A 57,062-nucleotide genomic window follows, 5' to 3' on the forward strand; every position below is an offset into this window, starting at 1 on the left:
CCGCACCCCGACACCGACCCCGGCCCCGAAACCCCCGCCGAAGCCCACGCCGAAGCCCACGCCCACGCCCACCCCGCGGCCCTCCGCATCACCCGTGAGTTACCCGGTGTACCACCCGCACACCGTCCGGCGTCCGGCACGCCGCCACACCACTCCCGTCACCTACGTCCTGCTCATCACCGTCCCGGCGATCGTGGCCGTCGCCGCCCTGCGCCCGCGTTGACGCGCCGGCCCCTCATTCCTGGAGGCACCAGTTGTCGGATTGGCTTGTTCTCGTCCTCGCGATGGCGGGGGCCTGTGCCGTGGTGGTCGTCATCACACTGGTGCGGCAGCGGACGGCCTCCGAGGACGAGGATCCCAGCGAGACCCCCGACGTCATCGAGTACATGACGATGTGGATCGGCGTCATCTACGCCATCGTCCTGGGCCTGGCCATCGCGGGCGTGTGGGAGGCCCGCAGCGCCGCGCAGGACCATGTGCAGGCGGAGGCCCAGGCGCTGCACGAGATCTCGGAGCGGGTGCGCGTGTACCCGGCGGAGGTCCGGGACCGTGTCCGCGGGGACGTGGACGCCTACGTCGGGTACGTCGTCCACACCGAGTGGCGACGGATGGCGGACGAGCAGCAGGTCACCGAGCGCGGCGGCGAACTGCTGGGCCGCGTCCGCGCGGACGTCACCGACTACCGGCCGGGGAACGACTTCGAGGCGCAGGCCTACCAGCCGCTGCTGGACCAGATGGCCGCCGCCGACCAGGCACGCAACGCGCGCGCCGACTCCACCGGGGTGACCATGCCGCCGGTCGTGTGGTGGGGCCTGATCACCGGCGGGCTGATCACCATCGGCATGGTGTTCGCGCTGCAGATCCGGCGCACCGGACGGGAGTTGGTCCTGGCCGGGCTGTTCTCCGCGACCATCGCCTTCATGCTGTTCCTCATCTGGGACTTCGACGCGCCGTACAGCCGGGGCATCGCGGTGACCCCGGAGCCTTTCCTCACCCTGTTCCCGGGCGCCGGCGGCTGACTTCCGGCCACGACAGGCCTTCGCCCCCGCTTCCCCGCGGAACGCGGAACCGGGGCGAAGGCCTGTCGTCTTGTGGGTGCCCGGCGCGGGGGTGGTCGCGCCGGCCCCGATGACCTCGGTGGCCCACCGTGGGCTCAGGCCCCCTTCGCATGGCGGCGGCGCAGCCAGAAGGCGCCCCCGCCGACCAGGGCCGTGGCCACCAGACCGCCGCCGATGGCCATGTCGGTGGGCGTCGCGCCGCCGGTCCGGCTGCCGCCGAGGCCGCCGTTGACACCGCCGAGCACGGTGAAGGCGTCCCGGCGGGTCAGGGTGCGGCCGTCGCAGCGGACGGTGACGCTGTACCGGCCGCGGTGGGCGGCGCGGTCGACGAAGGCGACGCCCCGCGCGGTGTCGTCGCGGAACGATTCCAGCCGGACGGTGCCGAAGGCGTCGGAACTCGCGGTGCCGCTCCGGCAGCCGTTCACGATGATGGTGAGGCGGCCCCCGGCCGGCAGCACATCGGGCGTGACGAAGATGTCGCGCGAGTTGCCGAAGCCCTCGTCCCGGCCCTTGCCGCCGTTGCCGTGCCCGAAGTCGCCGCCCCGGTCGCCGAAGTCCTCTCCCCCACGGCCGCCGCCACCGCCGCCCCCGCCTCCGCGGCCGTTGTCCCCGCCTTCCCCTCCATGACCGTTGCCGAAGCCCTCACCGCCGCGCCCGTTCCCCTCGCCCCCACGGCCGTTCCCCTCGCCGCCACGACCGTTCCCTTCGCCCCCACGCTCGTTCCCCTCGCCACCATGGCCGTTCCCGTTGCCGTTGCCATGGCCGTTGCCGTTGAAGTTCCCGTTGCCGTTGCCGTTGCCGTTGCCGTTCCCGTTGCCGTTCTCGTTGCCATGGCCGTTGCCGTTGCCGTTGCCATTGACGTTGCCGTTCCCGGGGAAGACGCCGTTACCGCTGAAGGTGCCGATGTTGCCGGTGCCGGGGACGATGACGGTGGTGTCGGTGCCGCTCGGCCCGCCCCCGTTGCCCATGCCGTCCGCGACGGCGACGGGGACGGCGAGCCCGAGGACGGCGACCGTGGTGCACGCCGCCGCCAGGGCACGTTGGTTGCGCATGTGTTCCTCCGCGGGAGGTCACCGGGGCCCGTCCCCGGTGGATCGGCGAGAAGCACCTCCCGGGACGACCCTCGGGCGCGCGGAACACGCCCGCATGTCGAGAATGGTCCGTCCTGGTGATCCAATACACCGGCGTATCACCACACAATCGGATATTGCCGCAGGTCACGGACCGTCAGAAAATTCCTCGGAACGGCAACTCGGATGGCTCACCGGGCGTGCGGCCGGCCACCCGTTCGCCGATCGCCCCGTCGCCCGCCTCCCGCGCGGGACTTAGCGTTTTCCCATGCGCGATGGACGTGGCGGGACCGCGTCGAGAGGGGATGGCGAATGTCTGCGTCCAAGCTGGCCTTGCTTGCCGAAGAGGAGGAGCGGCGGAAGAGGCGCGCCCCGTGGGGCGTGATAGCGCTGGTGCTGCTGACCGGCCTGGCCCTCATCCGCAACGGCTCCGGGGAGTTCGACGTCGGACCGCCGCAGCCCGCCTCGGCGGCGGCCCCGGACGCCCGGGCCACCCTCGGCGCCCTCGCGCCCGCGCCCGCCGCGCTGCCGTTCTCCCCCGTGCGCCGGGTGCGGATCCCGGCGATCCGGGTGGACGCGCCCGTCGTGCAGGTGGGGCTGGACCCGAACGGCTGGGTCGCCGCGCCGCCGCCGGAGAACCCGGACCAGGCCGGCTGGTTCACCGGCGCGGTGTCCCCCGGGGAGAAGGGCACCGCGGTCATCGTCGGCCATGTCGACAACCAACAGGGCCCCGCCGTGTTCTACGGCCTCGGGGCGCTGCGGAAGGGCAGCCAGGTCGAGGTCCTGCGCCAGGACGGGAAGACGGCCGTGTTCGAGGTCTACGGCGTCGAGGTCTTCGCGAAGAACGACTTCCCCGGCGACCGGGTCTACGGCTCCAAGGGCACCCCGGAACTACGGGTCATCACCTGCGGAGGCGGCTTCTCGAAGCAGAACGGCTACGACGGCAACGTCGTCGTCTTCGCCCGCCTGGCCACGGTCGTCTGAACCGGCCGGCCCTCACACCCGCCGGCGCGGCACGGTGAGGTGATAGCCGGAGTCGAGCAGCCGGGGCAGCCATTCGCGGATCGCGCGGACGGTCTGCGAACGGTCGCCCCCGGCGTCGTGGGAGAGCACCACGACGCCGGGGGCGGCACCGCTCTCCACCTGGTCGACGATGGTGTCGGTGCCGGGTTCCATCCAGTCGGTGGTGTCCAGCGTCCAGGCCATCGGCTCCATGCCCAGCTCGGCGCCGAGCTGGAAGGAGGCCCGGTTCCAGGCGCCGTAGGGCGCGCGGAACCACTGGGGGCGGTCGCCGTAGGTGTCCTCGATGATGTCGCTGGTCCGCTCCATCTCGGAGCGGATCTCCTTGCGCCCGAGGGACGTCAGCAGGGGGTGGGTCCAGGTGTGGTTGCCGACGACATGGCCCTCCTCGGCCATCCGGGCCAGCAGTTCCCTGTTGTCCACGACGCACTCCCCGCAGACGAAGAACATCGCCCGGGCCCGGTGCCGGGCGAGAGTGTCGAGGATGTGCGGGGTGTACTCCGGGTGGGGACCGTCGTCGAAGGTCAGCACCATGCGCCGGCCGCGTCCGGAGATCCGCAGGATGGGCTTCTCGCGCACCTTGAGCTTGCGGGGCGGGGTGCGCGGTGGTCCGTATCCGGTGAGCGGCCGGAGCCGGAAGGCGGAGGGTCCGAGGGCCGGGCGGGCCTGGGGGCCGGGGGCGGGGGCCGCGGCGGCCCGGACGGTCTCCTCGCCGTCGCCCGCCAGGATGGCTCCCGCGGTGCCCGCCGAACCGAGCGCGGCGACGCCGGCGAGGAGCATCCGGCGCCGCGTGAACAACTGATCCTTCTGCATGACCCATCAGTCGCCCGGCCGGACTCCGCCGCACCGCAACGCCGTCGGTGCGGCGCGGTAATGCACCCGGACAGCGGAGCGGACGGACGCTTTGGCTGCAACCCGCCCAGGCGCCCGCGGTGCCGCTGCCGGCGGGCGGGCCCCGGCCATGCGTGGGAACTGCGGATTCCGTTAGCCTCGGGGCGTGACGGAACAGCACGAACAGCCTTCGCACACGTTCGAGCGGGGCACGGACGGCCCGAAGGTCATCGTCGTCGGCGTGGACGGCTCGGCCTCCTCGTTGCGCGCCGCCGCGTACGCCGGCGGTCTGGCCCGGCGCCAGCACGCGCTGCTGGCCGTGGTGTACGTGCAGCCGGTGCTCGCGGCGGGCGCGGCGCTCGGGGCGCCGGTGGCCGACACGACCGACGAGATCGCCGAGGACCTGATCACGCAGATCCGGGAGGCGGCCGAGCGGGTCAAGGGGATATTCGAGGTGCGCTGGGAGTTCCACACCTTCCGCGGCGACCCCTACGGCGGGCTGGTGAAGGCGGCGGACGAGCTGAAGGCGGACGCGGTGGTGGTGGGCGCGTCGGAGCAGGCCGGCCACCGGATCATCGGTTCGGTGGCGATCCGCCTGGTGAAGGCCGGCCGCTGGCCGGTGACGGTCGTGCCGTAGGCCGGGGGCCGGCGGGCGCACCCCGTACCCGGACGACGCTCCGGCCGTGCGTGGCGTCTTCCCTGGGCGGTGGTGCTGGGACATCATGATCCGCCGTCAGCCGTTGCCGTCGGCGAAGGGGTGAGACGTATGGGAAGGTTCCGCGCGGGCGAGGGCATTCTCCGCCGGAAACCCATCGAGCACATCGAGGAGACCGAGGTCGGCGAGGGCACCCGGCTGGAGAGGTCGCTGGGGCTCTGGCAGCTCACCGCGATCGGGGTGGGCGGCATCATCGGCGCGGGCGTGTTCACGCTGGCCGGCACGGTGGCCAACGGCACGGCCGGGCCCGCGGTGCTGGTGTCCTTCCTGATCGCCGGTGTGGCGAGCGCCTGTGCGGCGCTGTCGTACGCCGAGTTCGCCGGGATGATCCCGAAGGCCGGGTCGGCCTACACCTACGGGTACGCGGTGCTCGGCGAGTTCGCGGGCTGGTTCATCGGCTGGGACCTGCTGCTGGAGTACACGGCGATCGTGTCCGTGGTGGCCATCGGCATCTCCGGCTACTTCGGCTTCCTGGTCAAGGAGATGGGCGCCGATCTGCCGCAGTGGATGCTGGGCGCGCCCGGCACCGGCGACGGGCACCGGGTCGATCTGTTCGCGGCCGTGCTGTGCCTGCTCATCGCCTGGCTGCTGACCCTGGGCATCCGCAGCGCGGCCCGGTTCGAGACGTTCGTGGTCGCCCTGAAGGTACTGGTGGTGCTGCTGGTGATCGGGGTGGGCGTGTTCCACATCGACACCGGGAACTACCGGCCGTTCTTCCCGTACGGGCTCGGCGGGGCGTTCACGGGCGCGGCGACGGTGTTCTTCGCGGTGTTCGGCTACGACGCGATGTCGACGGCTGCCGAGGAGTCCAAGGACGCCCAGCGGCACATGCCGAAGGCGATCGTCTACTCGCTGGTCATCTCGATGGTGCTGTACGTGGCGGCCTGCCTGGTGCTGACGGGTATGCAGGACTACCGGGAGATCGACAAGGAGAGCGGCTTCTCCACGGCGTTCAAGTCGGTGGGGCTCGGCGCGCTGGCGGACGTGATCGCGGTCGGGGCGATCATCGGCATCCTCACGGTGATGTTCACGTTCATGCTGGGAGTCACCCGGGTGTGGTTCTCGATGTCGCGGGACGGCCTGCTGCCCACGTGGTTCGCCAAGACGCACCCGACGCGGCACGTGCCGACCCGGGTGACCTGGATCGTCGGGGTGGCGTCCGCGGCCATCGCCGGTTTCGTGCCGATCGGCGAGGCGGCCGAGCTGACCAACATCGGCATCCTGCTGGCGTTCGTGGTGGTGTGCGCGGCGGTGATCGTGCTGCGCTACCGGCAGCCGGGGCTGCCGCGCAGCTTCCGCACGCCGGGGATGCCGGTGGTGCCCGCGCTGGGGGTGCTCTTCTCCATCTGGCTGATCACGTTCCTGCAGTGGCAGACCTGGGTGCGGTTCGCGATCTGGTTCGCGCTCGGCTGTGTCGTCTACTTCGGTTACTCCTACCGGCGTTCGGTGCTGGCCGGCAGGCGGACCGACGGCTGATCACGGAGCCATGACCAGGCCGTCCTGGCCGGCCCCGCGGCTGAGGACCACGTCCCGGATCCGGTCGCGGGCCCCCTCCAGTTCGGCGCCCTGGGCGATGGCCCGGTTCAGCTCGATCACCCGGCCGGCGTCGAGGTCGTACAACTGGGGGACGAACTCGGCCCGCACCACCCGCCAGGGCCCGCCCGGCCGGTCCGGCGGGGCGAAGGTGAAACGGCCGAGGGTGGACTCGTTGCCCCGCAGGTCCCGGGCGCCTCGCGGGTCGCGGAGCGGTCCGGCGATCTGGTCGCCCAGTCCGTAGACCACCCAGGTGCCGTTGACCTTCTCGTACGCCTGGGGGACGTGGGGAGAGGTGCCGAGGATCAGGTCGATGTCCGGGTGGCCGTCCGTGGCCGAGGCGGTGAGGCGTCCGGCGAGGGTGAGCTGGAGCCGGTCGGGCTCGTCCTGGCCCTCGGTGCCCCAGTCCACGGAGACCACGACCACGTCGGCGCCGCCCCGCCGGGCGGCACGGGCGTCGGCGATGATCCGGTCCGCGTCCAGGAGGCTGACCGCCCAGGGCTGACCGGCGGGCGGCGGCTGACCGGTGGACGAGGTGTACGACAGGTGGGCCACCCTGGCACCGCCGGCCCGGTGGATCGGGACCGAGCGGGCCTCACGCTCGCTGCGGGCGGTCCCGGTGTGCCGCAGCCCGGCCCGGTCCAGGGCGTCCAGGGTGCGGCCGACGCCGGCGGCGCCGTCGTCCAGGGCATGGGCGGAGGCGGTGGAGCAGCCGTCGTAGCCGGTGGCGGCGAGGTCCTCGGCGAGCCGCGGCGGGGCGGTGAGCGGGGGCCCGCCGGTGGGGTCGCTCTCGGGGCCGTAGCCGGTGGCGAGGTGACACAGTGCCAGGTCGGCGCCGGAGACGACCGGTTGGACGCCAAAGAGCATGGGGCGGAAGTCGTGGCCTTCGCCGCCGGCGTCGTAGGCGGCCCGTTCGACGACGGTGGCGTGCGGGAGGATGTGTCCGGAGGCGACGAGGGTGAAGGGGCCGGCCGCGGCGGGCGCCGGGGACGCCGCGTTTCCCGGTGTGCCGGATTCCCGGTACTGGTTCCGGCAGGCCGCCCCGGCCGCGAGGACGGCGGTCAGGACCAGCGCCACCTGCTTGGTGCGTCCGATCATCAGCTCACCCCAGGGTCGTCGTATGGACAGACGAAGCCGTGACGGGCATATGGGTATGAAGCTGATGCGTCGGATAAACAGACCGGGTGGTGGTGTTAGCCCGTCCGGTGAGCCCCGGGGCGCCGCCCGGCCGACCGTTCGCCGACGCGATCGACCGTCCGTCGCACAGCCGGGTCCGCCCCCTGTCCGCCGGGCGCGGCCTGCGCTGCCATACGGCCATGACGGCCGGAACCTCACTCACCCACGGGACGACGACCGCCGAGCACGAGCTGGCCGCGCTCCAGCGCGAGCACGGCGGTCCGCTGTTCGCCCTGCTGCTCAGGCTGTGCGACGGAGACCGCCAGCGCGCCGAGGACCTCGTCCAGGAGACCCTGGTGCGCGCCTGGCAGCATCCGGAGGCGCTGCACGCCGACGACTTCGACTCGGTACGGCCCTGGCTGCTGACTGTGGCCCGGCGCCTGGCGATCGACGCCCGCCGGGCCCGGCGGGCCCGGCCGCCCGAGACCGGCGACGAGGTCCCCGAGAACGCGCGGGTGACCGCCGATCACGCCGAGCGGGCCGCGGCGATGCTCGATGTCCGGGAGGCTGTGAAGACACTCACTCCGGCCCACCGTGACGTGCTCGTACTCGTGTATTTCCGCGGGGCCAGTGTGGCGGAAGCGGCCGAGGCCCTGGGGATTCCACCGGGTACCGTGAAGTCCCGCGCGTACTACGCGCTGCGCGCCCTGCGCCGGGTCCTGCCGGGTTACGCGGCCGACCTGCGGTGAAACCGGAAGGCCGGTCAAACCTCGGTAAAGCGCCTTGCCGTGGCCCCCGTTCGGGCATGGGCTGTCCTCATCCGCGTGCCGGACGGGGGTCCGGGCCCGGAGGTTCGGGCGACGCGCACGTACCGGAGGAAGGGCAGGAAGGGATGCTGCACAGAGGTCACGAGAGCGCGGACGGCACCGACGGCGGTGAACTGGCCGTCCCGATGGCCTGGTTGTACGCCGAGTACATCGCCGACGAGCTGCTGCGCACCGGCGATCTGATGCCGCCGACGTCCTTCGAGTTCCGGGCCGGCCGGGACGCGCTGGCGCTGACCGTCTTCCTGTCCGACACCGACGGGGAGCTGTCCGGCATCCGGGTGATCTCCCAGCTGGAGAACTGGCTGGAGCTGACCGCCTGCGACCAGCCGTGGCGGGACTGGGTGCGGGCGCGCCTGGCCGAGCGGACCGGGCGGGCGGCCGGCTCCGGCGCTCCCTGCCCGGACCTCGCGCTGGCCGCCGACGCCTGGCGCTGGCTGGAGGAGACCGAGCTGCTCGCGCCGGACCTGGACGCGGTGCCGGGCGGCGGCCCGGTGTTCGGGGAGGACGACGGGCCGAAGGTGTGGACACCGGCCTGGCGGCTGGGGCTGCCGCTGGGGCACCTCGCGATCCACCTGTTCTGAGCCGTCCGGCCGCCTCGCCCGGACCTCGCGCGCCGCACACCGGGCCACGGTCCGGGCCGCTGCGCATCCCTTGGTCGCGATCGTGTGCGTGCCTTGAGTGATCGGGCGGTCCGCTGCGTACGGGTGGGGGCAAGGAGCGGCCCCCGCCCGCACCCGTCGGCACGAGGATTTTTCGCATGTGGTCCGTGGAACGGCATCGCGACGCCGGCGCGTACGCGCTCGGCGTGCTGGACGAGGCGGAGGCCTTCCGCTTCGAGGACCACCTCGTGGAGTGCCCCCGGTGCGCCGCGTACGTGACCGGGTTCGGGCCCACCACCCGGCAGCTGATGCTCTACCGCCGGGCCACTCCCCCGTTCGTGCACCCCCTGGCCCGGCCCGGTGCCGGGCTGCTGGACCGGCTGCTCGGCGAGCTGGCGCACCGGCGGCGGGCGCGCCGCCGGCGGTTCGGCTACGGGCTGGCCGCCTCGGTGGTGCTGGCCGCGGCCGGTCCGGGGATCGTGGCGTTCGCCGGGCACCCGGGGCCGTCGGACGCACGGGCCGTCCGGGTCACCGCGGCCACCGATCCGCGCACCGGGGTGTGGGCGCGGGTCACCTCGGCGGACGAGGAGTGGGGCAGCGAGCTGCGTGTCGAGGTCGGGGACGGCGCCGGGCCGCGCACCTGCCGGCTGGTCGCGGTCGGCCGTGACGGCACCGAACAGGTCGTCGTCGGCTGGACCGGCCCGGGCGCGGGCGGCCGGCCGGCCACCGCGCTGGGGGCCACGGCGCTGCACCCGGACGGGATCGCCCGCTACGAGGTCCGTACGGCCGACGGGCGGGTGCTGGTCACGGTCGCGGCACGCTGACGGGCCGTCCCCGGCGGCGGCACGGCCCTCACCGGACGCGCGCAGCCCGCGCCGCCGCACGGCTCTCACCGGCGGCACGGCACTCCGCGGCGCGCCGACGGCCGCTCCTCGGCGTCCTCACTTCAGCAGCCGGGACAGCCTGCGGTCGGCCAGCGGCTTGCCGCCCGTCTGGCAGGTCGGGCAGTACTGGAGCGAGGAGTCGCTGAAGGAGACCTCGCGGATGGTGTCGCCGCACACCGGGCAGGGCGCGCCGGTACGGCCGTGGACGCGCAGACCGCCCTTCTTCTCCGCCTTCAGCCGGCCCGCCGCCACGCCCCGGGCCCGCTCGACCGCCTCGCCGAGCGTGCCGCGCAGCGCCGCGTAGAGCCGGTGGGTCTCCTCCGGGGTGAGGGAGGCCGCGAGCTTGAACGGGGACATCCGCGCGGCGTGCAGGATCTCGTCGCTGTAGGCGTTGCCGACGCCCGCGATCAGCGACTGGTCGCGCAGGGCGCCCTTCAGCTGCCGCCGTTCGCCCCGGAGCAGGGCGGCGAAGCGGTCCTCGGTGAAGTCCTCGGCGAGCGGGTCGGGGCCGAGGCGGGCGATGCCCGGCACCTCGGCGGGATCGCGGACTACGTACACGGCGAGGCGTTTTTGGGTGCCGGCCTCGGTCAGGTCGAAACCCTCGCCGGTCTCCAGCGCCACGCGCAGCGCCAGCGGGCCCTTCCCGGGCTTCGGCGGGCCGTCCGGCAGCCGGTCCCGCCACTGGAGCCAGCCCGCTCGGGCCAGATGGGCGACCAGGTGCAGTCCGCCGTCCGTCTCGATGTCCAGGAACTTGCCGTGCCGGCGCACGGCCGTCACCTCGGCGCCCTCGACGGCGCCGGGCGGAGGGTCGTACGTCTTCAGCACGCTGACGGCGACCGGCAGCACCCGCACCACCCGGCGGCCGGCCAGGTGCTCGGTCAGGAAATCCGTCAGCGCTTCCACCTCGGGCAGTTCGGGCATAGGACCAGGGTGCCATCCGGCACCGACAACGCCAGGCCGCTACCGGACACGGTCGCTACGGCAGCCGGAACTCGCACCACACCGCCTTGCCGGAGCCCCGCGCCTGCACACCCCAGGCGTCGGCGAGCCGGTCCACCAGGAGCAGGCCGCGGCCGAAGACGCCGTCCACGCCCGCGTCGCGGCGCCGCGGCAGGGCGCTGGAGCAGTCCTCGACCTCGATGCGCAGCCGGCGCTCGGCTCCCTCCAGCACCCGCAGGGTGACGATCGCGGAGCCCTCGGTGTGCAGCAGGGCGTTGGTGATCAGCTCGTCGGCCGCCAGTTCGATCTCGTCGGCCAGGGCGCGGGCGCCCCAGGCGCGGACCGCGGTGCGGATCAGGCGCCGGGCCTGGGTGAGGGCCTCCGGGTCGCCGGCCGCCACCTGCTGCCGGAGCCGGCTGCCGGGCCAGGCGGCCTCCGGGGCGTGGCGGCGCAGCAGGAGCAGCGCCACGTCGTCGTCGCCGCCGCGCTCCTCGGCCGCCTGGATCAGCCGGTCGGCGAGGGTCTGCACGTCGGCGGGCCCTTCGCGCACCAGCCGCGCGAGGCCGGACATGCCGTCGTCCAGGTCGGTGCCGGGCAGCTCCACCAGTCCGTCGGTGCACAGCAGCAGCGTGCTGCCGGGGTCGAGTTCGAGGGTGGCGACGGGGTACTCCAGCCGTCCGAACTCGGCGGACAGGCCGAGCGGCAGCCCGCCCTCGACTGAAATCCGGGCGCAGCGGCCGTCGCGGTACCGCAGCAGCGGGTCGATGTGTCCGGCGCGGACCATCTGGACGACCCCGGTGGCCAGGTCGGTCTCGGCGTACAGGCAGGTGGCGAACCGGTCGGTGTCGAGTTCGTGCAGGAAGACGGAGGCCCGGGCCATCACGGTGGCCGGGGAGTGCCCCTCGGTGGCGTAGGCGCGCAGCACGATCCGCAGCTGGCCCATGACGGCGGCGGCGTGTGTGTCGTGGCCCTGGACGTCCCCGATGACCGCGCCGACCCGGCCGCCTCCCGAGGGGGTGCCCCCGGGCAGCGGGATCAGGTCGTACCAGTCGCCGCCGATGTCCCGGCCCAGGGCGGCCGAGCGGTAGCGCACCGCGATGTCGGCGCCGCGCACGCTGGGGATGGAGCGGGGCAGCATGGCCTGCTGGAGGCCCTGGGCGAGGTCCTTCTCCTGCTCGAAGAGCATGGCCCGCATCAGGCTCTGCGCGATGCTGCTGCCGAGCGCGACGAGGACGGCGCGTTCCTCGGCGGAGAAGCCACGCCGGTCGTCGTAGAGCAGGCCCATCGCGCCGATCGGGCGGGCCTGGGCGATCAGCGGGAGGTAGGCGGCCGAGGTGATGCGCAGGCCGGTGAGATGCGGCCACAGGAGGGGGTAGTGCGCGGCGAACTCCTCCGGTGACTCGATGAACCGGGGGCTGAGGGTGCGTACGACCTCGCTCATCGGGTACGGCTCGTCGGTCCGGGTGACCCGGGTGCCGGGCACGAAGCTGCCCGCGGGGCCCTCGGCCACCAGGCGGATCCGGCCGGCCTCCACCAGGCCCATCACCAGGCTGGTCGCGCCCAGGTGGCGGACGCCGTGGGTGTCCTTGAGCACGTCGATGACGTCCTGGACGCTGCGGGCGTGGGCGAGGGCGGCGGAGATGACCTGCACGACGCTCGTCTGCTGGCGGAACGCCTGGTCCTGGGCGGCCCGGAGGCTGCGTGCCGTGCTGTCGGCGAGTTCCTCGGTGGCGTCGCGGAGGATGCCGACGACGCGGTGCGGGCGGCCGGAGATGTCGCGGCGTATGCGGCCGCGGGTGTGCGTCCAGCGCATGGTGCCGTCGCGGCAGCGGATGCGGAAGTACGCGCCGTAGTGGTCGCTGCCGTCCTTGATCGCCCGGGCGACGGTCGCGTCGAGCCGGGCGGCCTCCGGCGGGGGCACCCGGAGCGCGTTCAGGGTGTCCAGGCGTCCGTCGTACTCCTCGGGCGGCAGGTCGAGCACCTCGAAGGCCTGGGCGTCCAGGTGGAACAGTCCGGCGTCCAGGTCCCAGTCGAAGCTGCCCATGCCGTTGAGCGCGAGGACCGGGTCCGGGCGCACGGGCCGGTCCTCCGGGAGTGACAGGGCGCTCGCACCCTGATCGGCCATGGGGCCACCTTGCCAGCATCCGGCCGATTCTTCGACTTGCCGGGCGGACCGCTGACGGCGCGGGCCCACGCTCAGGCGCCGTCGGCCATGGGCAGGTCCGGGGTCCGGGGCACGCCGGACCCCGGACCTGGAGCCCAGTGCGCGCCAGGCGGGCCGGGGAGGCGGCCGGACGGGTCCGCGGGCGTCGGTGCCGCGCCGGCCCGGGTGGTCGGGTCCACGGCCGTCGGTGCCGCGTCCGTGTGGGCGGTCGGGGACCCGGCGGCCCGGATGGCCGGAGACGCGGCGGCCCGGATGGCCGGATCCCCGGCACTCGGTGCCGCGTCCGTGCGGGCGGTCGGGGACGCGGCCCGGACGACCGGGGACCCGGCGGCCCGGGTGGTCGGGGACGGGCCGGTGGTGGTCCGGGGGGTCGGGGACGGGCCGGTGGTGGTGTGGGCGGGTGGGGGGACGACGCGGTCCCGGCGGACGTCGTGGCCGGTGCGGCGCTCGGTCCAGGTGCGGTGCCCGGCGTCGACGAGGAGGAGGCTGGTGACGGCCCGGGGCGCCGGGCTGACCACGATCACCTTGTTCGGCCGGTACCCGGGCCACGGCGTGCCCCGCGCGCCGGCCCCGCCGCGCGTCGGCGCGGGCGGGGCGAGCGGGTTGCCGCAGGCGCAGCGCACCCGCGGCAGGCCCCGGTCGTCCACGAGGACGGCGGTGCCCGCCTGGAGCACGGCCTGGTAGTCGTCCGCCCGGTGGCCCTGGTAGGCGTGGTTGGTGACGCGGGTGTCGGCGCCGAGTACGACGGGGGTCAGACCGCGCAGATAGGCGGGGAGCGCCGCCCGCCGGACCCCGACGACGCCGGCGAAGACGTCGGCCTTGGACGGGTCCGCCGCCAGGTAGCGGATGTGCCGCTCGGTGTCGCAGCGGGCGACGCGCGGAGTGCCCCGGTACAGACCCGGTGTCGCCCCGGACAGCGTGCGGGCCGCGCGCAGGGGCGCCGCCAGCTCCCCGGCGGAGGTCCTGGCGCCGATCCGGGGTGACTCGGCGGCGGTCGGGCCGGTGGCCGCGGAGTCGGTGAAGGGCGCCGGCCCCCGCTCCCCGGCGGCCTGGAGGAAGACGAGGTCGCCCACCCGGGCCTGCTTCACGCCGGCCCCCGCGCAGCCGGCGGCGAGCACCGCCGCCGAGAGCACGCCGGCCGTGACCAGGGTTCGGGTGGGCATCCGCACCGCACACTCCACATCACTATGGGTGATTACGCCCTATTGTTGGCATCGCACGGGTTTGGCTGGCAACTCGGGGAACGCCGCGCCGACAGCGGCGACGGTGGGGCCGTACGGAAGGGCGCGCGAGGCCGTGGACTGGTTCACCGCACCCGACTACTGGCTGAGCCGGCTGGTCCTCCAGCGGGCTCTGGCCGCCGTGTACCTGGTCGCGTTCCTGAGCGCGGCCCTCCAGTTCCGGGCCCTGCTGGGCGAGCGCGGCATGCTGCCCGTCCCCCGCTTCACGGCCCGCGTCCCCTTCCGGCGCGCCCCCAGCCTGTTCCAGCTGCACTACTCCGACCGTTTCTTCGCGGGGTGCGCCTGGGCGGGCTGCGCGGTGTCGGCGGCGCTGCTGGCCGGGGCGGACTCGGCGCTGCCGCTGTGGGCGGGGATCCTGCTGTGGCTGGTGCCGTGGGCGCTGTATCTGTCGATCGTCAACGTGGGCCAGACGTGGTACGCGTTCGGCTGGGAGTCGCTGCTGCTGGAGACCGGGTTCCTGGCCGCGTTCCTCGGCAACGACGAGGTGGCGCCGCCGGTCGTCGTGCTGTTCCTGCTGCGCTGGATCCTGTTCCGGGTGGAGTTCGGCGCCGGGCTGATCAAGCTGCGCGGCGACGCCTGCTGGCGGAAGCTGACCTGTCTGGACTACCACCACGAGACCCAGCCGATGCCGGGCCCGCTGAGCTGGTTCTTCCACCATCTGCCCCGGCCGTTGCACCGGGTGGAGGTGGCCGCCAACCACGTCACCCAGCTCGTGGTGCCCTTCCTGCTGTTCACGCCGCAGCCCCTGGCGTCGGCCGCCGCCGCCCTGATGGTCGTCACCCAGCTGTGGCTGGTGCTCTCGGGGAACTTCTCCTGGCTGAACTGGATCACCATCGTGCTCGCCCTGTCCGCGCTGCGGCTGCCGGCGGCGGCGCCGTCCGTGCCCGCGGCGCCGCTGTGGTACGAGGTGCTGGTGCTCGCGGTCGGCGCGCTGCTGCTCTTCCTCAGCCACCGCCCGGTGCTGAACATGGTCTCCCGCCGCCAGGTGATGAACCGCTCCTTCGACCCGCTGCACCTGGTGAACACCTACGGCGCGTTCGGCAGCGTCAGCCGCATCCGCTACGAGGTGGTGGTCGAGGGCACCCTGGACGAGTCGCCGCGCGCGGACTCCGACTGGCGGGAGTACGCCTTCAAGGGCAAACCCGGCGATCCCCGGCGCTGGCCGCGCCAGTTCGCCCCCTACCATCTGCGTCTGGACTGGCTGATGTGGTTCGCCGCGTTGTCGCCGGGTTACGCCGGGGAGTGGTTCGGCGGCCTGGTGGAACGCCTGCTGGAGAACGACCGGGACACCCTGAGGCTGCTGCGCCGCTCCCCGTTCCCGCCTGACACCCCGCCCCGCTATGTGCGGGCCCGGCTGTTCCGCTACCGGTACACCGGCTGGCGGGAGCTGCGGGAGACGGGGGCGTGCTGGGAGCGGACGTATGTGCGGGAGTATCTGCCGCCGACGCGGCTGGCCGAGTCGGCTCACAGGGCGTAGACACGCGTCGCGGTGGACTCGAACAGCGCCGTGCGCTCCGCCTCGGTGAGCCGGCCGGCCGGGGCCGAAGGCGTCCAGGGCGGTGTCCGTGCAGGGGCGCAGGTCGTCGGTCGTCCAGCGGCCGGGGGCGGCCCCGGTGACCAGGGCCTTCAATCCCGTGAACTCGCTCATGACGACTGCCCCTTCCGGCGGTCGGAAGCGGCGGCCCAGTAGCCGCCGCCGGGGAAGCGCGCGAGGGCCTCCGGGCGCAGGGCCGCGGAGAAGCCGGGCGCGGTGGGTGCCGTGTGGTGGCCTGCGCGGATCGCCACCGGGTCGAGGAAGTGCTCGCGCAGATGGCCGACGTACTCGATGACCCGGTCCTCGGTGCCGCTGTGTCGACTGTGGCGGCCGGCCACGGGATGGGCGGGGCGCCGGCCGGGAGCACGGCCGGCCGGCGCCCCGCCGGTCAGGGTCGGGCGAACCTGAGCGTGACGAGTTGGAACGGACGCAGGCGTACGGTGATCCGCTCGTCCTCGCGCGTGGGCGGCTCCGCGTCGGGGAGCGGACGTTCCAGCAGGTCGGTAACGGTCACGCCGGTGAACGGGAAGCCGGTCGTCAGGGTGGCGCGGGCCCGGCCGCCGTGGGCCTCGTGGAAGCGGACGACCACGTCCCCGCTGCCGTCGTCGGCGAGTTTCACCGCCGTCACCACCACCGCGTCGTCGTCCACGCCCACCAGCGGGGCCACCGCGCCGGCGCCGGCCGTGTGCCGCTCCGGCAGGTTGATCCGCCAGCCCTCGCGGACCGCGTCCCCGATCGAGGCGCCGGGCACCAGGGCGTGCCGGAAGCGGTGGACGCCCTGGTCGGTCTCCGGGTCGGGGAAGCGCGGGGCGCGCAGCAGGGACACCCGGACCGTCGTGGTAGTACCCCGGTCGCCGTCGGCGCGGACCGTGCGGGTCACGTCGTGGCCGTAGGTCGAGTCGTTGACGACCGCCACGCCCCAGCCGGGCTCCTCCAGGTGCACGAAGCGGTGGGCGCACGCCTCGAACTTGGCCGCCTCCCAGGAGGTGTTGGTGTGGGTCGGACGGAAGGCATGCCCGAACTGGGTCTCGGACGCGTACCGTTCGGCGTGCAGATCGAGCGGGAAGGCCAGCTTCAGGAACTTCTCCGTCTCGTGCCAGTCCACCTCGGTGTCGATGACCAGCCGGCGCTCCCCCGGCGGCAGGGTCAGCAGCTGGGCGACCCGGGAGGAGCCGAAGGACCGCACGATCCGCACCGAGGCGCCGTCCTCGCCGGCCGTGACGGAGTCGGTGCCGGTGAGGTCGGTGACGGTGTTGCGGTAGAAGGAGTCGACGTCCCAGGCGTCCCACATGTTCGGGAAGTCCGGATGGAGCTGGAGGAGGTTGGCGGCCGTGCCGGGGGCGACCGTCTCGCGGTCGGCGGCGGGATCGTAGACGGAGACGACCAGGCCCCGGGCGTCCACGGTGATCCGCAGCAGGCCGTTGTCCAGCGTGAACCCGCCGTCCTCGCGGGGCGTGAGCGTGGCGGTGCCGGGCGCGTCCGGAGCGGCGGCGCCGCCCGCCGGGACGCCGTGGCGGGTGTGCGGGGCGGAGTTGAACAGCAGCGGGGTCGTGCCCTCGCCGGCCAGGGCGCGCTGGGCGGCGTCGATGACCGCGGTCAGCTCGGCGGTCAGCCGCTCGTACGTCGCCCGGGCCTCCCGGTGCACCCAGGCGATGGACGAACCGGGCAGGATGTCGTGGAACTGGTGCAGCAGGACCGTCTTCCAGATGCGGTCCAACTCCTCGTAGGGGTACGGGAACCCGGTGCGCACGGCCGCGGTGGCCGCCCAGAGTTCGGCCTCGCGCAGCAGGTGTTCGGCGCGCCGGTTGCCCTGCTTGGTCCGGGCCTGGCTGGTGAGGGTGGCGCGGTGCAGTTCCAGGTACAGCTCGCCGACCCAGACCGGTGGTTCGGGGTATTCGGCCTCGGCCTGCTCGAAGAAGGCGCGCGGGGTCTGCCAGCGGACGGTGGCCGAGCCCTCCAGGTCGCGCAGCCGGGCCGCCTTGGCGACCATCTCCCGGGTGGTGCCGCCGCCTCCGTCGCCCCAGCCGGTGGGGGCGAGGGAGTGCCGGGCCCGGCCCTTGTCCCGGAAGTTGCGTACCGCGTGGGCGATCTCGCTGCCCTTCATCGAGCAGTTGTAGGTGTCGGCCGGCGGGAAGTGCGTGAAGATCCGGGTGCCGTCGATGCCCTCCCAGTGGAAGGTGTGGTGCGGGAACTTGTTGGTCTGCGACCAGGAGATCTTCTGCGTCAGCAGCCACTTGGAGCCGGCCGCCTTGATGATCTGCGGCAGCCCCGCGGCGAACCCGAAGGTGTCCGGCAGCCAGGCCTCCTCGTTCTCGACGCCGAACTCGTCGAGGAAGAACCGCTTGCCGTGCACGAACTGCCGGGCCATCGCCTCCGAGCCGGGCATGTTGGTGTCCGACTCCACCCACATCCCGCCGGCCGGCACGAACCGCCCCTCGGCGACGGCCTCTTTCACCCGGGCCCACACCTCGGGCCGGTGCTCCTTCACCCACGCCCACTGCTGGGCCTGGGACATGGCGAAGACGAAGTCGGGCTCGTCCTGGAGCAGGGCGGTCATGTTGGACACCGTCCGGGCCACCTTGCGCACGGTCTCGCGCAGCGGCCACAGCCAGGCGGAGTCGATGTGGGCGTGTCCGACCGCGCCGATCCGGTGGGCGGAGGGGACGGCGGGGGCCGACAGTACGCCGGTGAGCTGTTCCCGGGCCCGGTCCGCGGTGGCGTTCACGTCCTGGAGGTCGACGGTGTCCAGGGCCCGTTCGACCGCGCGCAGGATGTCCCAGCGGCGCGGGGAGTCCACGGGCAGCTCGGCCATCAGCTCGCCGAGCACCTCCAGGTCCATGACGAGCTGCCACACGGTCTCGTCGAACACGGCGAGATCCATGCGGGCGAGGGTGTACTGCGGTTCGGCGCCGGCGGTGTCCTTGTCGCCGAGCCAGGTGGGCCGGAAGGGGTGGTAGTCGAGGATGACCGGGTTGGAGGCGGCCTCGATGTGCAGGCGTACCTCCTCGCCGCCCGCGACGGGCGCGCCGATCCGCACCCACTGGTTGCGCGGGTTGAGGCCCTTCACGGGGGTGCCGTCGGGCCGGTAGACCAGGCCCTCGCACTGGAAGCCGGGCATGTTCTCGTCGAAGCCCAGGTCCAGCAGGGCCTCGACGGTCCTGCCGGCCCACGCCTCGGGTACGGTCCCGGTCACCCGGAACCAGCTGGTGCCCCAGGGAGCACCCCAGCGGGCGCCCACCGCGATCGGCTCGGGCTCGGCGGCCAGCCCCTCGGCGACCGGCACGGGCTCGCCGGGCGCGTGCCACACCGCGACCTGGAGCGGCACGGACTCGGGGTACACGGCAGGGCGGATACGTTCGTCGAGCACGCGCCTGAGGCGGGCTTCCACCAGCGTGCGGTCGTCATGCATGCGGGGTGCTCCCTGCGGGTTCCGGGTGATTACCAGGGGTGGGTGACGGTGACGGGGGCCGAGGCGTTGTAGAGCTCCCCCACGGCGCGCACTTCGAACCGTGCGGCCGGCTCGCCCTGCTCGGGCCGCAGACCGGCGGCGAACCAGGCGCGCTGGCCGGTGGCGCCGAGGAAGCGGCGGGTGCCGTCGGGGAGGAGGCGGTGGAGGGTGTAGTGGCGGACGGGGCCGGGGGCGGGGTTCCAGGCGAGCCGGAGGTCACCGCCGTTCGCCGCGGTGACCCGGGCGGCGGAGGGGGCGGAGGGGGCCGGCGGGGTGCCGGCGGGGCGGACGGCGAGGCCGCCGAGCCGCCAGCGCACCGGGGTTCCGCCGTCGGTGGGGGTGAGCCGGATACCGAGAGCGTGCACGGTGCCGGAGAGGCCGGTGAGGGGGATGGTGACGGTCTGCCAGCCGTTGGCCGAGTTCACAGGAATATACCTGTACGGCGGTGTTTCCCCCGGTCCGCTCGGTGGCGCCGTTGCCACCGCCAGTTCGACGTTCACACCCCCAGATTCGCCCCGGTACGTCAGGTCGACAACCGTGTTCACAGCGATCGGCAGCCGGGTCGCGTACAGGTCGAGCACCACTGGTTGATCGAGTTCACCCGCCACCAGCACACTGCTCCCGCCCCGCCAGGCGTCGGCGAAGTCGAAGGCGACCGTCGGCCGTGTCCCCGCCGTCCGGACCACCCACCGCCGCGACGGCAGCCGGTCCTGGAGGCCGAGATGGTTCCAGGGGCTCTCCGCGGTGACGGCCCCCTCCTCGTACCAGCGCAGCCCGTGCCCCGTGTTGAACACGGTCGCGAACGGCACGGAGGTCACCGTCGACCGGTCCGCCACGGACACCGCCGGCGCCCGCCACGGATCGCCCGGGTCGGGCCGCGACGGGTCCCCGGACCGCCCGGTCCAGAACCGGTCGTCGGCCGCGTGGAAGTCCCCGGGGGCGCGGCGGTCGGCGGGCAGGTGGTTCCGGGTCCACTCGGGCCGGTAGAAGCCGACCGAGGTGACGTGCGGCTTGCCGGCCGGCACGATCGCGTCCCAGTTCACATACGTACCGGACCCGTTCGACTCGACGCCGACGCCGGCCCACAGTTCGTAGCGGCTGCGCCCCAGCCGGTCCGCCTTCGTACCGGACGAGGCCAGCGACGCCGCGCTCCACCGGAAGTCCACGAACATGCCGTCGGCGGCCTCGAAGAACGCCTGGTTCTGGCTGGTCAGCGCGCCCTGCCAGCTGACGGTGCCGTTCACGGTCATCGCGTCGTACCAGGTCACCCGCTGCCCCTTGGCCGCCGCCAGCGTCCTCAGCTCCCTGACGAAGCCCAGCATGGCCGTGCCCAGCGCGGTGTTCCCGCCGCCCGTCTCTGCGTTGAGGAACCAGCCGTCGAAGCCGTACGCCGCCGCCACCGCGACGAGTTGCGCGGCGAGCGGGTGGTGGCCGGTGGCGTCCTTCTGCACCAGGTCCCGGGTCCACTGGAGCTGTCCGCCGTAGGCCGCCGGTGGCAGGAAGACGTTCCCGAGGACGGGGACGCCGTGCCGGTGGGCCGCGTCGACGACGGGGGCGTTCGGGGCGAGGATCAGGCCCTCGCCGGCCGAGCCGCCCCAGAACACCAGCTCGTCGATGTACGCCCAGTGGGTGAGCGCGTAGTAGTCGGCGGTGGCCGAGCCCTGGGCGGGGTTGGCCGATGTCGGGCCGAAGGAGACCAGTGCCTGGACGCGGGCCTGTCCCGTGCGGGCGGTGGGGTTCGCCGGGGTCGGGGTGAAGCGCGGGGCGAGGGGGACGGTGGCGGCGTTGAAGGCCAGGTCGGGGTCGTCGGCGGCGCGCCAGCTCTTCAGGCTGCGCCAGGTGACGCCGGGGCCGGGGCTGCCGGCGGGCAGCGAGTCGGGGTACCAGTAGGCGGCATAGGGCGGGGTGGCGGCGGTGGCGCGCGGGGCCGCCGCGGCGGGCAGGGCGGGGGTCAGGGCCGCGGCGCCGGCGGCGGTCAGGACGGTGCGTCTGGTGGGGTTCACGAGCGGGTGCCTCCGTGGGGGACGGGGAGTACCTGGTCGGACGTGACGACGTCGGTGATGCCGCGCGCGGCGAGATGGTCCTGGTCGTCGGCGCGGGTGTCGAGCACGGTGGTCGGGCGGGCGCCGTCGGCGACGAGCCGGAAGAAGGCGTCGAAGACGTCGCCGCCGGGCGCGCAGCGGGAGCGGCGGTCCGGTGCGGCGGGGACGACGAGGGCCGTACGGCGCGTAGCCGGGGTGCGGTGGGTGCCGCGGGCCGCGTCGGCCAGCACCCCGGCGATGTCCTTCGGCCGCCGTTCGCCGGTGAACAGGCCCAGGGAGTATTCGAGTTCGGGGAAGTCGGCGAGCGTGCGCGACACGTCGTGGGAGCACCACCAGGTGATGCCCCACAGGTCGGGGCAGTCCAGGGCGTTGCCGATGGTGGCCTCGGCGAAGGCGGCGGCGTGCTCGGCGGGCACCAGCGGCGCGGGGGCGCCGACCTCCTGGAGCCACACCGGCCGGTGCGGGTCGTCCGCCCAGGCCTTGCCGAGTTCGACCAGGTAGGCGGCGTGGTGCTCGGTGGGCACGGAGGTACGGCCGTGGCGCTGGGCGGTGCCGTTGAACACCCAGGAGTGCACGGCGGTGACGGCGCCGAGCCGGGCGGAGTGGGCGGGGGTGAAGGGCTGGTCGTCCTGGTACCAGGCGGCGTCGTAGGAGGCGTGCAGGTGGAGGCGGCCGGGGGCGCCCTCGGCGCAGGCGTCCAGCATCCGGGTGAGCCAGCGTCCGGCCTGCTCCTCGGTCACCGGGTCGGGGTCCGGGTGGGGGCCGGCGGCGAACTGGTTGACCTCGTTGCCGACGGTCATGCCGAGGAAGTGCGGCCGGTCGGCGAGGGCGGCGGCGAGGGTGCGCAGATAGGCGGCCTGCCCGTCGGTGACGTCCGGGTCGGTGAAGAGGTTGCGGCGGTGCCAGGTACGGGTCCAGGCGGGCAGGAAGTCGAAGCTGGACAGGTGGCCTTGCAGTCCGTCGACGGCGGTGTCGAGGCCGCGTTCGGCGGCGGCGTCGGCGAGGGCCAGGAGCTGGTCGACGGCGCGGGGGCGGATCAGGGTGCGGTTGGGCTGGAAGTACGGCCACAGCGGGAAGACGCGGATGTGGTCCAGGCCGAGCGCGGCGATCGCGTCGAGGTCGGCGCGGACGGAGTCGAGGTCGAAGTCGAGCCAGTGGTGGAACCACCCTTGGCTGGGCGTGTAGTTGACGCCGAAGCGCACGGCAGGAGGCATGCGGTGTCCTTGCACTCGGGAGAGGGTCAGCCCTTGACCGCGCCCTCGCCGACGCCGCGGAAGAAGTACCGCTGGAGGCAGGCGAACAGGGCGATGAGCGGCGCCACGGCGATGACCGTGCCGGCGGCGACCAGGCGTTCGTCGTTGGCGAAGGTGCCGTGCAGATAGTTGAGGCCGATGGTGAGGGTGAACTTGGAGGGGTCGCTGAGCACGATCAGCGGCCACAGGAAGTCGTCCCAGGCGCCCATGAAGGCGAAGATCGCCACGACGGCGAGGGTGCCCTTGACCGAGGGAAGGGCGATCCGCAGGAACCGCTGCCAGACGTTGGCGCCGTCGACGTAGGCGGCCTCCTCGATCTCGTAGGGCAGTGCGCGGAAGGCGTTGCGCATCAGCAGGACGTTCATCGCGCCGATGGCGCCGGGCAGGACGACGCCGATGAGCGTGTTGTTCAGGCCGAGTTCGCGCATGGTGGTGAACTGGGCGATGACGATGCCCTCGACGGGTACGAGCATCGCCAGCACGAAGACGAGCGTGGTCACGCGCCGGCCGCGGTAGCGCAGCCGGGCCAGGGCGTATCCGGCGAGGGCCGAACCGACGCAGTTGGTCACGACGTTGGCGGTGGCGACCTTCAGGGAGTTCAGGGCGTAGTCCCAGACCGGGATGGTGTCGGCGACCCGGGTGTAGTTGTGCAGGGTGGGGTGGGCTGGCAGGAAGCGGGGCGGGGAGCTGTAGATGTCCTCGGTGGGGCCCTTGAGGGAGGTGGCCAGCTGCCAGAGGAACGGGCCGGTGGTCAGGGCGAGGACGGCGAGGAGCAGCAGGTACCGCCAGATCAGTTCGCCGGGCCGGGCGCGGCGGCCGTGGTCGTCGGTGACGCGTGGCCGCCGGGCCGTGGCGGCCGGCCGCTCGGGCCGGACCTTCTCCAGGACGCTCATGTCTCCTCCCTCCGGTCGGCGCGCAGGACGAGCAGCATCAGGACGACGGTGACGGCGAACACGACGACGGAGAGGGCGGAGGCGTAGCCGACCCGGCCGGTCAGGCCGGTGCCGGTGCGCTGGACGAGCATGACCAGGGTGGTGTCCTCGCCGGCCGGGCCGCCGCTCGGGCCCGCCATCAGGTACACCTCGGAGAACACCTTGAAGGCGGCGACCGAGGAGAGCGCGGCGACCAGCACCATGGTGGACCGTACGGCGGGCACGGTGACGGACAGGAAGCGGCGTACCGGGCCGGCTCCGTCGACGGCGGCGGCCTCGTGCAGTTCGCGGGGCACGTTCGCCAGCGCGGCCAGGTAGATGACCATGTAGTAGCCGAGGCCCTTCCACACGGTGACGGCCATGGCGCTGAGCAGGAGCAGCCATTGGTCGCTGAGGAACCCGACCCGGCCGATGCCCACCGTCTCCAGCACCGAGTTGACCAGGCCGCGTTCGTCCAGCAGCCACACCCAGATCAGGCCCACGACGACGATCGAGGCGACGACGGGGGTGTAGAAGGCGGAGCGGAAGAAGGTGATCCCGGGGATGTTCCGGCGCACCAGCAGGGCGAGCAGCAGCGGCAGGACGACCAGGGCGGGGACGACGACCAGGACGTAGAGGGCGCTGTTGCGCAGGCCGGTCCAGAACATGTCGTCGTGGAGCAGTTCGCGGAAGTTGGCGAGTCCGACGAAGCGGCCGGGGACCAGGGTGCGGCGGTCGGTGAAGGAGTTCACCAGGGTGGAGACGAAGGGGTAGAGCACGAAGGCGCCGGCGATCAGCAGTCCCGGTGCGGCGAACAGCCAGGGGCTGGTGGGAAGTTGCCGTCTGACGCGCAGGGGCGTGGCCATGGCGGGTCAGCCCTGCCGGAGCAGCCGGTCGGCGGCCTTGACAGCGTTGTCGAGGGCTTCCCGCGGGCTCTCCTTGCCCTGGAGCGCCTTGGCGACCTCGTTGCGCAGCGCGGTCTTCATCTGCTCGCTGAACAGCACGGGTGTGTAATTGACGGCGGTTTTCAGCGACTTGGCGGCGGCGACGCGTACCCGGGTCTCGTCGGTGCCGTCTTCCCTGGTGAAGTACGGGTCGTCGAGCGAGCCGGCGGTGCTCGGGAAGATGGCGACCCGCTTGGCGAAGACCATCTGGTTGCGGGCGCCGGTGACGAAGTGGGCGAAGGCGACGGCGGCCGGGGTGTGTTGCGTACGGGAGTTGACCATCACGCCCATCACGTACATGTTGGCGTGCCCGGTGTTGGTGATCTGGTCGGTGATGCCGATGTTCCTGTACAGGCCGGGGGCGTTCTTCTTGAAGTTGGCGAGGTCCAGGGCGCTGCCGGGGTTCATGGCGACGGCGCCGGTGAGGAACTTCTTGCCGGCCGACTCCCCGGTGGCGGTCAGCGCCTGCGGGTCGAGGGCCTTGGCGTCGTACAACTGCTTGTATCTGGTGAGCAGTTCGACGCCCTTGGGGTCGTTGAAGGTGAATGCGGTGCCTTGTTCGTTCATGAGCGGGACGCCGTAGCGGCCGAAGTCCTCGATGGTGGGGACGTTGGCGAGGGTGGCGACCTTGCCGCCGCTCTTGTCGGCCATCCTGAGGGCGTCGGCGAAGAGTTCGTCATAGGTCTTCGGCGGCCGCTCCGGGTCGAGTCCGGCCTTCTCGAAGAGGGCTTTGTTGTAGAAGAGCGGGCCGGTGTTCAGATACCAGGGGAAGGCGTAGGTGCCCGTCATGCCGGGGACCCGGTGGCCGGCCCAGGCTCCGGGCAGGTACTCCTCGCGGTAGCGGGCGGCGACCTTGTCGAGGTCCAGCGCGAGGCCCGCCTTGGCGAGCGGCGCGACGAGGTCCGGGGAGACGTTGACGACGTCGGGCAGGGTGCCGCCGCCCGCGTCCACGCTGATCTTGTCGGGGTATCCCTCGGCGGGCTGGTCGATCCACCTGACGTGGGTGCCGGGGTACTTCTCCTCGAAGCCGGCGATCAGGTCCTCGAAGTAGTCCTTGAAGTTGGCGCGCAGGTTCCAGGTCTGGAAGGTGATGTCGCCCTCCACCTTGCCGTAGGCGTCGCCCGTGCCGCCGTCACCTCCGCCCGAGCCGCAGGCGCTCAGCGGCAGGACGAGGGCGACGGCGACGGCGGTGAGGGCTCTGCGGGAGATGGGCACGGACACGGCTCCCTTGCTGTGTCGGGGCTGTGGGTGGCGCGAAAGACCTTGCACAGGGCTTTCCCGGAAAGTCAATGGATTCGTCGCGGCCACAGCATTCCGTCCGACATCGACGCAGGTAGGCGCCTGCTGGCCGGGAACTTGCGGGAGTTGACTAATGCGCTTTAGGGTCTTGACGCTCAAGCGCTTTAGCGGTTCCCTGCCGAAGGGGAGGAAACGTGCCGACCAGACGGTCCCCCGCGCGTCGGCCCACGATGAAGGACATCGCCCGGCGGGCCGGAGTGTCCGAGAGCGCCGTGTCCTTCGCGCTCAACGACCGCCCCGGCGTCTCGGAGGCGACCCGGGCCCGGGTGCGCCGGGTCGCCGAACAGCTGGGCTGGCGGCCGAGTACGGCGGCCCGCGCGCTGTCCGGGGAGGGCGTGGCCACGGTCGGCTTCGTGCTGGCCCGCCCCGCGGCCACGCTGGGCGTCGACTCCTTCTTCCTCCAGCTCGTCTCCGGGATCCAGGGAGTGCTGGCCGAACGGCACCTGGGCCTGCTGTTCCAGGTGGTGGAGGACGTGGCCGACGAGTGCGCGGTGTACCGGCGCTGGTGGGCCGAGCACCGGGTGGACGGCGTCCTGGTGGTCGACCCGCGCGCCGACGATCCGCGCCCCGGTCTGCTGGACGAACTGTCCCTGCCCGCCGTGGTGATCGGCGGCGCCCCGGACGAGCGGCACCCCGGGCTGTCCACGGTCTGGGCGGACGACGCGGGCGCGATGGCCTCGGTGGTGGGCGAGTTGACCGCCCTGGGCCATCGCCGGATCGTCCACATCGCCGGTCTGCCGGATCTCGCGCACACCCAGCGCCGCATCCGCACGCTGCGCGCCGAGGCGGAGCGGCGGGGGCTCGCCGAGGTGGAGTCGGTGCCGACCGACTACTCCGACGCCGAGGCCGCCGCCGTCACCCGCCGGGTCCTGCGCCGCCCCGCTCCCCCGACGGCCTTGGTCTACGACAGCGATGTGATGGCCGTCGCGGGCCTCGCCGCCGCGGCCGAGCTGGGTTTCTCGGTGCCGGCCGAGCTGTCGGTGGTGGCCTGGGAGGACTCGGCGCTGTGCCGCATGGTCGCCCCGTGGCTGTCGGCGCTGTCCCGGGACAGCGTGGAGTTCGGGTCCACGGCGGCCCGGGAGCTGCTGGCTCTGCTGGACGGGGGCCCGGCCCGGACGGTGCGGGTGCCGGTCCCCCGGCTGATCGAGCGGGACAGCACGGGGCCGGCGCGGAGCGGCCCGCCACGCCGCGAGGACGCCAACGGCGGTACGGGCACCGGCGCGTGACCCGCCGGCCGACGGGGCGACCGGGCCGCCGGCCTCTCGACGTACCGGGTTCGGCGGTGCACAGTTGCCTCTACGCGCCTCCATACCGACCGGTAACCGGGGACGCGCAGCCGACGACCGACGAAGGAGCGTCCGTGAGCAGCTGGGCCGGCCGGAGTGCCGCCGAGATCGCCGCCGCCGTCCGCGCCAAGCGGGTCACGCCCCGGGAGGTGGTGGCCGGACATCTCGCGCGGATCGAGCGGCTGGACGGCCGGATCGGGGCGTTCCGGAAGGTCCGGGCGGAGGCGGCGCTCGCCGAGGCCGACGAGGTGGCCGCCCGCGCGGATCTGGCCGGACTGCCGCTCGCGGGCGTGCCGGTGGCGGTCAAGGACAACCTGCCGGTGCGCGGCGAGTCGTGCCGCAACGGCTCCGCCGCCACCCCCGACAGCCCCGCCGCCGAGGACCATGTGACGGTGGCGCGGCTGCGCGCGGCGGGGGCGGTGGTGGTCGGCCTGACGAACGTGCCGGAGCTGTGTGTCTTCGCCACCACGGAGGGCCCGTACGGCATCGCCCGCAATCCCTGGGACCCGTCCCGCACGGCGGGCGGCTCCTCCGGCGGCAGCGCGGCGGCGGTGGCCGCGGGGCTGGTGCCGCTGGCGCTCGGCAACGACGGGATGGGTTCGCTGCGCATCCCGGCCGCGAACTGCGGGCTGGTCACGCTGAAGCCGGGGCCCGCGGTGGTACCGGCCGGGATCGGCCACGGCGACTGGTTCGGCATGGCGGAGAACGGGCCGCTGGCCACGACGGTGGAGGATCTGCGACTGATGCTGGGCGTCCTCGCCGACGCGGAGTTCGAGCGGCGGCGGGAGCGGAGCCCGCTGAGGATCGCCGTCGCGCTGCGCAGCCCGGTCGCCGGGGCGTATGTGAGCCGGCCGTATACGAACGCGGTGCGGCGGGCGGCCGGGGTGCTGGCCCGGTCCGGGCACCGGGTGCGGCGGGCGGAACCGCCGTATCCGCTCTCCCTCGGTGTGACCGCGCTCCGGCACTGGACGGCCGGGACGGCGGTGGACGCCGAGGTCCTGGACCCGGCCCGGCTGGCCCGCCGGACCCGGGTGCACGCGGCCCTGGGGCGCCGTTTCACCCGCGCGGTCCGCACCGGGGCCGCCCGGGACCGGCTGCGTGCCCGGCTCGCGCCGTTCTTCACCGGGCACGACGTGCTGCTCACCCCGGCCCTGGCCCGCCGCTGTCCGCAGGCCGGGCCGTGGCACGAGCGCGGCTGGCTGCGCAACATCCTCGCCGACTCCGCGTACGCGCCGTTCACTCCGCCGTGGAACCTGACCGGCTGGCCGGCGATGTCCGTGCCGGTGGGCACCCTGCCCTCGGGCGCCCCGTGCGCCGTACAGCTGGTGGGCCTGCCGGGCACGGAGGCTCTTCTGCTGGGCGTGGCCGAGGAGTTGGCGGAGCTGATCCCATGGCGGCGGACGGCGCCGGTGGCGGAGCACCGGTAGCGGCCGGGCCGTCGCTAGTCCAGCGCCCGGTACATGATGTGCAGCCCCACCCTGCCGTGGCGGGGGTGCTCGAACGCCTCCGGGACCGTGCCGAGGATCGTGAAGCCGAGGGAGGTCCACAGGGCGACGGCGGGGTTGGTCTCGACCACGGCGTTGAAGACCATCGCGCGGTAGCCGTACGTCCGGGCCTCGGTCAGCACGTGGGTGGCGAGGGCACGGCCGATGCCGCGGCCGGCGTGGTCGGGGTCGACCATGAAGCCGGCGTTGGCGACGCGGGCGGCGGGTCCGCCGTAGTTGGGGGTGAGGTAGGCCGAGCCGACCACGGCTCCGCTGCCGTCCTCGGCGACGTAGACCCGCTTGGCCGGGCTCATCCACAGCTCGCGGGCCGCTTCCTCGGTGGTGTGGGGATCCCAGGCGTAGGTCTCGGCGGCGGCGACGATCCGGTGCCAGAAAGGCCAGATGCGCGGCCAGTCCTCAGCCTTGGCTTCTCTGATCGACATGGGCGTGAGTCTGCCACGCCCACGCGACGGCGATCGCGAGGGCCTGGAGGATCAGTCCACGCTCGGCAGGATGTGCGGCTCGGCCAGGTCGTCCTCGTATCCGGCGAGGCGGATCGGGGCGGAGCGGGCCCACACCTCAAGGCTGCCGAGTTCTCCGGGCCGGCGGCGCCTGCGGTCCGTACGTTCCTCGGGGCGCTGTTCGCGATTCGTCTTCTCCGGTGTCACCGCGCACTCCTTATGTGTCGGGTCACCCTCGGGGCATGCCGGACAGTCTGTGCCATGGCGCCGGACGCCCGCTCGGGTCTGGCTGGAAGGCCGGTCACGGACGCGGTGGCGCCGGTTTCCGCTGCGGGAGCGGCCGTTGTGGACCGGCGTGCCCCAGGACGGACGGTGGGTGTGGGTGTGACCCCGTACTGTTGTCCGCCGACTCCCAGAGTAACCAAATGAGCGGACATCCGCTCGATAGGGAATGCAAACAAGGTGTAACCACTGTGCTTCGCGCAGCCACCCAATAGCCCCCAATATGGGGCCTATTCCCGCAAGATGCTCACTCGTACGACGCCTGGAATCACCCGTACGGCGGATATGAACGAACGCCCCTTCGAAATAAGTTGGGGAACGGTTGGCCGACCCGGCGCAGTTCAAGTGCCGTTGGCCGGGCGGCAAACCGGCCATGCTCTGCTGGCGCGGCAACGGCTGTCTCGCGGAAGGACTGACGCATGGAGCTGCGCAGCGTCGAGGAGCTGATGGATCTGCTGTACGCCGGGCGGCACCGGCACGCGCTGCGGACCGCCGCGCTGCTGCGCCGAGGCCGCCCCGCCGACAAGGAGCTCCAGGTGGCGGGGCTGGTGCGGGGCATCGGGCCGGTGCTGAGCCCGGGCGACGAGGCGGCCCGGGCCGAAAGCGCGGCCGAGGCGGTGCGCTCCCTGCTCGGGGAACGGGTGGCCCGGCTGGTCCGCGCGGACGCGGACCCGGCCGACGACGATGTACTGCGGCTGCGCCAGGCCGAAGAGGAGGGCCGCACGGCCGCTTTCGACGCGGGTGTGCTGGAGGACTGGCGCACCGTGCTGGAACTGGTGGCGGCCGGCCGGACCCGGCTCGGCGCGGTCGACTGAGCCCCGGCCGGCCGGGACACGGCCCGCCGGGCGCGCTCGGCCGATGTCCGTGCCCGGCCGATGTCCGTGCCCGGCCGACGGGCGCCCGGCTCACCCGCGCGGGGCCTCTCGCCGGGCCAACACCCGCCCGGCGCTCACCACTTGCCGGGTGCGTAGTCCTTCAGGAAGACGCCGTACAGGTCTTCGCCCGCCTCGCCGCGCACGACCGGGTCGTAGACGCGGGCGGCGCCGTCGACCAGGTCGAGCGGGGCGTGGAAGCCGGCCTCGGCGAGACGCAACTTGTCGTAGTGGGGGCGTTCGTCGGTGATCCAGCCGGTGTCGACCGAGGTCATCAGGATCCGGTCGGACTCGAACATCTCCTGGGCGCTGGTCCGGGTCACCATGTTCATCGCGGCCTTGGCGGCGTTGGTGTTCGGGTGGCCCGCGCCCTTGTAGCCACGGCTGAACACACCTTCCATGGCCGAGACGTTGACGATGTACGCCCGTCCGCTCACCGCCTTCCGCGCGGCCTGCGCCATGGCCGGGCGGAGCTTGCTGATCAGGATGAACGGCGCGGTGTAGTTGCACAGCTGGGTTTCCAGCAGTTCCACCGGGGAGATCTGGTCGATGGTCTGCACCCAGGTGTTGGTGTCGACGACGTCGGGGAGCAGGCCGCCGGCGTCGATGGCGGTGCCGTCGAGGTGCCGGGCGACGCTGGCGTTGCCCGCGACCAGGGCGAGGTCGGCCACCTTCTGCGCGTCCAGCCCGCTGGTGCCGACGGGCAGCGCGGCCAGGCCGTCGACCGCGCCGGAGTTGAAGGCGCCGATGACATGGTGGGCGGGCAGCTCACCGGCGGGCAGCGGGGCGCTCTCGCCGTCGACCAGCGCGGCGTAGGCGGAGGGCAGCCGGCGCACGGTCTGCGTGGCGTTGTTGATCAGGATGTCCAGCGGGCCGGCCTCGGCGACCCGGTCGGCCAGCGCGACGGCCTGGGCCGGGTCGCGCAGGTCGATACCGACGACCTCCAGCCGGTGCAGCCAGTCCGCCGAGTCCTCCATCGCCTTGAAACGGCGGATGGCGTCCTTCGGGAACCGGGTCGTGACGGTCGTGTGCGCGCCGTCGCGCAGCAGCCGCAGCGCGATGTACATGCCGATCTTGGCCCGGCCGCCGGTGAGCAGGGCGCGCTTGCCGGTGAGGTCGGCGCGGGCGTCCCGCTTGGCGCGGTTCAGATCGGCGCAGCCGGGACAGAGCTGGTGGTAGAAGTAGTCGACTTCCACGTACCGGGTCTTGCAGGTGTAGCAGGACCGCGGGCGCTGGAGTATCCCCGCGATCCGGCCCGCCTCGACCTTCGAGGACGGCAGGATGCCCTCGGTCTCGTCGTCGATGCGCTCGGCCGAGCCGGTGGCGGTGGCCTCGGTGACGGCGCGGTCGTGCGCGGTCTTGGCGGCCCGGCGTTCCTGGCGGCGGCGCTGCTTGACCGTGCGGTAGATGTGCGAGGTGGCCCGGCGCACCTTGATCGCGTCGGGGTGGTCGACGTCGAGCCGGTCCAGTTCCTCCAGCACGCTCAGGCAGACGGCGAGCCGCTCCGGGTCGATACCGGGCCCGTAGACCATCTCGTCCATGGACGCCGAGCCGTCCTCTGTCACCGTCATCGCGCTGCCGTTTCCCTGGTCACCCGAGCGGCGCTCCGACTCGCGTCCGCTTTCGAACAGCGAATTTTACGGAGCGCCGGGCCGGTGGGCCAAACCGCCGTGGTTCCGCCCCCGCGGGGCCGCCGACGGCACGGCCACCGCACGGGGGTACGGGCGGGAACGGGAGGCACCCCCGGAGCGGCGCGGGCGGGCAGTACGGGCGGTGCGGGCGGGCCTCCGGCGCCGAAGGGAAGCCGCCCCGGACCCGGACCCGACCCCGACCCCGACCGCGCATACCCCGGCGGGCGGCCCGTCGCGGCGGGAAGCGGGACGGCGCCCGACGCCGGGGGCTCGCCGTGGACCGCCCGGCCCCGGACCCGGACCCGGACCGGTGCTCAGTGGCCGCAGGCCGACAGCAGTGTCGTCAATTCCGCCGTGACCGCCCGTGCGAGGCGATCCAGGTCCGGCACGGCCCGCGCGTCGGCGACCAGCCCGTAGTGCACGCGCCCGCGGTACGTGGAGATCGCGACCGCCAGCGCCTGGCCGGGGGCGAGCGGGGCCAGCGGGTACACCTCGGTGAGCTCGTGGCCGCCGAGCCGGAGCCCGAGGCCGGGCAGCGGCACGCTGGTGACCAGGATGTCGAACCACAGCCGGGCCGCCTGGCCGACCAGCGGCCCGCCGAGCCGGTGGCCGAGGGCCGGCACGTGGTCGGCGAGCAGGGCCACCGCGCCGGCGCCCCGGTCGGGTCCCGCGTCCTTGTTGCGGGCCATCGCGGTGCGCACGGTGTGCAGCCGGCCGAGCGGGTCGCTCTCGTGCACCGGGAGCCGTATCAGATAGCCGGAGAGCCGGTTGCCCTGCGGCTGGGCGGCGTGCGGGCGGCGCCGGGAGACGGGGATCAGGGCGCGGGGAGCCACGCCCTCGCTGCCGTCGCCGCGCTCGTCCAGCCAGCGGCGCAGGGCCCCGGCGACGACGGCGATGAGGACGTCGTTGACCGTGCCGCCGGCGCTCTTGCGGACCCGGTGCACGTCGTCGATGTCGAGGACGACCCCGGCGACGCGGCGGGTGCCGCTGGGCGTGGAGGTGAGCGCGGCGCAGGAGCGCATGCCGAGGGTGGACCGGGCCAGCGAGGCGCCGATGTCCAGGGCCCGGCCCAGGTCGGTGAGCACCCCCCGGACCAGCCCGGGGACGCGCGCGGGCAGCCGGCGCACGTCGGGCAGCGGGCCGCGCGGCGGCTCGATGGCCCGGGGTGCGCGCTCGGGCGGGTCGACGGGGTCCAGGACGCCGGCGGCGAGCTTCAGGGCGCGCAGCCCGTCGGCGAGGGCGTGGTGGAACTTGAAGAGCACCGCGAAGGAGACCCCGTCGGCGCCGGGCAGTACATGTGCCTCCCACGGCGGCCGGCCACGCTCCAGCGGGCGCTCCATCAGCCGGCCGGCGGCCGCGTGGAAGTCGTCGGTGGGGGCGTGCAGCCGGACGTGGTCGAGGGGGTCGAAGCGCGGGTCGGTCTCGCGGGCGGCGCCGCCGAAGGCGAGCGGCTGCCACAGGTCGCGGATGCGCAGGCGCAGGCCGGGGACGGCGGCGGCGCGGGCGGCGAGCAGGTCGGCGGCGTGCGCCCCGGCGGTCGGCGAGTGCGCGCCGAAGACCCCGAGCGCGCCGAGGTGCATCGGGTGCCGGTCGGACTCCATGTTCCAGAAGGCCAGGTCGAGGGGAGCGAGCAGGTCGGAAGTCACGGGCTTGCCTCACACGTCGGTGACGGGTGGATCAGCAGTCAATCCCCGGCGGTCGATTACGGTCAAGTACGACCGGATTACGCATAGTTAAGGTCAGGTTAAGTCCGGGCGGGAGCGGGAGCCGGGAGGCGCCCGAGGTCATTTCAGGACGGGCGGCGCCGCTTCCGGTGAGGTGCCCCACACCGACGGGCGCGGGCCGACCGTGAAGGCGAGGGAACGCAGGGAGCGCAGCGCGCCGGTCGTCAGATAGGTCCGGCCGTGCGGGCGGCCGTCGGTGCGTACGGCCTGGACGTAGCGGTCGGTGACCGAGGTGCCGGGCGCTGTCACGGTCAGCCGGCCACTCGGCCAGTAGCGGCGGTCCAGGGCCAGGTCGACCCGGTCGAACACCGGGGTGGTCAGGCCCCAGGTGCCGTAGCCGGGCTGGACCGGGAAGAGCCCGATGGCCGACAGCACGTGCCAGGCGGACATGGTGCCCAGGTCGTCGTTGCCGGTGAGGCCTTCGGGGCTGTCGGTGAACAGGGTCAGCGCCGCGTGCACCACGTCCGTGGTCTTCCAGGGCCGACCGGTGGAGAGGTAGGTGTAGGGCGCGATGAGGTCCGGCTCGTTCATCGGGTTGTAGACGGCTGCGTTGTAGTAGGCGTACGGGTCGCCGTGCACCCACACCTCGCGCGCGGTCCGCTCGGGGTCGGCGAGCAGCCGGTCGTAGGCGAAGAAGGAGTCCAGGCGGGCCTCGGCCGCCCGCACCCCGCCGATCAGCGCCATCATGCCGGGCACGTCCTGCGGGACGAGCCACTGGTACTGCCAGGCCGTGCCCTCGTGGAAGCCGCTGCCGCGGGCCGGGTCGGGCGGGCCGGCGAAGGCGCCGGAGGCGTCCCGGGCGCGGAAGAAGCCGGTGGCGGGGTCGAAGACGTTGCGGTAGTTGCGCGAGCGGGCGGCGTAGCGGGCGGCGTCCTCGTGGTGTCCGAGACCGCGGGCCATCTGCGCCAGCATGGCGTCGGCGAGCGCGTACTCCAGGGTGACCGAGGCGCCGTAGTGGTAGTCGGAGTCGCCCATCTTGGCGTACGGGCGGCCCTTGACCCAGGGCGCGAAACCACGCGCGATGTACTCGGCGTTGGCCTCCCGGCCGACGCCCGGGTAGGCGGCCGGCGGCACCCCGTCGGCGTTTTTGCGCAGCGCCCGGTAGGCCCGTTCCTCGAAGCCCTTCAGCAGGCCCGAGTGGTAGGCGGTGGTCAGGAAGGGCGTGACCGGGTCGCCGGTCATGATGTTGGTCTCGACCGGGCCGTAGCCCCACTTGGGCAGCCAGCCGCCGTCCTCGTCGACCGCGACCACCGACCGTGCCATGTCCCGGGCCTCGCGCGGCGCCAGCAGGGCGAGCAGCTGGGCCTGGGTGCGGTAGGTGTCCCACAGCGACCAGTTCTGGTAGTAGGTGAACCCCCGGGCGCGGTGGACACGGCGGTCCCAGCCGAGGTAGCGGCCGTCGGCGTCGCCGCCGATGTTGGGCGCGAGGTAGCTCCGGTAGAGCGAGGAGTAGAAGGTCCGGCGCAGCGCGGGCGTGCCGCCGCGCACCCGGACGGCGGTCAGCCGGCGCTCCCACTCCGCGCGGGCCAGGCGGCGTACGGCGTCGAAGGACCGGCCGCCCTCGGCGCGCAGGTTGGTCGCGGCGCCGCGCGCGTCCACGTACGACAGCGCGGTGGTCGCCTCGACTGTGCGGTCACCGGTGGTGTCGAAGCGGACGTAGGCACCGCCGGCTCCGGTGCGGGCGCCCGGGGTGAGGGTGCGGCCGTCCCAGGTGCCGTAGGCGGTGAAGGGCCGGCTGAAGCGGGTGATCGTGTGGACGGTGTAGGGGCCGGTGTCCCGGCAGAAGCCGTGGCCGGTGATCTCGGTGCGCACGGTGCGGTCGTCCAGGATCTCCACCGCGCTGCGCACCGGCTTGTGCAGCGCCTGGGCCGCGTTCAGCAGGACGTTGGCCTTCTCGGTGGCCGGGAAGGTGTAACGCTGCACGCCGGTGCGGGCGGTGGCGGACAGCTCGGCGCGGATGCCGGAGGCGAGGCCGACCCGGTAGTAGCCGGGGCTCGCCTCCTCGTCGTCGTGCGAGAAGGGGGCCGCGTACTGTGCGTAGTCCGTACGGGTGATATCGCCGGTCGTCGGCAGCACGGGGAGGTCGCCGCCGATGCGGCAGCCGACGCCCGAGAGATGGACCAGGGAGAAGCCGCGGACGCGGTTCTGCGCGTAGTCGTAGCCGGTGCTGTGCCCGGTGTCCGGGGACAGCTGCACCATGCCGAAGGGCACGGCCGCGCCGGGGAAGGTGTTGCCCTCGTTCCGGCTGCCGATGAACGGGTTGACCAGTTCGGTGAGGCGGCCGTCGGACGGCTCCTCGGCCCGTGCGGCGGGGGTGGCGGTCAGCACCGACGCTGCCATCACCCCGGCCACGCACCAGCGCGTGCGCCGGGTCCCTCTCATATCGGATGACCTCCGCGGATTGGACATCGTTGCCTGCATCCTGAAGGCCGCGGGGCGCCAACCCGGGCATTCCGGGTGATTGGCGTGGAACGCGTCGCGCCGAGGGCGCTCTTACGAAGGGGAATGCCAGGGATCAGCCCGGGGGGCGGGTGTGGCAGCAGTCGCCGCAGAGTCCGCCGCCGGGCACCCGGTAGTACAGGCAGCAGCTGCGGCGCCGGAACGACGCGCCGGTGCGTACTCCGGTGGCGTCGAGCAGCGGATGGGCGAACAGCTCGCCGGTGAGGGCGCGGGTGCGGGCCGCCACATCGGCACGGCCGTGAGCGCGGGCCCAGCGGACCAGTTCCCGGGCGGTCGCGGCCAGCGCGGAGCCCGCGTTGCCCCACAGCAGGCCGGCCGCGACGCCGTAGCGGGCCCGCAGCACCGCTGTCAGGGGCTCCAGCTGGCCGTGCAGCACGGTGGCGGCGAGCGTGGCCGCGTCCCCGGGCAGGGCGCGCACCTCGGTGAGCCACAGATCGTCGGGGGCGGTGGCGTGTACGTCCCAGCGCAGCAGGCGCGGGTCCAGGTCGGGCAGCCGGCCGTACAGCACGGCGCAGCCCAGGGCCGCCGACCACAGCCGGGCGGCCAGCCCCTGCTGGGCGAGGGAGGCGGCCACCCGGGGCTCGGCGGTCCGCAGCCGCTCCCCCACCACGGCGACGCGCGCGGCCACCGGGTCCCGGCCGAACGGCGGCACCTGCGCGTAGCCGTCCGCGAGAGCCGGCAGCCGCCGCGGCCCCGCGTCGCCGGACGGGTCGGCGACGGTGCGCAGGACGAAGAAGCCCCCGAGCGGGCGCAGTGCGGCGAGATCGCGGTCGAGGTGCACGACAGGCACTACTACCAGGGGCTCCGCCGCGGCGGCGCGGCGGGGGTCCGTCCGGCGGTGGCCCACTACGGGACGACGGGGGCGCCGGTGTACTCCAAAAGCAGTAGGCGGCATTGCGCTCAGGGACGACGACGGGAAGATCACGTACGGGCAGAGTGTCGACCATGGAAGCCGATCGCATACGGGCCCGGGACACTCACCGCCCCCAGAGGAGACGCCGATGAGCGCCCTGGCGTTGTCCGTGCTCCTGTCGGTCGTCTCCGCCCTCGCCTACGCGGGCGGAGCGATCATGCAGGAACAGGTGGCGGTGTCCTCCGCCGGCAGCGTCCCGGTGCGCCGGCCGGGGTGGTGGGGGGCGCTCGCGCTCAACGGCCTCGGCGGTGTGCTGCACGTCGTGGCGCTGGCCTGCGGGCCGCTCAGCCTGGTCCAGCCGCTCGGCGCGCTGACCATCGTCTTCGCGCTGCCCATGGCGGCGCTGTGCGTCGGCCGCCGGGCCGGGGCCACCGCCTGGCGCGGTGCCCTCATGGCCACGGCCGGCCTCGCCGGCCTGCTGTCCCTGGTCGGCTCCTCCGCCACGCACTCCCTCGCCGCCGGACAGCGGCTGGCCGTCGCCCTGGCCACCGGCGCGGCGGTGGCGGCGCTGGCCTTCGCCGGGCTGGCCGCGCACCGGCACCCGGCGGTGCGCAGCGTGCTGCTCGCCACCGCCTCCGGCGTCGCCTTCGGCATGTCGTCGGTGTTCACCAAGACCGTGGCCGTGGACTGGACGCACGGCATCGGCCTGGGCGACCTGTCCTCGCTCGGGGTGATCGGCGCGTTCTCGGTCGCCGGCGTCCTGCTGTCCCAGTTGTCCTACCGGCACGGCGGGCTCGCCGCCCCGCTGGCCACCCTGACGGTGGTCAATCCGGTGCTGGCCGCCGCGGTCGGCGTCCTGATGTTCGGCGAGACGTTCCGCCACGGCACCGTGGGCACCGTGCTCGCCCTGGGCTGCGGCGTGGTGGCGGCGGGCGGCCTGATCATGCTGACGACGGAACGGCTGGAGGGCGCGGAGCCTCCGGGGCCGGTGCCGGCGGACACCCCGGTGGAGCCGACACCGGCCGTCCTCTCCTCGACCTCCCCGGCGGCGTCTCCGGTCGCTCCCGCGCCGGCCGTTCCCGCGGTGGCCCCGGCCGAGCCGTCCGCCGCGCACGCGCTGCCGGACACCGCCGGGCCGGCCGTTGCCGCCCGGGAGGCACGCCCCGTGGTGCCACGGCAGCGCGGGGCGGCGGACGCGGAGGCGAACGCGGACCGAGCCGGGCGCGCCGCGAGCGGGGCCGGAACGGAGCGAGGCGGGCGCATCGACACCGGCGCCCGAACCGGCACGGGAACAGGACGCGGAACAGGAACAGGAACCGGAACCGGAACAGAAACGGAGACGGCCGGAACGGTGTGGCACGAGCTGCTCGCACCGGGACCGGCCGGAGGCAGGACGGAGACCGGGGGCAGGGCGAGGACCCGGAGCAGGGCGGGAGCCGGACGTTCCGGAAGTGGTACGGAGGCCGGGGGCGGCGGCGCGTCGTCGGCCGGCGGTGTGGCCCCGGCGCCGTACGACCCGTCAGCCGGCCCCGCGTCCCCGGAACCGTACGTCCCACCGGGCGACGGCACGTCCCCCGCGCCGTACGTTCCGCTGTCCGTGCGCTTCCATGTGCCGGTCGTGCTGCCGGTGCCGGTGCTGCTGCCGGTCCCGCTGCCGGCACCGTGCCCGCGTCAGAGGGTGGCGCCGCCGGCCCGGAGGTAGGCGAGCGGGTCGATGTCCGACCCGAAACCGGGCCCCGTCCGCACCTCGAAGTGCAGATGCGGACCCGTGACGTTGCCCGTGGAGCCGGAACGGCCGATCCGCCGGCCCGCGGTGACGTCCTGGCCGACCCGCACGGAGATGGCGGACAGATGGGCGTACTGGGTGTAGTGGCCGTCGGCATGCCGCAGCACGACCTGGTAGCCGTACGAGCCGCCCCAGCCCGCGGCCACCACCTGGCCGGCCGCCACCGCTCGCACGGAGGTGCCGGTCGGCACGGGGAAGTCGACGCCGGTGTGGTAGCCCTTCGACCAGTGCGAACCGGCCACGTGGTAGCCGGTGCCGAGGGACGCGGTCACCGGGGCGACCCGCGTGTGGTGGGCCGCAGACGGGGTGTGGCGGGTGCCGGGATCCGGCGAAGGGGCTTTGCGCCTCGGCGACTTGGGGGACTTGGCGGGCTTCGGGGACTCGGGGGGTGTGGCCCTGGCCTGGGTGCCGTTCACGCTGAGCCGCTGCCCCGGCAGGATCAGATCGGGATCGGTGCCGATGGTGGCGCGGTTGCCGGCGTACAGGGCGCGCCAGCCGCCCGGCACGCGCCGCTCGCCGGCGATGCCGGAGAGGGTGTCCCCGTGCACCACGGTGTACATCTCGGCCCGGCCCGCGCGGGACTGCGGGATGGCCTGCGGCCGGACGTCCCGGACGGAGGAGGCCGGCTGTGCGCCGGACCGCGCCGGGCGGGTGGCCGCGGAGTCGGTGTGCGCGTCCGCCGTGCCGGCGCCCCGGGTCAGCCCGGCGCGGGGCGAGCAGGTCGGCCAGGCGCCGGGCCCCTGCCCGTCCAGCACCTTCTCGGCGACGGCGATCTGCTCGTCCCGGGTGGCCAGGTCGGCGCGCGGTGCGTAACGGGTACCGCCGTACGCCTCCCAGGTGGACCGGGTGAACTGCAGCCCGCCGTAGTAGCCGTTGCCGGTGTTGACGCTCCAGTCGCCGCTGGACTCGCAGGCGGCGACCTTGTTCCAGGTGGCAGCGTCGGCGGCGTGCGCGGTGCCGGCGGCGACCAGCGGGAGGGCGAGACCGGCGCCGCTCGCCGTGACGGTGAGTGAGGCGCGGTTGATCCTGTTCGGCTGGTACCGGCGGTGCCGGCCGCGTACGGCCATGTCCGAATTCCCCTCGGCATGCGTCAGGAGGGGCAAACGTAAGGGCCGCGAACTGGCCATGACAAGAAGGGAATTCGGCCTGCGGCGGGGGTCAAGTGGCCGGGAACATCCTGTTGTTGAGCGTGCGGCGACCGGTGTACGAGGCGGCGGGCGCTTCCGTGTACCCGTGTGTGGCGGGTCGCATAGGCGTTCGCCGCCACGGCACGTCAGGATGGGCAGGGCCCCGTACTGACGGAGGCGTAGTGATGAGGCAACCAGGGAGTAGGCGGTATGAGCACTTCAGCGCAGATCGGTGTCACAGGCCTCGCGGTGATGGGCCGCAACCTCGCACGGAACTTCGCGCGCAACGGCTACACGGTCGCCGTGCACAACCGCACGGTGTCGCGTACGAAGGCACTGGTGGAGGAGTTCGGGCAGGAGGGCGACTTCGTCGCGGCGGAGACCGCCGAGGAGTTCGTGGCGGCGCTGGAGCGCCCGCGCCGCCTGGTCGTCATGGTCAAGGCGGGTGAGCCGACGGACGCGGTGATCCAGGAGTTCGCCCCGTTGCTGGAGCCCGGTGACATGATCATCGACGGGGGCAACGCCCACTTCGCGGACACCCGGCGCCGGGAGCGGGAGCTGCGCGAGCGGGGCATCCACTTCGTGGGCGCGGGCATCTCCGGCGGTGAGGAGGGCGCGCTGCACGGGCCGAGCATCATGCCGGGCGGGTCGGTGGAGTCGTACGAGTCGCTGGGCCCGATGCTGGAGAAGATCTCCGCGAAGGCCGCCGACGGCGCGCCGTGCGTGACGCATGTGGGCCCCGACGGCGCCGGACACTTCGTGAAGATGGTCCACAACGGTATCGAGTACGCCGACATGCAGCTGATCGGGGAGGCATACCAGCTGCTGCGCGATGTCGCCGGGTACTCCCCCGCGCAGATCGCGGACATCTTCCGCACCTGGAACACGGGGCGGCTGGACTCCTACCTGATCGAGATCACCGCCGAGGTGCTGTCCCACGTGGACGCGGACACCGGCAAGCCGTTCGTGGACGTGGTGGTGGACCAGGCCGAGCAGAAGGGCACCGGCCGCTGGACCGTACAGATCGCGCTCGACCTGGGCGTTCCGGTGTCCGGCATCGCCGAGGCGGTGTTCGCCCGGTCCCTGTCCGGGCACGCGGCGCTGCGGGCCGCGTCGGGCGACCTGGCCGGCCCGAGGCCGTCCGCGCTGAGCGAGTCGGAGGCCGCCGCCTTCGCCGACCGGGTGGAACAGGCGCTGTACGCCTCCAAGATCGTGTCGTACACCCAGGGCTTCCACGAGATCGCGGCGGGCAGCGAGGAGTACGGCTGGGACATCGACCTCGGCGCGGTGGCCTCCATCTGGCGGGGCGGCTGCATCATCCGCGCCGCGTTCCTGGACCGCATCCGCGCGGCCTACGACGCCCGGCCCGACCTGCCGAGCCTGCTCTCGGACGAGACGTTCGCCCGCGAGATCGCCGACGCGCAGGACGACTGGCGGGAGGTGCAGATCACCGCGGTACGGCACGGAGTGCCGACGCCCGGCTTCGCGGCGGCCCTGGCGTACTACGACGGCCTCCGCTCCCCGCGCCTGCCCGCGGCGCTGACCCAGGGCCAGCGGGACTTCTTCGGCGCGCACACGTACCGCAGGGTGGACCGCGAGGGCGCGTTCCACACGTTGTGGGGCGGGGACCGCAGCGAGGTCACGGCGTAGGCGGCCGGGAGTTCCTTCGTGCCCCGGGAGTCTGCCCGGGGCACGGGGCGGGGGCGCGAGGCGGGGGGCGCGGGGCGCTGCCGGGTCGCGGCTACGGGTGCGTGACGGCCGGGCGGGCGGTTCCCCGCGCCTGCTGCCCTCCGGCGCCGCTCAGGTGAGGGGTGGACCGGGTTCGGGATTCGGCACCGGTTCCGGCCCCGGGGGGATGGGCGACGGGGGCGGCTCCGACGGACCCGGCGGGCCCGGGTGGGGCGGTGCCGGAGGCGGTGTGGGGCCGGGGCCCGGCGGAGTCGGCTGCGGTACCGGCTCCGGCGGCGGGACCGGGGTGGGGTAGGGGTCCGGCGGAGTCGGGTCCGGGCCCGGTGCCGGGCCGGGCGGGACCGGGTCGGGATGCGGGTTGCTCATCGTGTCCTCCGGGCTGTCACGGGACGTCGCCTCTGGACTACTCCCCCGCCTACCCGATGCCCGCGCGCCCACTCACCCGACGGCCACACCGAACGGCCCCGCGCGGGTCGCCGCCGCGCCGGGGACCGACACCCCGCCCTGAGCCGTCCACGCCGGGGCAGGACCCGAGACCCGACGACGGCCACACAACCGCTCCGGACGGGACGCGCGGCGACGGCCCGCTCACGGGGCCTCCGAGACGGACAGGCGGCCACTCCGAACGGACACGCGGCAACGGCCCGCTCGCGGCGGCCTCCGGGACGGATACGCAGCCATACCGGCCGACACGCGGAACGCGGAGCACGGGCCTCTCCCCCGTACCCCTCCGTCACGGACACCCAGCCACCTTCAGGCGCAACGACGCACAGCGCAGGCCGGCTCGCGGAGCGTCCAGGGCCCGGCCAACCGTGGGCGCCGGGCCCTCAGAACCGTCCGGGATGGGCGCGCAGCCAGTCCTTGGCGGCCGACAGGAGCGCGGGGTCGGCCGGCGGGGCGGCCTCCGGGTGGCGTGCGGCCCACTTGACGACGTACGGGCACAACGGGGCCACCGGGACGCCCTCGCGTTCGGCGAGGGCGTACAGCTCACGAGCGAGCGATCCGGCGATGCCCTTCCCCTCGTGGGCGGGCTCGACGATCGTGTGGACGGGTACCAGGGCGCGCGCGGGCGATTCCAGCACGAAGTACTCGATACGGCCGGCCACCTCACCGTCGCCTACGGCCTCCAGACGGCCCGCCGTCCGGTCGTCGCGGATCTCGATCTCGCTCATGGCCCCGCACGCTCCTGGTCCACCGGTCAGCCGGTCAGGCCCCTACGGCCTGCGGGCTGCGCTGCTGGTCCGAACCGGGCACCGGCTCGGACGGGTCGGCGCCGAGGGACACGATCCGGTTGCCGGCGTCGACATGCACGACCCGGGGCCGCAGCTCACGGGCCTCCGCGTCGGTAACCTGAGCGTAGCTGATGATGATCACCAGGTCACCGGGGTGGACGAGATGGGCAGCCGCCCCGTTGATGCCGACGACCCCCGAGCCGCGCTCCCCCTCGATGACGTACGTCTCCAGCCGGGCGCCGTTGGTGATGTCGACGATGTGCACCAGTTCCCCGGGCAGCAGGTCGGCGGCGTCGAGAAGATCGGCGTCGATGGTCACCGATCCCACGTAATGCAGGTCGGCCTGGGTGACGGTGGCGCGGTGGATCTTGGACTTGAACATGGTACGAAGCATCGATGTACTCCCACTGATCGGCTCCCTGCCTGCGTTCTTGCAGGTCAAGGGCGATTCCACAGCCTACAACGAGTCGCACGTCCGGGCAGCTTTCCCCAGGTTTTCCAGGACTCATGCTGACCACTTGCTGACTTTCCTGAGCCAGGTGACACCGGGAGGGTCTCGCCCACTGTTGGACCCCACCACCACGATGGCACGAGCCTACGCGGCCCCCCTTGCCGTCCGCGCCGGGGATGAGGCTCACGAGAGGGGCACATCTTTCACTCCGCTCGCCTGGCCGCCACGCATGGGCGCCCGGCGGGCAAGCACACTGAGCCTTTTCCAACCTCATGCCGGGGGGTGATGAAGGACGAGGACGGCCTGGAGGATCGCGGTGCTGCGGTTGGTGCCGCAGCGGAGTTTTCGTGGGAGGCGTCGGCCCTTCAGCGTGGCCATGGCCTGCTCGCCGAGGCAGCGGCTCTTGGCGTGTGTGCTGTTGTGCCGGCGCTGCCACCGCTTGAGGCGGCGGCCGCGGAAGGCTACTCGGATGGAACCACCGGCACCTTGATACGCCTTGTCGGCCCAGCACTTGAGGTCGGCGTCGGTGAGCGCGTCGACGATGCCGTGGGTGCGGGCGGCGGTCAGGTCGTGGGTCGGTCCGGGCAGGGCCGGTGAGGCCCACAGCAACCGCAGGTCGATCGACGACGGGTAGACAGCACGCGAAGCTCCTGGTGGCTACGGGCAATCTTGGTCGAGAACCCGTCTACCAGGAGCTTCGTCGTTCCACCGATCTGTCCAACACGCGGCCAGCACCGTCAGACTGGAAAAGGCTCACTGCCGACCAAGATCGTCGAGCACAAGACCCGCGACTCAACTCATTCTGAAACGATCAGTAAGCCGTTATCGGTCCGACGTGTTGAACGTGAACTGGCCACGACTCCGGACCGTCGAACTTTCGACCACGAGCCGTCGATTTCGAGCCCGCAAGCGCGCCCGTCAACGCCTCGCCATCGACATTCCGATGGGCAATCAGGCATCTCCGATCGGCACACACACCAAAGAACCTGCCGCCCGGACTCTTTTCCCTCAAGCGCCATCCAGCCAAACGTAAATCCTTTATTTCAAAAATACAAATTAACCCGGCTGCAAGCGTGCACTTATCTAACCATGGTGTGCACCACTCTTGGCGACTCTGCCACCAGAAAACACGCCCACACCATCAGGAACGTCTGAAATGAACGGTTACCGTGCCGTCGCCCGTCAGAGTAGAAGAGTGGAAGGAAGGAAGTAGTTATCGAAGGAGGGAAAGTGAGCGAAGAAGTTGAAGAAGCGGCGGAAGACCTCTTCATTTACATGAGAGGGAAGGTCGCGGCGCGTCGGGTGCGGAACGTGGACACCCCCTACCCCGTCATCGAGGTCGACACGGTCGATTCCGGGACCATAGGCGGACGGCGGGTAAGCGACATCGTCACCTACGTGCAGAAGGAACTCCCGAACGGCATGTACGACGGGAGAGCCGAGGTCGTCATCACCGTCCCCGGCGGCGCGCCCACCAACGAGACCGTCGCGGTCTGGAAGGGAATCGGTGTGGGACGTTCCGACGGCCAAGGCGGCATCAAGTGGGTCGGCGGCATCACCGTGCACAGCAAATCGGAACGCCTGGACGGAATCGCCGCCTACGGGCACTTCACCGTCAGCAGCGACGGTGACGTGGTCCAGCGCTTCTACCGGGTGAACTGAGGCACGCCGCAGAGGCCGCACGGACTTTGCTTCAGCGCTCTCCGCCTGCTGTGCGGTGTCCCGCACGGGCCCGCACAGCAGGTGAAGCGGCGATGCGCGCGGGATACGGCTCCAGCCGGCTCGCCCAACGGTGGCGGCTGCGCCATCAGTGTGACGCTTGGTCAGGGGCAGTGAGCCGTTTTCATCCTGAATATATGCACGTCAGGAGGGTGTGGACGGCTTGGGCGGCTGTGCCGATGCGGCAGGCGGAACAGCGGCTCGCCGCAGCCGTCAGGTGTAGTAGGGGGTGCGGACGGCCCGGGAGAACCAGAGCGGTGTGCCGTCGGGCCGTGGGATGAGCTGCACGTTCATGCCGTGCTTCTTGTATTTCTGTGAGTAGTACGGCAGGAGACGATTGTAAACCGGTAAGTAGACGAAGCAAAGAACGCCAGAAATCTAGCAGGCGATGAAGGCAAGGTGAGGTCATGGCCGAGATAGCAGACCATCGCGAAAAGGTCACGGAACTCGTTCGAACGCGATGGGGGGATCTGCTGGCCGAGATCGGCAGCACCGTGGCCGAGAGAGACGAGGCCAGGACTCCGCCGCCACCCGCCTTGATGGCCGCGATCGGGAGTACTGGGCTGCAGGGGCTCTCCCTGCCGCCACGCATCGGCGGCGAGGGAGTCGACGTCCTCACCTGGGGGATGGTGCTCGAACAGATCGGGTATCTGTGCGAAGATTCAGCGCTCCCACTGATCATGAACCACCAAGGCGATATCGCCCGGTTCATCTGTGAGTCAGGACGCGCTGACCTGATCGACAAATACGCCGTTCCGATCGCCAGAGGTGAATGCGGCGCGGGCATCGCTTACTCAGAAGATGCGGACGCATTCTCCTTCCGCACGTTACTGCGCCGTGACCGAAAGGGTTACATTCTATCGGGTCACAAGACGTATGTGACCGGTGGGCAGCTCAGCGATGTCTTCCTGGTTTATGCGCTGGATGAAGCCGGAGACATGTTGGCATGTCTGGTGCAGCACGACGATCCAGGAGTGAGCGTCACCCCTGCTTTCCCGATGGGGATGAGAACGGCGGGCGCAGCATCGGTAACGTTCGAGGACGTGCCGTTGTCTGTTGACCGGATCCTGGAGGCAACTGACGGGCTCACGCACGCACAACGCTTTCTCAGTAGTCAACGGTTATGGATCACTTGTGCTCCCCTCGGCCGGTCTCAGGCAGTTCTCGAGGACTGCGCCGCGCACTTGGCGAGCACCCTCCGCTTTGACACACCGGTCGCCGAGCTGAACAACGTCGAAGCCTCCCTGGGGCGCATGTATATCGCGGTCGAGTCGGCTCGGGCCATGCTATATCACGCCCTCGGGCGTGTCGGTGCTGGCTACGCTGAGCCGATATTCGACCCTGTGCTCTCGGCAGCAAAGTGCTTTGCCGTTGAGCAGGTGAGGTCGGTGGTGGAACGAGCCTTCGGCCTTCAGGGGGGCCACGGGTTCTATGGAACCACCCACCTGGGCCGGTATATGCGTGATTTCGCCGGCCTCGCCATCGCAGCGGGAACCCAGGACATTCTGGAGGTGAATCTCGGGGCGGGTGTCGTGGCCCGGCGTGCCCGACCGTCCAGGACTTCACGCGACGCATGATGATGCACCTCGTACAGAGCCTCTACCAGCAAGAAACGCGAGCCCCTCACCTAATCCCTTCACGAGCACACGGGAGATAGAGTCGTGTTCTTCATCTTCAACGGCATTCTGCGCCAGGCAGCAGACAACCGACGCTCGGTACGGATCGAAGCTACAACTCTCCAAGACGCACTCGCCGAGCTGACCTCGCGTTTTCCGAACATGCGTCGCCTCTTGCTCGACAATTCCGGGAAGTTGCGTCAGGCGCATCGACTGAGTCTCAACGGTCAGATCCTCGACCTCTCTGAAAATACCCTGACCCTGTCCGAAGAGGATCATATCGAATTCTTCACCGCAATAGCTGGTGGCTGACGGCAAGCGACCACGCATACCATTTGGGACGTGATCGGTTTGCCCCGGAACCAGAATGATGCTTGGGGAGCACAAGCTCAAAACTGGGCCCGAGTCCAGCAGTTGACTACCCGCCCAGCTTTCCAGGCAGTCCTCAGTGAGCTGGACCCCTGGCGGGAAAGAACTCTACTGGACATAGGATGCGGTGCCGGTGAATTTGTTCGCATGGCCAGTGAAGCAGGGGCAGAAGCCAGCGGCGTGGATACTTCGGAACAACTAATCGGTCTCGCCCGACGCCATGCTCCTGACGCCGTCTTCTACATAGCCGACATGGAAAACCTTCCCTTCCCGGACCGCAATTTTTCTGTGGTGACCGCCTTCAACAGCTTACATTTCGCCGCTGACCCCACTCGTCTCATCGCTGAGGTCATACGCGTTACCGAACCCGACGGAAAAATTGTGACTACGACTCGGGGATTCCCCTCGGAATGCGACACTTTCGACTACTTCCTCGAACTTGGCGCGCTGCTCCCCCCGGATACCCTGTCCGGGCGCCCCGACCTCTCTGACTCCGAGACTCTAGAAACCCTTTTTACCGAAGCAGGATTGCAACTTTCTCCACTGCGCGTCATTCTCTGCCCCTGGGAGTACCCCGATCTGGAAACAGCTCTCCGCGGGCTCTTGTCAACCGGGCCGGCCGTGCGAGCCATCCAATACTCCGGGAGGAGCGAAGTCACCCGTGCCGTCATCCGGTCGATCGATCCCTACCGGCGCGATGACGGCTCTTACCTGCTCAACAACACCTGCCATTGCCTTGTAGCGACCCGAGCCGAATACTGAGGTTGAATTCGTGGTGTCGTAGGGGCTGACGGGCAGCAGTCGCCTGCGGTATCCGGGGCATGCGGTATCCACAAGGGGGCGGGCTGACCGCCGAGCGGCAGCGGTTCCGCGAGGGGTTACGGCTTCAGGTGGCCGAGAGGTTCGCCCGGGGCGAGGCGAGTTCGGTGATCGCCAAAGACCTGCGCGGCAGTGAGCCTTTTTCCAGCCTGATGGTGCTGGCCGCGTGTTGGACAGATCGGTGGAACGACGAAGCTCCTGGTAGACGGGTTCTCGACCAAGATTGCCCGTAGCCACCAGGAGCTTCGCGTGCTGTCTACCCGTCGTCGATCGACCTGTCCAGTCCCGCCCTGCGGTGCCTGACGGGACGACTCGCTGCCCGGCGAGGGGAGATCGGGACCCGATGGCGTCGGCTGACCGCCAGCCGTCAGGCTCTCCTTGCCCTGGCCCATCTGCGATGCGGTGACACCTACGCCCAGCTCGCCGCCGGGTTCGGTATCGGCGTCGCAACCGTGTACCGCTACACACGCGAGGCCGTCGATGTGCTGGCCGCCCTCGCACCCACCCTGGCCGAGGCCATGGACATCGCCCGGACCAAGGCGTTCGTGATCCTGGACGGCACCCCGCTGCCCATCGACCGGATCGCCGCCGACACCCCGTACTACTCGGGCAAACACAAACGTCACGGCATGAACGTCCAGGTCCTCACCGCTCCCTTCGGGCGGTCGCTGTGGGCCTCACCGGCCCTTCCCGGACCGACCCACGACCTGACCGCCGCCCGCACCCACGGCATCGTCGACGCGCTCACCGACGCCGACCTCAAGTGCTGGGCCGAGAAGGCATATCAAGATGCCGGTCCTTCGGCGGAGCCGCTTCTCGGTCATCCCCTACCCGCGCTCACGGGAGTTGCTTGCCGTCGGCAAGTCTTTCTCCGCCGGCTCGGACGGGCGCCTTCGAGGACGGCCGGCCCCGTCTGCATGATCCCAGCGTCGTCCCCGCGCCGGCGGGGGTTGCTCTGGTCATGCGCCGGATGTCCTTGGCACGGCCCGGCCCGAACGCGTCGCCGCCTGCCGGGCGCGGCCCTGCGCGAGCCGGACCTCACCCGCGAGGAGTGGTGCGCGCTGTGGGTAGCCGGGCGCGGCATGCCCCTCCCCTGAGACGAGGAGCGGAACCTGGAGCAGGCGAAACCCCGCGTCGGGTGACTCGGTGCGCGCGAGACCGGCCCGCAGCGGGTCGACCGACGGGCAGTGCGGATATCGAGATACTCGTCGACGTCTGTCAGCGCTTCCTTCTCACCGACCCACGGAAGGACGGCAGCACGGCGAGTTCTGTGTCAGACCCGTGATGAAACCGCAGATCGGCTGTGAATATCCGGGCCCTTTTCCGCGCCCTTCACCACAACATTGCCACAAGTCAACGAATCGAGCTGTGGCGATATGGTCGGCCGATGTACCGATATGCGGCCTCCCACCCGTCCCCAAGTGGGTTGAGCAGCCTCGACACCGGCTTGAGTGACCTACTCGCAGAGCGCTTTATGATCGTCGGCGAACTACTGGCTTTGCGTCCGTCCTCCTGTCGTCGACGTTTCTTGGCGACCGGGAATGCAAGAACTCTGAGCGAGTCGCATGACCGAGGCGCAGGGGAAGAAGGGTGATCTCCATGGCTCTCGGGCTGCTCCGTCGTCGGCGTTCCCGTGGTGCCTCCGGTGCCGTGTCGAGCATCTCGGTCCCGCTGCCGCCCGGCGCCGGGGCATTCGGCGTCGAGGTGCTCGATCCCATGGGGCAGCCCATGGGCGGAGCCGAGGTCACCGTGACCGCGCTGGACAGCCACCGGATCGCGACGCGTGGTGCCACGGACCCCCACGGCTACTTCATAGCCACGCTGCCACCCGGCTCCTACAGCGTGATGATCGCGGCCGAGGGCCTGTCACCCGCCCGCGAGAACCTCGACATCGCGGCCGGGGTGGCTCTGCCCACCGCACAAGTCACGCTCCAGCCCGCCCGCCAGTTGGAACTTCCGACAGCCGGTACCTGGCTGTTCGACCCTCCGCACACCGCGATCCGGTTCATCGCCAAGCACGTCGGCATGGCCCATGTCCACGGGCGGTTCACCCGCTTCCAGGGCAGCATCCGCATCGCTCCGAACATGGCCGACTCACAGGTGGCGGTGCGCATCGACGCCTCCAGTGTCACCACGGGCAACAACACCCGCGACAACCACCTGCGTTCGGCCGACTTCCTGGACGTCGAACGCTACCCGTACATCGACTTCACCAGCACCCGGTTCGCCCACCTCGGCGGCTCCAAGTGGACCCTGCACGGCACCCTCACCATGCACGGCACCACCCGCTCCGTCAGCCTCGACACCACCTACCTCGGGTCGATCAACGGGGGCTACGAACAGGAACTGCGCTGCGCGGCCCTCGCGAAGGCCGAACTTCATCGGGAGGACTTCACCCTCAACTGGCGCTCCATGCTCGCCCGCGGCATCGCCGTCGTCGGGCCGACCGTCCAACTGGAGCTGGACGTACAGGCGATGTACCGCACCCACGACACGCCCACGCCACCGAAGTAACGCCGCGTAGCGGGTTCACCGTCGACCGCATCCCCCCTCGGGCGAGGTCACCGATCGGGGCAGCGACCCGGCGACACCTTGGCAGCACAGAGCAATCAGATGGGAAAGGGCTCACGATCATGGGTATCTTCGGCCGACGCCAGACCGCCGTCAGCGAGCCGGCCCCGGCTCTCGCGGGGGCCACGTCCCGGGGTGTCGCACTGGGCCCGGCACTTCAGGCCCTGACCGGGCGATGGACGATCGACCGCCCGCACAGCCACATCGGATTCTCCGTACGGCACGCCATGGTCACGACGGTCCGGGGGGCTTTCACCGATTACGACAGCACGTTGTACTTCGACGGAGCCCAGCCCTCCGAGTCGCGGGCCGACCTCGTCATCCGGGTCGCCAGCGTCGACACGGGCGTGGAGCAAAGGGACGCGCACATTATCGGCGCCGACTTCTTCGACGCGCGCCAGTACCCGGAAATGACCTTTCACAGCACCTCCACCGTCCACGAAGGCGGAGAGACCTTCCGCATGACCGGGGACCTGACCATCCGCGACGTCACCCGGCCCGTCGACCTGCAAATCGACTACCTCGGCTCGGTTGTGGACCCGTTCGGCTTCGAGCGGGCCGGCTTCGACGGCACCACTACCATCGACCGCACCGAGTGGGGCCTGGTCTATAACCAGCGCCTCAAGGCAGGGGGCACCATGGTGAGCGAGAAGGTCCGGCTGCAGTTCGACATCTCCGCGATCCGATTGACGTCGTAGGCGGCGTCGGGGGCGCCCGGAGTCGCAGGAAACTGCTTGACTACCGCGCCCGCGCACGGATCGAGGCCGAGGCCGACCGCCGCGCCCTCGCCGCCCTGCTCGACCGCGCCCGCGCCCGGCCGCAACCTCGCCGCCGACCTGTAACCGTTCAGCGACGTGGAGTTGGGCCGCCTGATCGACCACGTCGACGACACCGACACACTGCGGATCGCCACCGAGCAGCAGCCCTCGCCGGGTACCGGGAGGCTCGTGCAGTCGGTGCCGGTGTCACACTCGCCTCGCCGGCGGGCCGTGTACCGGCTGGTGTTCGCCACCCGCAGCCCGTACGGCCTGTGGGTGTGTCGCCCGGGCCCGGGCGACGGTGGGGGGGGAGACGCTGGAGAAGCACGAGGAGGACGACGCTCGTTCCTGCCCCCGACGCGCCGTCGCCCCGGTGGTCCCGGGCCGCTGTGGAGGTGATGGACACCGACGCCATCCGGTCCGCCGCCGCGCTCGGCACCCCCAACGTGATCGGCGAGGAGGCGAGGGGCTCGGTCTGGGGGGGGGACGGGACCGAGACGAACGCGGCGCAGAGCGCCGTGGCGGCAGCGGCCACCGTGCCCACGAGAGGAACCCTGGCCATAAAACGCTGACGCCGCCGGGGCACGTCCCTCGGCCAGCGGGGCGCCGCGGCGACGGCGGAGCGGCGCTCCGGGGCGCGGCCGCCTGCCCGCCTGCCCGCCTGCCCGCCTGCCCGCCTGCCCGCCTGCCCGCCTGCCGGGGCACGGTGAGTGGCGGGTGGCCGTGTCCAGGGGTGAAGCTGGAGGTGTCCGCCGGGCAACGGGAGAAGACCGTGAGCGGCGTTCCTCTCGGTGCCTCGGGTCCGGCGCTCTGCTCACGGTCGGGTCCGCGCCCGGGGACGCCGGTGCGGTCGGGTGACTCGAAACCCGGGATCGGGGAACCGGAAGTGGTGCCCTGACCCATGAGGGGAGGGCAGGTGCCCGGACGCCCGGCTTTCTCAACGGAAGAAGGACCATGATGGCGCACGAAGAGGACGGCGGGCGCGCCGACGGCGACGGCGTCACACGCCGCCGTCCGCTGCGTGAGTGGCATGTCGAGGAGACGGTCGAGGTCGCGGTACCGGTCCGCACGGCCTACAACCAGTGGACGCAGTTCAAGACGTTCCCGCGCTTCTCGGCCGTGGTACGCGGCGTCGAGCAGGTCAGGCCCACCGTCACCGCGTGGACCATCGGCTACGGCCTGCTGCGCCACCGTTTCCCGGTCGAGATCGTGGAGCAGGACCCCGACGCCTACCTGGCCTGGCGTGGCCTGGAGCAGCACCCCACCCACGAGGGCGAGGTCGAGTTCAGGCCCACGGGGTCCGGCGGCACCGCGATCACCGTCCGGATGCTCCTGCGGCCGCGCGGGGCCGCGAAGGTCCTCACCTGCTCCCGCCGGGTCCTGGGGCTGACCGCCCGGCTGGTGCACGCCGAACTGGTCGACTTCAAGCACTTCATCGAAGGGCTCGGCCAGGAGGGCGGCGCCTGGCGCGGCACCATCCGCAACGGCCGCGTCCAGCACGACACCCCGGAACCGCCCAGGAGCCGTGTCGCCCAGTGGCCCGTCGGCTGACCCGCCCACCCGTACACGGCGAGAGAAAGGCCAAGCGATGCAGAACCCGCCCGGTCAGGAGCCGGAGACCTCCCTCTCCGTGACACCGCCGAAGAAGTGGGCGGCCGGGGTCCCCGCCGTCGTGCACGCGCTGGAGTACTCCCTGGAGCAGACCTCCCCGCGCAAGACCGGAATCGACCTGCTCACCATGAACCAGGTGGGCGGGATCGACTGCCCCGGCTGCGCGTGGGCCGACCCCGCCCCGGGCCGGCGCCATCGCAACGAGTACTGCGAGAACGGCGCCAAGCACATCAACGACGAGGCCACGACGCGCCGGATCACCGCCGGCTTCTTCCGCGAGCACAGCGTGTCCGATCTGGCCGCCCGTTCCGACATGTGGCTCAACCAGCAGGGCCGGCTCACCGAGCCGATGATCAAACGGCCCGGATCGGACCACTACGAGCCCATCGGCTGGAACGACGCCCTGGGTGTCCTCGCGCGGGAACTCAAAGGGCTGGACTCGCCCGACGAGGCGGTCTTCTACACATCCGGCCGGGCCGGCAACGAAGCCGCTTTCGTCTTCCAGCTCTTCGCCCGGGCCCTGGGCACCAACAACCTGCCCGACTGCAGCAACATGTGCCACGAGTCCAGCGGCTTCGCCCTGAACGAGACACTCGGCGTCGGCAAGGGCACCGTGAGTCTCGACGACCTGCACCACGCGGACCTGATCTTCCTGGTGGGGCAGAACCCGGGCAGCAACCACCCGCGGCAGCTCTCGGCCCTGGAGGAGGCCAAGCGCAACGGCGGCCGCATCGTGGCGGTCAACCCGTTGCCGGAGGCGGGGCTGCGGCGCTTCAAGAACCCGCAGAAGCCGCGTGGGGTCGTGGGGCGGGGCACCCAGATCGCCGACCGCTTCCTGCACATCAAACCGGGCGGGGACCTCGCCCTGTTCCAGGCACTGAACCGGCTGCTGCTGGAGGCGGAGGACGCGCGTCCCGGCACCGTCCTGGACCACGACTTCATCAACGCCCACACCTCCGGTTTCGAGGACTTCGCCCGGCACGCCCGCACCGTCGACTGGGACGACGTGCACGCGGCGACGGGACTGACCCGTCAGGAGATCGAGAAGGTCCGCGACGAGGTCCTGCGCAGCTCACGCGTCATCGTGTGCTGGGCGATGGGCATCACCCAGCACAAGCACGGCGTGCCCACCATCCGGGAGATCGTCAACTTCCTGATGCTGCGCGGCAACCTGGGGCGCGCCGGCACGGGCGCCTGCCCGGTGCGCGGCCACAGCAACGTCCAGGGAGACCGCACCATGGGCATCTGGGAGCAGATGCCGGACACGTTCCTGGACGCCCTGCAAAAGGAGTTCGGCTTCAACCCGCCGCGCCCGCACGGCCTGGACTCGGTGAACTCGATCAAGGCGATGCTGGAGGGCCGCATCAAGGTCTTCCTCGCCCTGGCCGGGAACTTCGTGCGCGCGGCGCCCGACAGCAAGGTCACCGAGAAAGCGATGCGTTCGTGCCGGTTGACCGCCCACATCTCCACCAAGCTCAACCGCTCGCACACCGTCTGCGGCGACACCGCCCTGATCCTGCCGACGCTGGGGCGCACCGAGCGTGACGTCCAGGCCGACGGCGAGCAGTTCGTCACCGTCGAGAACTCCATGAGCGAGGTGCACACCTCCCAAGGGCGGCTCGAACCGGCCTCGCGCAGGCTGCTGAGCGAGGTCGCCATCCTGTGCCGGCTCGCCCGGCTGACCGTCGACGGCGTGGGGGACATCCCCTGGGCCAGGTTCGAGGGCGACTACAACACCATCCGTGACAGCATCTCCCGGATCGTGCCGGGCTTCCACGACTTCAACGCCCGGGTGACCCGTCCGGGAGGCTTCCAGCTGCCCAACCCGGTCAACGAGGGCGTGTTCAGGACCGAGACCGGCAAGGCCCGGTTCACCTGCAACGAGCGGGTGGTCCCCCTGGCCCCCCAGGGGCACCTGCTGCTGCAGACCCTGCGCTCGCACGACCAGTGGAACACCGTCCCGTACACCGACAACGACCGCTACCGCGGCATCCACGGCAGCCGCCACGTCGTCCTGGTCAACTCGGCCGACCTGTCCGAACTCGGCCTCGCCCAGGGCGACCGGGTGGACCTGGTGAGCGTCTGGGAGGACGGCACCGAGCGCCGGGCGGAGAACTTCGAGGTCGTGTCCTACCCGGCGGCCAAGGGTTCGGCCGCCGCCTACTACCCGGAGACGAACGTCCTGGTGCCGCTCGACAGCGTCGCCGACATGAGCAACCAGCCCACGTCGAAGGGCATCGTCGTCCGCCTGGAACCCACGGGCGACCGGTCCCGGCCGGCACCCGTCTGACCGGGCCCGGGAAGTGCCGCGTCCGGGAGAGGGCGCGGGCGTCGCGACGCGCGGCCGCGCGGCCGATCCGGTTCTGCCGGAGTCGGGGCCGACGCGAGTGCCCGGCCGCGAGGCGGCGCCGTCCGGCGTCCGCCCCCGCTGCTTGCGCAGCCGCCTTCTTCGCCGCCTTCGACTCCGGCTTCCGGGGCCGCCCACAGCCATGCGGTGGAGTGCCGCACCCGGGACAGGGCTCGGGCATCGCGGCACGCTGTCGACCGCGCCCTGTCGCTCCGGAGGTCTGCGCCGGTCCGGTCCTCGGAGAGGTCTGGCGCGCACTGACTGTGACCGGCACCGCGACCCTGCGGGACACCCGCCGCGGGAGGCGGCGGGGTGACGCCGCCCTTCAGTTGGTGCGGTCGGCGAAGCCCCGGGGCAGGTCCTCGGGGCCCACCGCGACGACGCTCTCGTCGTTCTCGCCGACGTACTCGAACAGGGTGATACGGGCGAACTCCGGGACGACGTAGATCGGGTAGGTGGGGCCGGCGTCCCGGTAGGCGCGCATCTCCTCCAGGTGGTCGTTCTGGTAGAGCACCGTCTTGCTGCCGTCCTGCTCGATCCACTGCGGGAAGAAGATGGTGCCGTGCAGGACCCGCAGGCGGGGCAGCACGTTGACGACGACCGAGGTGCCCGTCGGTTCGTTCCAGGACACCTTGTAGACGTCGTCGGCGAGCCGCACCAGGTCGACCTCCTGGTCCTTCACCCAGCGGCCGCCGACCATCCCGGAGTGGATGCGGTAGTCGATGGTCGTGGCGTTCTTGACGTACATCTCGTACTGCCAGCCGTTGGCGTACGTGTAGATGAACCGGTACCCGGCGATGCCGGACAGATCCTGCGGCGGGACGGGGTTCTCGACGGTCGTCGGGGTGTCGTGCACGGTGGTCATGGTGGTGCTCCTTGCTGTGCTGTGAGCGGTCACCGACGGCGTGGGGTTCGGCCGGTGCGGTGCCCTCGCCCTACACACCACTGTGCCACAAAATATGTTTGTGACAAAAATTTATCTTCGCAGTCCACAATGGTGGCATGCGTAACACAGACAGAACGGCGGACGGGACGGGCGACCGCGGTGTACCCGGCGCGCCGGAGGCGGCACGCGTCGCGGCCGGACTGGGCGGGCTTCTGGGGCCGCTGCGGCGCGCGGTCCTGCGCGCCACCCGCAACGCCGAGGGGTTGCCCGACCTGCCGGAGGCGCAGATCGAACTGCTGCGGGCCCTGTCCTCCTCGCCCGAGGGTCTCAGCCCCGGTGCGGCGGCCGCACGCGTGCGCGTGGCACCGTCCACCGTGAGCAACCTGGTGCGGGCGATGTCCGCCGCTCGGCTGGTGGAACGGGTCCGGCCCGAGCACGACCAACGGACCGTGGTGCTCACCGCGTCAGAGGAGGCCCTCAACCTGCTGGAGCGCTACGACCGGGCCAGCACCTCGGCGCTCACCCGCGTCGTGGAGGAGCTGTCCGACGCCGACCGGGCGGCGCTGCACCAGGCGCTACCGGCTCTGGACCGGCTGGTCACCGCACTGGAGACGGGCGACGTCACCCGTCCGGACCCGATCAGTCCTTGATCGGGGTGCGCACCCCGTCGACCGCGACCCTGAACAGGCTCTGAGCTGGACATCCCGGCCGGCCGTGCCCCGGTCTTCGGCCACGACGGACCCGGAGGGCAGCTGCCCGGCATGGTCACCACAGCCAGGCGGTCGAGTGCCGCAGCCGGGACAGAGCGCGGGCGTCGCGGCGCGCGGCCGCGTCGCCGATCCGGTTCTGCGAGGGCCGGGGCCGGGGAAGGAACACTCATGGAACTGATCCGCACTGTCACGCTGCTCGCCCGGTGGCTCGAAGAGTACGGTCCGGGTGATTACCGGCAACTGGCTCCACCCGCCGGCCGCGAGGCCATCGACACGGTGACGGAGGGGAAGTTCCCGCTCCACCCTGACGTACGGGCCTGGCTCGCCCTGCACGACGGGTCGGCATGTGAACGGCCCTCACCGGCCGGAGCGTTCGTACCCCTCGACTACGCCTTGCTCGACACTGCGCGCATGCGTCAGGGGCTCCGGGACATGGAGGAGGAGGTCGCCCGCGCCGTGTCGGAGGGGGACGAGGAGTACGTCGTCGGGACGATGGCCGACGTCTGCTGGGTGCCCGTGGCGGCGAACCACACGGGGGGCCTGCTCGTCGTCGACCACCGTGACGGTCCCGGCCACGGGGCCGTGTTGGAGGTTGACCCGTCCATCGGCTTGGAGGGGGTGCGGCGCTGGGACAGCCTGAGCCACCTCTTCGACTCCGTGCTGGACGCCCTCGTCCACTCCCGCCCTCTTCTCTCCGGCTCCGGGGTCCCGGCCGTGCCTCGTGTGCACGCCACGGGACCGGTCCCACCCCACGTCGTGTGGAGTCGCACTACGGCTGAGGGCCCACCGGTGCCGGTGATGCGGTGAAAGACTCCGACGGAAGCGTGACGCGGCTGCGAGCGCCTCCCCGTAGCCGCGTCGGGCGGCATCGCGGGGCCTGCCGTGACGGC

Annotated in this window: 46 protein-coding genes and 6 pseudogenes; 27 read left to right on the forward strand and 25 right to left on the reverse strand. The window is 72.1% G+C overall.

The features are described 5' to 3' along the window. Together ABD350_RS27915 and ABD350_RS27920 are read left to right on the forward strand one after the other, a co-directional pair. Positions 1 to 223, forward strand: a pseudogene (locus tag ABD350_RS27915) (hypothetical protein); the annotation flags it as partial. Positions 224 to 254: 31 nt separating this feature from the next. Next, positions 255 to 1,019 (forward strand): bestrophin-like domain, encoded by a 765-nt coding sequence (locus ABD350_RS27920; protein WP_344351408.1) that lies wholly within the window; start codon positions 255 to 257, stop codon positions 1,017 to 1,019. A gap of 134 nt (positions 1,020 to 1,153) precedes the next feature. Here ABD350_RS27920 and ABD350_RS27925 read toward each other — a convergent pair whose 3' ends face one another. Then, positions 1,154 to 2,110, reverse strand: a complete 957-nt coding sequence (locus ABD350_RS27925) for a hypothetical protein (protein WP_344351409.1) — start codon at positions 2,108 to 2,110, stop codon at positions 1,154 to 1,156. 330 nt (positions 2,111 to 2,440) lie between these two features. Between ABD350_RS27925 and ABD350_RS27930 the strand changes: the two genes are divergently transcribed. Continuing rightward, positions 2,441 to 3,112, forward strand: a complete 672-nt coding sequence (locus tag ABD350_RS27930) for a class F sortase (protein ID WP_344351410.1) — start codon at positions 2,441 to 2,443, stop codon at positions 3,110 to 3,112. Between the two features lie 12 nt (positions 3,113 to 3,124). Here the strand turns inward: ABD350_RS27930 and ABD350_RS27935 are convergent, their stop codons facing one another. Beyond that, complete coding sequence (locus ABD350_RS27935) at positions 3,125 to 3,961, reverse strand: polysaccharide deacetylase family protein (protein WP_344351412.1); 837 nt, start codon at positions 3,959 to 3,961, stop codon at positions 3,125 to 3,127. Between the two features lie 184 nt (positions 3,962 to 4,145). Between ABD350_RS27935 and ABD350_RS27940 the strand changes: the two genes are divergently transcribed. Then, on the forward strand, positions 4,146 to 4,616 hold the full coding sequence (locus tag ABD350_RS27940) for a universal stress protein (RefSeq protein ID WP_344351414.1): 471 nt from the start codon (positions 4,146 to 4,148) through the stop codon (positions 4,614 to 4,616). 129 nt (positions 4,617 to 4,745) lie between these two features. Then, positions 4,746 to 6,170, forward strand: coding sequence for an amino acid permease (locus ABD350_RS27945; protein ID WP_344351416.1), 1,425 nt, complete (start codon positions 4,746 to 4,748; stop codon positions 6,168 to 6,170). Here the strand turns inward: ABD350_RS27945 and ABD350_RS27950 are convergent, their stop codons facing one another. Continuing rightward, a complete protein-coding gene (locus ABD350_RS27950; protein ID WP_344351418.1) occupies positions 6,171 to 7,325 on the reverse strand; it encodes a CapA family protein in 1,155 nt (384 codons plus the stop codon). 218 nt (positions 7,326 to 7,543) lie between these two features. On the opposite strand from ABD350_RS27950, the gene ABD350_RS27955 reads away from it, so the two are divergent. The 3 genes from ABD350_RS27955 to ABD350_RS27965 all read left to right on the forward strand — a co-directional run bounded on the left by ABD350_RS27955 (position 7,544) and on the right by ABD350_RS27965 (position 9,593). After that, complete coding sequence (locus ABD350_RS27955; RefSeq protein WP_344351419.1) at positions 7,544 to 8,092, forward strand: sigma-70 family RNA polymerase sigma factor; 549 nt, start codon at positions 7,544 to 7,546, stop codon at positions 8,090 to 8,092. A 143-nt stretch (positions 8,093 to 8,235) separates the two neighbouring features. Continuing rightward, positions 8,236 to 8,751, forward strand: coding sequence for a hypothetical protein (locus ABD350_RS27960; protein ID WP_344351420.1), 516 nt, complete (start codon positions 8,236 to 8,238; stop codon positions 8,749 to 8,751). A gap of 176 nt (positions 8,752 to 8,927) precedes the next feature. Then, positions 8,928 to 9,593, forward strand: coding sequence for a zf-HC2 domain-containing protein (locus tag ABD350_RS27965; RefSeq protein WP_344351421.1), 666 nt, complete (start codon positions 8,928 to 8,930; stop codon positions 9,591 to 9,593). A gap of 117 nt (positions 9,594 to 9,710) precedes the next feature. On the opposite strand, the gene ABD350_RS27970 is transcribed toward ABD350_RS27965, so the two are convergent. From ABD350_RS27970 to ABD350_RS27980, 3 genes are all read right to left on the reverse strand, one after another. Then, entirely contained in the window at positions 9,711 to 10,574 is an 864-nt protein-coding gene (locus ABD350_RS27970; protein WP_344351422.1) for an Fpg/Nei family DNA glycosylase, read from the reverse strand. Positions 10,575 to 10,629: 55 nt separating this feature from the next. Then, the gene (locus ABD350_RS27975; RefSeq protein ID WP_344351423.1) at positions 10,630 to 12,717 is read right to left on the reverse strand and encodes a SpoIIE family protein phosphatase; all 2,088 of its coding nucleotides are present in this window, start codon (positions 12,715 to 12,717) and stop codon (positions 10,630 to 10,632) included. A 71-nt stretch (positions 12,718 to 12,788) separates the two neighbouring features. Next, the gene (locus tag ABD350_RS27980; RefSeq protein ID WP_344351425.1) at positions 12,789 to 13,919 is read right to left on the reverse strand and encodes a DUF6777 domain-containing protein; all 1,131 of its coding nucleotides are present in this window, start codon (positions 13,917 to 13,919) and stop codon (positions 12,789 to 12,791) included. 133 nt (positions 13,920 to 14,052) lie between these two features. Between ABD350_RS27980 and ABD350_RS27985 the strand changes: the two genes are divergently transcribed. Continuing rightward, positions 14,053 to 15,474: a lipase maturation factor family protein gene (locus ABD350_RS27985; protein ID WP_344351427.1), complete on the forward strand. Its 1,422-nt coding sequence runs from the start codon at positions 14,053 to 14,055 to the stop codon at positions 15,472 to 15,474. Between the two features lie 167 nt (positions 15,475 to 15,641). Here the strand turns inward: ABD350_RS27985 and ABD350_RS27990 are convergent. The 7 genes and pseudogenes from ABD350_RS27990 to ABD350_RS28020 all read right to left on the reverse strand — a co-directional run. Continuing rightward, positions 15,642 to 15,839 (reverse strand): annotated as a pseudogene (locus tag ABD350_RS27990) (fuconate dehydratase); the annotation flags it as partial. An 80-nt stretch (positions 15,840 to 15,919) separates the two neighbouring features. Further along, positions 15,920 to 18,940 (reverse strand): alpha-mannosidase, encoded by a 3,021-nt coding sequence (locus ABD350_RS27995; RefSeq protein WP_344351429.1) that lies wholly within the window; start codon positions 18,938 to 18,940, stop codon positions 15,920 to 15,922. A gap of 29 nt (positions 18,941 to 18,969) precedes the next feature. Then, complete coding sequence (locus ABD350_RS28000) at positions 18,970 to 20,982, reverse strand: endo-beta-N-acetylglucosaminidase (RefSeq protein ID WP_344351430.1); 2,013 nt, start codon at positions 20,980 to 20,982, stop codon at positions 18,970 to 18,972. Continuing rightward, positions 20,979 to 22,235 (reverse strand): glycoside hydrolase 5 family protein, encoded by a 1,257-nt coding sequence (locus ABD350_RS28005; protein WP_344351432.1) that lies wholly within the window; start codon positions 22,233 to 22,235, stop codon positions 20,979 to 20,981. The genes ABD350_RS28000 and ABD350_RS28005 overlap by 4 nt, the downstream gene beginning before the upstream one ends. A gap of 26 nt (positions 22,236 to 22,261) precedes the next feature. Continuing rightward, the gene (locus tag ABD350_RS28010) at positions 22,262 to 23,167 is read right to left on the reverse strand and encodes a carbohydrate ABC transporter permease (protein WP_344351433.1); all 906 of its coding nucleotides are present in this window, start codon (positions 23,165 to 23,167) and stop codon (positions 22,262 to 22,264) included. Then, positions 23,164 to 24,051, reverse strand: a complete 888-nt coding sequence (locus ABD350_RS28015; RefSeq protein WP_344351434.1) for a carbohydrate ABC transporter permease — start codon at positions 24,049 to 24,051, stop codon at positions 23,164 to 23,166. The genes ABD350_RS28010 and ABD350_RS28015 overlap by 4 nt, the downstream gene beginning before the upstream one ends. A 6-nt stretch (positions 24,052 to 24,057) precedes the next feature. Then, on the reverse strand, positions 24,058 to 25,344 hold the full coding sequence (locus ABD350_RS28020) for an ABC transporter substrate-binding protein (RefSeq protein WP_344351435.1): 1,287 nt from the start codon (positions 25,342 to 25,344) through the stop codon (positions 24,058 to 24,060). Positions 25,345 to 25,598: 254 nt separating this feature from the next. On the opposite strand from ABD350_RS28020, the gene ABD350_RS28025 reads away from it, so the two are divergent. Together ABD350_RS28025 and ABD350_RS28030 are read left to right on the forward strand one after the other, a co-directional pair. Then, the gene (locus ABD350_RS28025) at positions 25,599 to 26,654 is read left to right on the forward strand and encodes a LacI family DNA-binding transcriptional regulator (protein WP_382466887.1); all 1,056 of its coding nucleotides are present in this window, start codon (positions 25,599 to 25,601) and stop codon (positions 26,652 to 26,654) included. Between the two features lie 134 nt (positions 26,655 to 26,788). Next, positions 26,789 to 28,141 (forward strand): amidase, encoded by a 1,353-nt coding sequence (locus tag ABD350_RS28030; RefSeq protein ID WP_344351439.1) that lies wholly within the window; start codon positions 26,789 to 26,791, stop codon positions 28,139 to 28,141. 14 nt (positions 28,142 to 28,155) lie between these two features. Here the strand turns inward: ABD350_RS28030 and ABD350_RS28035 are convergent, their stop codons facing one another. Together ABD350_RS28035 and ABD350_RS28040 are read right to left on the reverse strand one after the other, a co-directional pair. Then, on the reverse strand, positions 28,156 to 28,641 hold the full coding sequence (locus tag ABD350_RS28035) for a GNAT family N-acetyltransferase (protein WP_344351440.1): 486 nt from the start codon (positions 28,639 to 28,641) through the stop codon (positions 28,156 to 28,158). Positions 28,642 to 28,692: 51 nt separating this feature from the next. Further along, a complete protein-coding gene (locus tag ABD350_RS28040) occupies positions 28,693 to 28,866 on the reverse strand; it encodes a hypothetical protein (protein ID WP_344351442.1) in 174 nt (57 codons plus the stop codon). A gap of 494 nt (positions 28,867 to 29,360) precedes the next feature. Here ABD350_RS28040 and ABD350_RS28045 point away from each other — a divergent pair, with 494 nt between their 5' ends. After that, entirely contained in the window at positions 29,361 to 29,756 is a 396-nt protein-coding gene (locus ABD350_RS28045; RefSeq protein WP_344351444.1) for a hypothetical protein, read from the forward strand. Between the two features lie 134 nt (positions 29,757 to 29,890). Here the strand turns inward: ABD350_RS28045 and ABD350_RS28050 are convergent, their stop codons facing one another. From ABD350_RS28050 to ABD350_RS28065, 4 genes are all read right to left on the reverse strand, one after another. Further along, positions 29,891 to 31,384: an SDR family NAD(P)-dependent oxidoreductase gene (locus ABD350_RS28050; protein ID WP_344351445.1), complete on the reverse strand. Its 1,494-nt coding sequence runs from the start codon at positions 31,382 to 31,384 to the stop codon at positions 29,891 to 29,893. Positions 31,385 to 31,758: 374 nt separating this feature from the next. Then, positions 31,759 to 33,090, reverse strand: coding sequence for a wax ester/triacylglycerol synthase family O-acyltransferase (locus ABD350_RS28055; RefSeq protein WP_344351446.1), 1,332 nt, complete (start codon positions 33,088 to 33,090; stop codon positions 31,759 to 31,761). Between the two features lie 138 nt (positions 33,091 to 33,228). After that, entirely contained in the window at positions 33,229 to 35,550 is a 2,322-nt protein-coding gene (locus tag ABD350_RS28060; RefSeq protein ID WP_344351447.1) for a GH92 family glycosyl hydrolase, read from the reverse strand. A 133-nt stretch (positions 35,551 to 35,683) separates the two neighbouring features. Beyond that, on the reverse strand, positions 35,684 to 36,409 hold the full coding sequence (locus ABD350_RS28065; protein ID WP_344351470.1) for a (2Fe-2S)-binding protein: 726 nt from the start codon (positions 36,407 to 36,409) through the stop codon (positions 35,684 to 35,686). Positions 36,410 to 36,629: 220 nt separating this feature from the next. Between ABD350_RS28065 and ABD350_RS38045 the strand changes: the two genes are divergently transcribed. Then, positions 36,630 to 38,183 carry a DMT family transporter gene (locus ABD350_RS38045; protein WP_382466885.1) on the forward strand — a complete coding sequence of 518 codons (1,554 nt, stop codon included), beginning with the start codon at positions 36,630 to 36,632 and terminating at the stop codon, positions 38,181 to 38,183. On the opposite strand, the gene ABD350_RS28075 is transcribed toward ABD350_RS38045, so the two are convergent. Further along, entirely contained in the window at positions 38,153 to 39,334 is a 1,182-nt protein-coding gene (locus ABD350_RS28075) for a transglycosylase family protein (protein ID WP_344351448.1), read from the reverse strand. The two genes, ABD350_RS38045 and ABD350_RS28075, sit on opposite strands and share 31 nt — an antisense overlap. Positions 39,335 to 39,604: 270 nt before the next feature. On the opposite strand from ABD350_RS28075, the gene gndA reads away from it, so the two are divergent. After that, on the forward strand, positions 39,605 to 41,044 hold the full coding sequence (gene gndA / locus ABD350_RS28080) for an NADP-dependent phosphogluconate dehydrogenase (RefSeq protein WP_344351449.1): 1,440 nt from the start codon (positions 39,605 to 39,607) through the stop codon (positions 41,042 to 41,044). Between the two features lie 866 nt (positions 41,045 to 41,910). Here gndA and ABD350_RS28085 read toward each other — a convergent pair. The 3 genes and pseudogenes from ABD350_RS28085 to ABD350_RS28095 form a co-directional block, all read right to left on the reverse strand. Beyond that, complete coding sequence (locus tag ABD350_RS28085; protein ID WP_344351450.1) at positions 41,911 to 42,255, reverse strand: GNAT family N-acetyltransferase; 345 nt, start codon at positions 42,253 to 42,255, stop codon at positions 41,911 to 41,913. Between the two features lie 34 nt (positions 42,256 to 42,289). After that, positions 42,290 to 42,709 (reverse strand): aspartate 1-decarboxylase, encoded by a 420-nt coding sequence (gene panD / locus ABD350_RS28090; protein ID WP_030611681.1) that lies wholly within the window; start codon positions 42,707 to 42,709, stop codon positions 42,290 to 42,292. 327 nt (positions 42,710 to 43,036) lie between these two features. Then, positions 43,037 to 43,378 (reverse strand): annotated as a pseudogene (locus tag ABD350_RS28095) (transposase family protein); the annotation flags it as partial. A 618-nt stretch (positions 43,379 to 43,996) separates the two neighbouring features. Here ABD350_RS28095 and ABD350_RS28100 point away from each other — a divergent pair. Then, positions 43,997 to 44,428, forward strand: a complete 432-nt coding sequence (locus ABD350_RS28100) for a hypothetical protein (protein WP_344351451.1) — start codon at positions 43,997 to 43,999, stop codon at positions 44,426 to 44,428. A 181-nt stretch (positions 44,429 to 44,609) separates the two neighbouring features. Here the strand turns inward: ABD350_RS28100 and ABD350_RS28105 are convergent. Next, positions 44,610 to 44,812 (reverse strand): annotated as a pseudogene (locus ABD350_RS28105) (IS5/IS1182 family transposase); the annotation flags it as partial. Between the two features lie 80 nt (positions 44,813 to 44,892). On the opposite strand from ABD350_RS28105, the gene ABD350_RS28110 reads away from it, so the two are divergent. The 10 genes and pseudogenes from ABD350_RS28110 to ABD350_RS28150 all read left to right on the forward strand — a co-directional run bounded on the left by ABD350_RS28110 (position 44,893) and on the right by ABD350_RS28150 (position 54,519). After that, positions 44,893 to 46,062: an acyl-CoA dehydrogenase family protein gene (locus ABD350_RS28110; RefSeq protein ID WP_344351452.1), complete on the forward strand. Its 1,170-nt coding sequence runs from the start codon at positions 44,893 to 44,895 to the stop codon at positions 46,060 to 46,062. A gap of 84 nt (positions 46,063 to 46,146) precedes the next feature. Beyond that, complete coding sequence (locus tag ABD350_RS28115; protein WP_344351453.1) at positions 46,147 to 46,413, forward strand: MoaD/ThiS family protein; 267 nt, start codon at positions 46,147 to 46,149, stop codon at positions 46,411 to 46,413. Positions 46,414 to 46,443: 30 nt separating this feature from the next. Beyond that, the gene (locus ABD350_RS28120) at positions 46,444 to 47,232 is read left to right on the forward strand and encodes a class I SAM-dependent methyltransferase (RefSeq protein ID WP_344351454.1); all 789 of its coding nucleotides are present in this window, start codon (positions 46,444 to 46,446) and stop codon (positions 47,230 to 47,232) included. 59 nt (positions 47,233 to 47,291) lie between these two features. Continuing rightward, positions 47,292 to 47,423, forward strand: a pseudogene (locus tag ABD350_RS38050) (IS630 family transposase); the annotation flags it as partial. Between the two features lie 135 nt (positions 47,424 to 47,558). Continuing rightward, positions 47,559 to 48,086 (forward strand): annotated as a pseudogene (locus tag ABD350_RS28125) (transposase family protein); the annotation flags it as partial. Between the two features lie 802 nt (positions 48,087 to 48,888). Beyond that, positions 48,889 to 49,803, forward strand: coding sequence for a YceI family protein (locus ABD350_RS28130; protein ID WP_344351455.1), 915 nt, complete (start codon positions 48,889 to 48,891; stop codon positions 49,801 to 49,803). 119 nt (positions 49,804 to 49,922) lie between these two features. After that, a complete protein-coding gene (locus tag ABD350_RS28135) occupies positions 49,923 to 50,558 on the forward strand; it encodes a YceI family protein (protein WP_344351456.1) in 636 nt (211 codons plus the stop codon). A 458-nt stretch (positions 50,559 to 51,016) separates the two neighbouring features. Next, positions 51,017 to 51,190: a hypothetical protein gene (locus ABD350_RS28140; RefSeq protein ID WP_344351457.1), complete on the forward strand. Its 174-nt coding sequence runs from the start codon at positions 51,017 to 51,019 to the stop codon at positions 51,188 to 51,190. A 385-nt stretch (positions 51,191 to 51,575) separates the two neighbouring features. After that, entirely contained in the window at positions 51,576 to 52,169 is a 594-nt protein-coding gene (locus tag ABD350_RS28145) for an SRPBCC family protein (RefSeq protein ID WP_344351458.1), read from the forward strand. 37 nt (positions 52,170 to 52,206) lie between these two features. Beyond that, on the forward strand, positions 52,207 to 54,519 hold the full coding sequence (locus ABD350_RS28150) for an FdhF/YdeP family oxidoreductase (protein ID WP_344351459.1): 2,313 nt from the start codon (positions 52,207 to 52,209) through the stop codon (positions 54,517 to 54,519). Positions 54,520 to 54,901: 382 nt separating this feature from the next. On the opposite strand, the gene ABD350_RS28155 is transcribed toward ABD350_RS28150, so the two are convergent. After that, positions 54,902 to 55,441: a phenolic acid decarboxylase gene (locus ABD350_RS28155; RefSeq protein ID WP_344351460.1), complete on the reverse strand. Its 540-nt coding sequence runs from the start codon at positions 55,439 to 55,441 to the stop codon at positions 54,902 to 54,904. 137 nt (positions 55,442 to 55,578) lie between these two features. On the opposite strand from ABD350_RS28155, the gene ABD350_RS28160 reads away from it, so the two are divergent. Further along, complete coding sequence (locus ABD350_RS28160; protein ID WP_344351461.1) at positions 55,579 to 56,112, forward strand: MarR family winged helix-turn-helix transcriptional regulator; 534 nt, start codon at positions 55,579 to 55,581, stop codon at positions 56,110 to 56,112. Between the two features lie 228 nt (positions 56,113 to 56,340). Next, positions 56,341 to 56,979, forward strand: coding sequence for an SMI1/KNR4 family protein (locus ABD350_RS28165; protein WP_344351462.1), 639 nt, complete (start codon positions 56,341 to 56,343; stop codon positions 56,977 to 56,979). Positions 56,980 to 57,062: the final 83 nt, after the last annotated feature.

Source organism: Streptomyces nogalater, from assembly GCF_039532885.1.
Lineage (GTDB): Bacteria > Actinomycetota > Actinomycetes > Streptomycetales > Streptomycetaceae > Streptomyces > Streptomyces nogalater.

Coding starts and splice junctions, on each gene's coding strand:
- ABD350_RS28035 (WP_344351440.1), bottom strand. CDS start 28,641: ATGTCGATCAGAGAAGCCAAGGCTGAGGACTGGCCGCGCATCTGGCCT.
- ABD350_RS28085 (WP_344351450.1), bottom strand. CDS start 42,255: ATGAGCGAGATCGAGATCCGCGACGACCGGACGGCGGGCCGTCTGGAG.
- ABD350_RS28075 (WP_344351448.1), bottom strand. CDS start 39,334: ATGGCCGTACGCGGCCGGCACCGCCGGTACCAGCCGAACAGGATCAAC.
- ABD350_RS27975 (WP_344351423.1), bottom strand. CDS start 12,717: ATGGCCGATCAGGGTGCGAGCGCCCTGTCACTCCCGGAGGACCGGCCC.
- ABD350_RS27945 (WP_344351416.1), top strand. CDS start 4,746: ATGGGAAGGTTCCGCGCGGGCGAGGGCATTCTCCGCCGGAAACCCATC.
- ABD350_RS28015 (WP_344351434.1), bottom strand. CDS start 24,051: ATGGCCACGCCCCTGCGCGTCAGACGGCAACTTCCCACCAGCCCCTGG.
- ABD350_RS27950 (WP_344351418.1), bottom strand. CDS start 7,325: ATGATCGGACGCACCAAGCAGGTGGCGCTGGTCCTGACCGCCGTCCTC.
- ABD350_RS27925 (WP_344351409.1), bottom strand. CDS start 2,110: ATGCGCAACCAACGTGCCCTGGCGGCGGCGTGCACCACGGTCGCCGTC.
- ABD350_RS28025 (WP_382466887.1), top strand. CDS start 25,599: ATGAAGGACATCGCCCGGCGGGCCGGAGTGTCCGAGAGCGCCGTGTCC.
- gndA (WP_344351449.1), top strand. CDS start 39,605: ATGAGCACTTCAGCGCAGATCGGTGTCACAGGCCTCGCGGTGATGGGC.
- ABD350_RS27955 (WP_344351419.1), top strand. CDS start 7,544: ATGACGGCCGGAACCTCACTCACCCACGGGACGACGACCGCCGAGCAC.
- ABD350_RS28050 (WP_344351445.1), bottom strand. CDS start 31,384: ATGACGGTGACAGAGGACGGCTCGGCGTCCATGGACGAGATGGTCTAC.
- ABD350_RS27980 (WP_344351425.1), bottom strand. CDS start 13,919: ATGCCCACCCGAACCCTGGTCACGGCCGGCGTGCTCTCGGCGGCGGTG.
- ABD350_RS28145 (WP_344351458.1), top strand. CDS start 51,576: ATGGCGCACGAAGAGGACGGCGGGCGCGCCGACGGCGACGGCGTCACA.
- ABD350_RS28005 (WP_344351432.1), bottom strand. CDS start 22,235: ATGCCTCCTGCCGTGCGCTTCGGCGTCAACTACACGCCCAGCCAAGGG.
- ABD350_RS28155 (WP_344351460.1), bottom strand. CDS start 55,441: ATGACCACCGTGCACGACACCCCGACGACCGTCGAGAACCCCGTCCCG.
- ABD350_RS28165 (WP_344351462.1), top strand. CDS start 56,341: ATGGAACTGATCCGCACTGTCACGCTGCTCGCCCGGTGGCTCGAAGAG.
- ABD350_RS28140 (WP_344351457.1), top strand. CDS start 51,017: ATGGACACCGACGCCATCCGGTCCGCCGCCGCGCTCGGCACCCCCAAC.
- ABD350_RS28110 (WP_344351452.1), top strand. CDS start 44,893: ATGGCCGAGATAGCAGACCATCGCGAAAAGGTCACGGAACTCGTTCGA.
- ABD350_RS28160 (WP_344351461.1), top strand. CDS start 55,579: ATGCGTAACACAGACAGAACGGCGGACGGGACGGGCGACCGCGGTGTA.
- ABD350_RS27965 (WP_344351421.1), top strand. CDS start 8,928: ATGTGGTCCGTGGAACGGCATCGCGACGCCGGCGCGTACGCGCTCGGC.
- ABD350_RS28045 (WP_344351444.1), top strand. CDS start 29,361: ATGGAGCTGCGCAGCGTCGAGGAGCTGATGGATCTGCTGTACGCCGGG.
- ABD350_RS27960 (WP_344351420.1), top strand. CDS start 8,236: ATGCTGCACAGAGGTCACGAGAGCGCGGACGGCACCGACGGCGGTGAA.
- ABD350_RS28060 (WP_344351447.1), bottom strand. CDS start 35,550: ATGAGAGGGACCCGGCGCACGCGCTGGTGCGTGGCCGGGGTGATGGCA.
- ABD350_RS38045 (WP_382466885.1), top strand. CDS start 36,630: ATGAGCGCCCTGGCGTTGTCCGTGCTCCTGTCGGTCGTCTCCGCCCTC.
- ABD350_RS27935 (WP_344351412.1), bottom strand. CDS start 3,961: ATGCAGAAGGATCAGTTGTTCACGCGGCGCCGGATGCTCCTCGCCGGC.
- ABD350_RS28150 (WP_344351459.1), top strand. CDS start 52,207: ATGCAGAACCCGCCCGGTCAGGAGCCGGAGACCTCCCTCTCCGTGACA.
- ABD350_RS27970 (WP_344351422.1), bottom strand. CDS start 10,574: ATGCCCGAACTGCCCGAGGTGGAAGCGCTGACGGATTTCCTGACCGAG.
- ABD350_RS27995 (WP_344351429.1), bottom strand. CDS start 18,940: ATGCATGACGACCGCACGCTGGTGGAAGCCCGCCTCAGGCGCGTGCTC.
- ABD350_RS28010 (WP_344351433.1), bottom strand. CDS start 23,167: ATGAGCGTCCTGGAGAAGGTCCGGCCCGAGCGGCCGGCCGCCACGGCC.
- ABD350_RS28135 (WP_344351456.1), top strand. CDS start 49,923: ATGGGTATCTTCGGCCGACGCCAGACCGCCGTCAGCGAGCCGGCCCCG.
- ABD350_RS28130 (WP_344351455.1), top strand. CDS start 48,889: ATGGCTCTCGGGCTGCTCCGTCGTCGGCGTTCCCGTGGTGCCTCCGGT.
- ABD350_RS27930 (WP_344351410.1), top strand. CDS start 2,441: ATGTCTGCGTCCAAGCTGGCCTTGCTTGCCGAAGAGGAGGAGCGGCGG.
- panD (WP_030611681.1), bottom strand. CDS start 42,709: ATGCTTCGTACCATGTTCAAGTCCAAGATCCACCGCGCCACCGTCACC.